The organism is Actinocorallia populi (assembly GCF_002995495.1).
GTDB classification, from domain to species: domain Bacteria; phylum Actinomycetota; class Actinomycetes; order Streptosporangiales; family Streptosporangiaceae; genus Actinocorallia; species Actinocorallia populi.
In genome coordinates, this window is the sequence record NZ_PVZV01000011.1 from 168,931 (window position 1) to 226,601 (window position 57,671).

Sequence of the window (57,671 nt, forward strand, 5' to 3'; positions counted from 1 at the left end):
GACCGGACCGATCTCCCCGTCGGCGAAGAAGCCGCCGACGGAGCCGAACCGGTCCAGGGCCCGCACGTCGTGGTCCGAGGCGCCGAACATCGCGCGTCCCCGGCCGTTGCAGGAGAACAGCAGGGCGCCTTCGACGGGGCCGATGTCGAAGCCCCGTACCAGCCTGGCGAGGTTGCTGTCGGCGGCCCCGGCGTCGCGCACCTGGAACCTGACGGTCTGGCCGGTGGTGACCACGTCGCCGACGGCCAGCGCCCCGGTGTCGGCGTCGACGCCGACGACCCCGCGCACCAGGAAGTCGCCCTGCTCGTGCTCCTCGGCGTACTCGTCCATGGCGATCCCGATGAGCAGGCCCTGGGTGGCCAGCTCGCGCTCGGGTTCGGTCAGGTCCGAGATGATCTCCTCCAGCTTGTCCAGGGCGGGCGCCCCGGCCAGCTCGAACAGCACGTTCTGCTCGGCGCTGGTCACCGTCATCGGGGGGCCGATGGGCCGGGCGCCCTGGCTGAGCAGGGTCACCGCGTGCACCGGGCCGCCGATGACCACGCCGACCGCGCCCGCCTCGACGATCTGGTCGTCCACGAAGAGCCGGGTCTCGCCCTGGCCGCCGCCCGCGAGGCCGCCGACCAGCGGGAGACCGGGCAGGACCTCCTCGGAGCGCTCGACGAAGGCGTCCACGGGGAAGGAGTACGGGTCGGCGAGCAGGATCCCCGCCACGTCCTCCGGTGAGTTCTCCGGCATGCCGACCACCACCAGGCGCTCGTCGGCCTGGAGGGTCTCCAGCCGGAAGGGCTCCAGGCGCGCCCCCGGCAGGATCGCCGCCCAGGCGCTGACCGCCGAGGCCTCCTCGATGCCCCTGCCCGCCGCGATCACCCCGTCGGCGCTGCAGCCCAGCACCGTGCGGGCGTCGCTGAAGGCCATGGCGTGCCGCGCGGCCCGTTCGACCTCCTGCGGGTCCGTCCCGTTGACGAACACGCACAGGAGGTCGGCTCTTGTGTCCAGAGTCCGTGTCGCCTGCCGTACGGCCTCCTCGGCCGCGCGGACGAGATCGGGCCCCATTGCCAGTCCGTCCCCGAAACGAGTCATGTTTTGATTCAACCGGTCTTGACCCAGATCCGAAACCACTCCCGTGTAAACAGTGCGGTCGGGACATGAGGGACGTAATCTCTCTCAGGTGCCTTCCCAACCGCGTGAGACCACGCTTGCCGAGTTGCTCGACTCCGGTCATGTTCACCGGCCGGTGAAGACCGAGCTGCGAGAAAATCTCCTGTCACGTTTGAAAACAGGGGAAAAGAGATTTCCCGGGATCGTCGGTTTCGATGAGACAGTGCTCCCCCATGTGGAACGGGCACTGCTCGCGGGCCACGATCTGGTCCTGCTGGGGGAGCGGGGCCAGGGAAAGACCCGTCTGATCCGCACCCTGGTCGGCCTGCTCGACGAGTGGACGCCGGTGATCGAGGGCTGCGAGATCAACGACCATCCTTTCCGGCCTGTCTGTATCCGGTGTAAGAAGCTGGCCGAAAAGGCCGGCGGAGAGCTGCCGGTCACCTGGCGGCACCGGGAGGAGCGGTACGGCGAGAAGCTCGCCACACCCGACACCTCCGTCGGCGACCTCATCGGCGACGTCGACCCGATCAAGGTCGCCGAGGGCCGCACCCTGGGCGACCCGGAGACGGTGCACTACGGGCTGGTGCCCCGCACCAACCGGGGGATCTTCGCCGTCAACGAGCTGCCCGACCTGGCCGAGCGCATCCAGGTGGCGCTGCTGAACGTGCTGGAGGAGCGGGACGTGCAGATCCGCGGCTACTCGCTGCGGCTGCCGCTGGACCTGCTGCTCATCGCCTCGGCCAACCCCGAGGACTACACCAACCGCGGCCGGATCATCACCCCGCTCAAGGATCGCTTCGGCGCGGAGATCCGCACCCACTACCCGCTGGAGCTCACCACCGAGCTGGACCTGATCGTCCAGGAGGCCGACCTCGTCGCCGAGGTGCCCCGGCACCTGCTGGAGGTGGTCGCCCGGTTCACCCGGCTGGTCCGCGAGTCCAAGGCCGTGGACGCCCGCTCCGGCGTGTCGGCGCGGTTCTCCGTGGCGGGGGCCGAGACGGTCGCGGCGGGGGCGCTGCGCCGCGCCGCGCTGGCCGGCGAGGAACGGGCGGTGGCCCGGGTCTGCGACCTTCCCTCCGTGGTGCCGAGCCTGATGGGCAAGGTCGAGTTCGAGGTCAGTGAGGAGGGCCGCGAGCAGGAGGTGCTGGAGCACCTGCTGCGCCGCGCCGTCGCCGAGACCTTCCGGCGCAGCCTGGGCGGCGCGGACCTGTCGGGGCTGCTGGAGCGGTTCGATGCGGGCGAGAGCGTGGACACCGGCGAGCTGGTGCCCTCGGCGGAGCTGCTGCGCAGGCTCGGCCCGGTGCGCGGCCTCGCCAAGCTGATGGAGCTGCTGGAGCTGGACGGGGACTCGCCCGGCCAGGCCGCGGCGGCACTGGAGTTCGCGCTGGAGGGCCTGTACCTCACCCGGCGCCTGTCCAAGGACGTCTCGGGCGAGGGCTCGACCTACCGCACCTGAGGCAGCAGAAGGGGAACCATGAAATACCGGTACGGACCGTACCGGGAGGGGCCCGACCCGCTGGCCCCTCCGTACGACGTCCGCGAAGCGCTCGACGCCGTCGGCGAAGAGGTGCTGAACGGCGGCCGCGTCGCCGACGCGCTGCGCGACCTGCTGCGGCGGGGCCTGACGGGCGAGAACGGCCGCCGCGGCCTGGACGACCTGCTGCGGCAGGTCCGCGAGCGCCGCCGCGAGCTGCGCGAGCGCGGCCGCATGGACGGGATCCTCCAGGAGGCCAGGGCGCTCCTGGACACCGCGATCGGCCAGGAGCGGGCCGAGCTGTTCCCCGACCCGTCGGACGAGGCGCGGCTGCGCGAGGCCGAGCTGGACCAGCTGCCGTCCGACACCGCCCGTGCCGTCCGGGCGCTGCGGGACTACCAGTGGCGTTCCGAGGCGGCCCGGCAGACGTTCGAGCGGCTGAAGGGCATGCTGCGCGACGACGTGCTGGACGCCCAGTTCGAGGGGCTCAAGCAGGCGCTCCAGGGCGGCGACCCGGCTCAGGCGGAGCGGGTCAAGCACATGATGGCCGCGCTCAACGCGATGCTGGAGGCCGACGCCAGGGGGGAGCACCGCCAGGAGGACTTCGACGCCTTCATGGCGGAGTACGGGGAGTTCTTCCCCGACGCCCCGCAGACCCTCGAGGAGCTGGTGGACTCCCTGGCCCGCCGCTCGGCCGCGCTGAACCGGCTGATGAACTCCCTCAGCCCCGAGCAGCGCGCCGAGCTGGCCGGGCTGATGTCCGAGGCGCTGCAGGACGCCGGGCTGGACCTGGAGATGTCGCGGCTCGGCGAGTCGCTGCGCCGCCGCCGCCCCGACCTGGACTGGACGGGCGGCGAGAGCATGGACGGCCAGGACCCCCTGAGCCTGGCCGACGCCACCAGCGCGCTGTCCGACCTGGCCGACCTGGAGGAACTGGAGTCGGCGCTGCGCCAGGACTACCCGGGCGCGAGCCTCACCGACGTGGACGAGGAGGCCGTCCGGCGCGCGCTGGGGCGGAGCGCCGCGGACGACCTGGCCGAGCTGCGCCGGATCGAGGCGGAGCTGGAGCGCCAGGGCTACCTCGACAGGGAGGGCGGCCGGCTCGAACTGACGCCCAAGGCCGTCCGGCGGCTGGGGCAGACCGCGCTGCGCAAGGTCTTCTCCCGGCTCAGGGGCGGCCGGAACGGGCAGCACGACCAGCGCGACGCCGGCCAGGCGGGGGAGTTCACCGGCACGTCGCGGCAGTGGCGGTTCGGGGACGAGCAGCCGCTGGACGTGGTCCGGACGGTCTCCAACGCCCTCCTGCGCGACCCGTCGGACGTGCGGCTGCTGCCGGAGGACTTCGAGGTCAAGGAGACCGAGCGGCGCAGCTCGGCCGCGGTCTGCCTGCTGGTGGACCTGTCGTACTCGATGGTCACGCGCGGCTCCTGGGCCGACGCCAAGCAGACCGCCCTGGCGCTGCACTCCCTGGTCAGCACCCAGTACCCGCAGGACGCCATCCAGATCATCGGGTTCTCCCGCCACGCGCGGGTGCTGCACCCCGAGCAGATGGCCGTCCTGGAGTCCGACTGGGTCCAGGGCACCAACCTGCACCACGCGCTGCTGCTGGCCGGCCGGCACCTGGACGCCCATCCGGGCTTCGACCCGATCGTGCTGGTGGTGACCGACGGCGAGCCGACCGCGCACCTGCGGTCCGACGGGATACCGGTGTTCGACTACCCTCCGGCGCCCGAGACCCTGGCGCTCACCTTCGCCGAGATCGACAAGATGACCCGGCGGGGCGCCACCCTCAACGTGTTCATGCTGGCCGAGGACCGCAGGCTGGTGGCGTTCGTGGAGGAGCTGGCCAGGCGCAACGGCGGGCGGGTGTTCTCCCCCGACTCCGGACGTCTCGGAGAGTACGTGGTCAGCGACTATCTGCGAGCGAGAGGCTGACCGGAGGGTTAAGGTCGTGGTATGTCGACAGCTGATCGCATCCTGCTCATCCTGCACGTCGCGTTCGCCATCTTCACGCTGGGACCGCTGACCGCCGCCACCATGTCCACGCCCCGCTACATCCGGGCGCGCGACGTCCAGGTCCTGCGCCACCTGCGGCTGACGACCCGGATCTACGGGCTGGGCACCCTGGGCATCTTCCTGTTCGGCCTGTTCCTGGCCAAGGGCAGGTTCGACCAGATGTGGCTGTCGGCGTCGATGACGCTGTTCATCGTCGCCTTCGTGCTGCTGCTGCTCATCGAGCGCGACCAGGGCAAGGTGATCTCCAAGCTCTCCGGCGCGGCGCCGTCGGGCGGGACGGGGCAGGAGCCGGGGCACGGCGGCGCGGCGGCCCCGGACACCGGGGCCGAGCAGAGCCGCATCGCCGCCCTGGCGGGCATCACCGCGCTGCTGTGGATCGTGATCCTGGTGCTGATGATCTGGCACTGACGCCAGGGCGCCGCGTGCTCACCTGGCCCATTTGGCGATCCACTTGAGCACCTGGTTGTAGTTCTTCTTGTTCTTGAGGATCTCGGCGCCGTGCCGGTCGCCGGGCAGCTCCCGCAGGGTCACCGGGACGTCCGCCGCGCGCATCTCGGCGCGCAGCGCCTGGCTCTGCTCGGCGGTCACGAACTCCTTGGCCGAATGCACGATCAGGGCGGGCGCGTCGCCCTCGGTGACGTGCTCGTCGGGGGTGGCGTCGGTGAGCAGGGGCCAGCAGTCGGGGTCCTGGAAGACCGGCGTGCAGCCCAGCAGCTGGATCACCGCCTGGCGCAGCCTGCGGGTGTGGTAGTCCGCGCCGTCCCGCCCGCCGGCCTCGTAGCCGTCCATCGGGGAGTTCACGGGCGACAGCGCCACCACGGCCCGCACCCGGCTGCCGCCCGTCCCGTGGACGGCGAGCATGGAGGCGAGCTGCCCGCCCGCCGAGGTGCCCATCGCGATGATGCGCTTGGGGTTGACGCCCAGCTTCCCGGCCTTCTTGCGGATGTACTTCACCGCGGCCTCGGAGTCCTCGCGCTGCGCGGGCCAGACGGCCTGCTGGCTCAGCCGGTAGTTGGCGGAGAACACCACGTAGCCGCGCCCGGCGAGGTCCTTGGCGAAGGACTTCCAGTGCGACTTGTCGCCGCCCCACCAGTAGCCGCCGTGGATGAGCAGGATGGCGGGCCGCTTCTTCTTGTTCTTGGCGGGCGCTGCGTAGACGTCCATGCGCTGCGATTTCAGGGCACCGAACGAGACGGTCTTCATCTTGACCGTCGGGGCGGCCTGGGCCGGTCCGGCCCAGCCCACGGACGCCACCAGAATCGCGGAAGTGACCAGAAGCACGCGCATGGAGCAGCAGCCTAGTGGGTGTGAACCTCTCATAGGGGAAAGACCGGGACAGTCGTCCGAAGCCCCTTCGACCCCCTCCGTCTCGCAAGATCCGGTACGTGCAGGGTAACGTCCCCTCTGACCAGCAGTGCGACTGAGCCGAAGACACGGGAGATCCCGCAGTGAGCCGAACCGCGTACTGGACCGCGGCCGCCGTCCTGTCGGCGGTCCTGGTCGCGGTTCTCCCCTTCGCCGTGGGGGTGATCAGGGAGGAGACCGCCGCGAAGGACCCGGGCACCTCGCAGCGCGAGCCCGCCGCGAAGCGGGAGTACGAGCTGATCGGCTACTTCCCGCGCTGGGCGGCCTACCAGCGCGACTTCCGGGTGAAGAACCTGGTGACCAGCGGGGCGGCCGACAACCTCACCACGATCCAGTACGCCTTCGCCGAGCCGGACCCCAAGGGCCGCTGCTCGGTGACGGCCAAGGGCGGGTCGGGCGCCAGTGCCCACGACGACTACGTGCGCTCCTACAAGGCCGAGGACAGCGTCGACGGGGTCGGCGACGAGGCGGGCGACCGCCTGCGCGGGCACTTCGGGCAGCTGCAGCGGCTCAAGCGGAAGTACCCGGACCTGAAGATCAACCTCGCGATCGGCGGCTGGACCGGCTCGAAGTACTTCTCCAACGGGGCGCTCACCGCGGCCTCGCGCAAGGCGATGGTCGAGTCCTGCCTCGACCTGTTCATCCGGGGCGACCTGCCCGAGGTCGAGGGCGCGGGCGGCGACGGCGCGGCCAAGGGCCTGTTCGACGGCATCGACATCGACTGGGAGTGGCCCGGCTCGCCCGGCTACAACGACAACGTGCACCGGCCCGAGGACAAGCGCAACCTCACCCTCCTGCTGGCCGAGTTCCGCCGCCAGCTCGACGCGCAGGGCAGGGCCGACGGCAGGCGGTACGGGCTGACGATGTTCATGCCGGCCGCGCCGGGCGACGTCAAGCACCTCGAGGTCGAGAAGATCCACCGCTACCTCGACTACGGCAGCCTCCAGGGTTACGACCTGCACGGCCAGTGGGAGGAGCGCACCAACCACCAGAGCAACCTCTACGACGTCGCCGACGACCCCGGCACGCCCGGGAGGTTCAGCGTGGACGCCTCGCTCGGCGCCTACCTCGAGGCCGGGTGGCCCGCCTCCAAGATGACCCTCGGCATCCCGATGTACGGCCGCGGCTGGAAGGGCGTCCCCGGTAAGAACAAGGGGCTCTGGCAGGCCGGGACGGGCCCGGCCGAGGGCGCGCACGAAGAGGGCCTGGAGGACTACAAGGTCCTCGTCGGGCGCGAGGGCACCGTCCACCGGGACGACGAGGCGGGCGCCGTCTGGAAGTACGACGGCGAGACCTGGTGGTCCTACGACGATCCGGAGCTGGTGACCATGAAGGCCGCCTACATCAAGAAGAAGAAGCTCCGCGGCGGCATGTTCTGGTCCCTGGACGGCGACGACGACCGGGCGTCCCTGAGCAAGGCCCTGTTCAAGGCGCTCTCCTGACGGACGCCGCCCTCTCCTGAGCTGCCAGGATGAGGACATGAGCCACACCGTCACCCTGGACGCGATCCGCCGGGCGCAGGAGGCGCTGGGCGGCGTGCTCGTCCGCACCCCGCTGCTGCGCTCCCGGCACCTTTCGGAACTGGTGGGCGGGCCCGTCTACCTCAAGTGCGAGAACGTGCAGCGCACCGGCTCCTACAAGATCCGCGGCGCCTACACCCGGATCTCGCGGCTGAGCGAGGAGGAGCGGGCCAGGGGAGTGGTGGCGGCCAGCGCGGGCAACCACGCGCAGGGGGTGGCGCTGGCCGCCTCGCTGCTGGGCTGCAAGGCGACCATCTTCATGCCGGCGGGCGCGCCGCTGCCCAAGGTGGAGGCCACCCGCGCCTACGGGGCCGAGATCATCTACCCGGGCGACACCGTGGACGCGTGCCTGCCCGCCGCGCAGGAGTACGCCAAGGAGCGGGGCGCGGTGTTCATCCACCCGTTCGACCACCCCGACATCGTCGCCGGACAGGGGACGCTCGGGCTGGAGATCCTCCAGGAGTGCCCGGACGTGCGGACGGTCGTCACCGCGGTGGGCGGCGGCGGCCTGGCGTCCGGGCTGGGCGTCGCGCTCAAGGGCGACGGGTTCACCGGGAGCCTGCTGGGCGTCCAGGCCAAGCGCGCCGCGGCCTTCCCGCCGTCCCTGGCGGCGGGCCGCCCGGTGGGCGTCACGCCGAGCCCGACGATGGCCGACGGCATCGCGGTGGGGCGGCCCGGCGAGCTCACCTTCGAGCTGGTCTCGCGGTACGTCGACTCGGTGGTGACGGTCTCCGAGGAGTCGATCTCCCGGGCGATGCTGCTCACTCTGGAGCGGGCCAAGCAGGTGGTGGAGCCGGCCGGCGCCGCCTCCGTCGCCGCGCTGCTGGAGCACACCTACGCGATGCGCCCGCCGGTCGTGGCGGTGCTGTCCGGCGGCAACATCGACCCGCTGCTGCTGTCCAAGGTGCTGCGGCACGGCCTGGCCACCGCCGGGCGCTACATGGTGGTGCGGGTGCGCATCACCGACCGGCCGGGCGCGCTGGTGCGGTTGTTGTCGCAGCTGGCCGAGCTCGGCGTCAACGTGCTGGACGTCATGCACGAGCGGGTCGCCGCCCGGCTCCACCTGGAGGACGCCGAGGTGGTGCTGCACCTGGAGACCCGCGGCCCCGAGCACAGCGAAGAGGTCATGGGGCGGCTGCGCAGGCAGGGTTACACGGTCAAGTTCAGCTGAGCGGGGGAGCCGTCACAGCTTGGGCTTGCCCGCCTTGTGCACCCACTTGTCGAACAGGGCGTCCAGCTGCCTGCCGCTGAACTTCTCGGCGAAGGCGTGGAACTGCGCGGTGCTCACGGTCCCGCCCTTGTTGGCGGCGAGCCAGCCGCGGACGAGCCGGAAGAAGACGTCGTCGCCGAGCTCCTTGCGCAGCGCGTGCACGGTCATCGCGCCCCGCTGGTAGACGAGGCTGTCGAAGATGTGGTCGCGGCCCGGGTCGCTCAGCACGCCCTTCCACACGTCGGCCTCGGGACCCGCGGCGTAGGCGTTGCGGAAGATCTGCTCGGCGGTGGCCCCGCCGCTGCGCTCCCGCCACATCCACTCGGCGTAGGTGGCGAAGCCCTCGTTGAGCCAGATGTCCTTCCAGCGGGCGGGGGTGACGCTGTCACCGAACCACTGGTGGGCCAGCTCGTGCACGATGAGGTCGTCCGGCGGGTTCTTGCCCGGGGTGTTCCAGTCGTGCACCGGCCGGGCCTGGGTCTCCAGGGAGTAGCCGACGTCCAGCTCGTCGACGATGCCGCCGGTCGAGGTGAACGGGTAGGGGCCGAAGAGCTTGGACTGCCACTTCAGCACGGTCCGGGTCTTCTTGTCGTAGGACCTGAGCTGCTTGCGGGAGGAGGCCAGCCCGGAGTCGAACGCCACGACGCTCTGCAGCCCGCCCGCCTTCGTGCGCAGCGTCTCGTAGTCGCCGATCGCGACCATCGACAGCTCGCTGGACATGGGCTGGCGCATCCGCCAGCGGTGGACCGACTTGTCGCCCTTGACCTTGCGGCTGACGAAGTCGCCGTTGGCCAGCGCCGTCAGCTTGCGCGGCACGGTGATGGCGAAGGTGTAGGTCGCCTTGTCTTTGGGGGTGTCGTTGACGGGGAACCAGCTGGCGGCGCCGAACGGCTGGTTGAGCGCGACCGCGCCGTCGGCGGTGGCGATCCAGCCGGACGAGCCGAGCGGCTTGTCGGAGATCTTCTGCGGCCGCCCGCTGTAGCGCACCGTGACGGTGAACCTCTTGCCCAGCCGCAGGCCCTTGGCCGGGGTCACGGTCAGCTCCTGGGCGCCGGACCGCCGCCACTGGGCGGCCTTGCCGTTCACCCTGACGCTCTGGACGGTCAGGCCGTGCAGGTCGAGGTTGAAGCGCGAGAGGTGCTGCACCGCCGTGGCGGTGATGGTCGCCGTGCCGGTCAGGTGCCCGGTCGCCGGCTCGTAGGCGAGGCGGAGCCCGTAGTGGCGGACGTCGTAGCCGCCGTTGCCCATCTTGGGGAAGTACGGGTCGCCGGCGCCCGCGGAGCCGGGGCGGAAGTCCACCGCGGCACCCGCGGACACCGGGACCAGGACCAGTGAGGCCGTGACCGCGGCGGCGGCCAGGAGGCGGGGGACGGTCATCTGCGGTGTCTCCTGTCACGGGGGTGGTTCCATCTTGACCCGAGTGACACCGTATCGGCGGTAACGACACGTTCCCCGCCGACCCGCCGAAGATCACCGACCGCTTCGGCGACCGCCCGCCGCCTCCTCGATCACCAGCTGCCCTTGGCCGGCTTGCCCTTCTGGTAGAGCCAGACCTTGAAGAGCCGGTCCAGCTGCTTGCCGGAGGTCTTCTCGGCGAGGGCGATGAACTCCTCGGTGTCGCCGTGGCCGTCCTTGTTCTCCGTCGCCCACAGGCGCAGGGTGCGGAAGAAGGCGCGGTCGCCGACCTTGCGGCGCAGCGCCTCCAGGGTCATCGCGCCCCGGATGTAGACCGAGAAGCCGAACATCTCCGTGCGGCCCGGCCGCCCCGGCACGGGGTTGAGGGCGGGCGAGCTCCCGGACTGCCGGTAGTACCGGTTGAAGATCTTGCGGGTGCTCTCGTGCCGGTTGTGGCGCTCCTTCCAGAGCCACTCGGCGTAGGTGGCGAAGCCCTCGTTGAGCCAGATGTCCTCCCAGCGGCGCAGGCTCACGCTGTTGCCGAACCACTGGTGGGCGATCTCGTGCACGATGAACGCCTCGTCCGGTACGAAGCCGCCGTAGACCGGGCGGGTCTGGGTCTCCAGCGCGTAGCCGAGCTGCGGGTCGTCCACGATGGCGCCGGAGCTGCTGAAGGGGTAGGGGCCGAAGAGCCTCTGCTGCCAGCGCAGCGCCTTGACCGTGGTGTCGTGCACCCGCTTGAGGGACTTGCGGTACTTGGGGTCCACCGCGGTGATGACCTGGATGCGCCCCGCCCTGCTGCGCCGCTCGACGAACCGGCCGATGGCGACGGTCGCCAGGTAGGTGGCCATGGGCGAGCGCTCGTGCCAGCGGTAGGTGGTCAGCCCGTCCTCGGTGACGGGCTTGTCCGGCTCCCCGTTGGCGTAGGCCCGCAGCCGGGACGGCACGGTGATGGCGAAGTCGAAGGTCGCCTTGTCGCTGGGGTGGTCGTTGGACGGCAGCCAGGCCGCGGCGCCGTCGGGCTGCGCGGTGACCAGCGCGCCGTCCTTGGTCTTGTTCCAGCCGTATGAGCCGAGCCCGGGGTTGGTGAGCGTGGGCGGGGTGCCCGTGTAGCTCACGACGGTCTCGAAGACGGCGTCCTTCCCGATCGCCGCGGCCGGGGTGACGACCAGCTCCCTGCCCTTGCGCTCGTGCTCGGCGGGCCGCCCGTCCACGGTGACCCCGGTGATCTTCGGCCCCCGGTAGTCGAGGTTGAAGGAGGTCAGCTCCCGCTCCGCCTTCGCCTTGATCTCCACGGTGGCGTCCACCCGGTGGCCCTCGGGGGTGAACTTCAGGTCGACCTCGTAGTTGCTGACGTCGTAGCCTCCGTTGCCGCTCGTGGGGAAGTAGCCGTCACCGAGCCCGGAATCACCGGGTTCGGCCGCTCCGCCCGTCGCTCCGGCGCCCGCTCCCTGGGAAAGACCCATCAGAAGCGCCGCCGCGGTCCCTGCCGCCACTGTTCGAAACCCATGCACGGGACCACCTTGCGGTGGGCGGTGGGCGGTGTCGCGACCGCACACGGCACTTGACGGAGTGCTGACCGCCGATCTACTCAGCGCGGGGGGCGGGAGGGCTGGTACAGCCAGGCGTCGAAGAAGGCGGACAGCTCCTGGCCCGAGACGCCCTCGGCGAGGGCGACGAACTGGGCGGTGGTGGCGTTGCCGTATTCATGGTCCTTCGCCCACCTGCGCAGCAGGGAGAAGAAGACGTCGTCGCCGATCTTCGTGCGCAGCGCGTGCAGGGTCATCGCGCCCCGGTCGTAGACGGCGAAGCCGTTGAACAGCTCGTCGCGCCCGGGGTCGCCGGTGCGGACCTGCCAGGCGGTGGGGGGCGTGCCCTGGTAGAGGTCGTCGAAGCGGGACTGCACGCCCTGGCCGCCCATGCGCTCGCCCCAGATCCACTCGGCGTAGCTGGCGAAGCCCTCGTTGAGCCAGATGTCCTTCCACTGGGTGACGCTCACGCTGTCGCCGAACCACTGGTGGGCCAGCTCGTGCGCGATGATCGTCTGGGTGGGGTCGAAGTCGCCGTAGATGGAGCGGGACTGGGTCTCCAGCGCGAAGCTCACGTCGGCGTTGTCGACGACGCCGCCGGTGGATCCGAACGGGTAGGGGCCGAACAGCTTCACCCACTCGTCGGTGATCTGCGCCTTGACCCGGTAGAAGTCCTCGACCGAGGGGGAGCGGACGGAGGAGTCCACGGCCACCAGGATGGGGATGCCGCCGGGCGTCACGCCCTCCTTCACCTCGAAGTCCCCGACGGCGAGCATGGCCAGGTAGGGGGCCATCGGCTGCTCGACCTTCCACCGGGTGGTGGTCAGCCCGTTCCGGGTGGTCTTGCGGCCGCTCTCCCCGTTGGTGACGGCGGTGAGGTGCTGCGGGACGGTCAGGGCGAGGTCGAAGGTGGCCTTGTCGCTCGGGTGGTCGTTGCCGGGGAACCAGGTGTGCGCCCCGCTGGGCTGGCAGGCCACGGCGACGCCGTCGGCGGTCCTGATCCAGCCGTACCGGCCGAGGATCGGGTCGTTGACCGGCTGCGGGGTGCCGGAGTAGGCGACGGTGACGGTGAAGTCGCCGCCTCCGGCGATGGTGGCGGACGGCTGGACGACGAGTTCCTCGCCCTCGTGCGAGAAGTCGGCCTTGCGGCCGTCGACCTCGACCCGGGAGACCTCCAGGCCGGCGAGGTCGAGGTTGAACGCGGTCATCTCCCGCTGGGCGTGCGCCGTGATCGTGGCGACGGCGTCCAGGGCCTTCCGGGCGTCCGAAGGGACGATCTTCAGCTGGAGGGAGTAGTGCCGGACGTCGTAGCCGCCGTTGCCGTCGCCGGGCACGTACGGGTCGCCGGCCGAGTCCTGGCCGGGCACCAGGGGCGCGGAGGAGGAGGGCGCGGGAGTACCGGCCGTGGGGAGCGGGCCTGCGGGGGCAGGGGCGGGCTCCCCGCCCTGGCAGCCGATGCTCAGCGCGGCCACCAGGGAGAGGGAGAGGGCCGCCGCGGCGGGACGTCGGATATGCACGCTGCCCAGATTGCCGCTTAAGCAAGGAGATGGGCAACCGGCACGGGAGATCAGTAGGGCTTTGCGGGGGTGCCCGCCTGGTAGGGGTTGACGCCGGTGGCATCGACGACGACCGTCTTGGCGGCCTTGTCGTGCAGGGTCTGGTTCTTGGGATTGGTGAAGATCCAGATCGCGTCGAGCAGGAAACCCACGCAGCAGACGTAGGCCAGCACCACGAAGACCGCGGAGCGGATCGCCGCGGTGCCCGCGTCGACGGGCCCGCCGTCCTGCTCGCGCACGACCCGGGTGCCCACGGCCTTCTTGCCCAGGGTCTGCCCGTTCCAGCGGTGGGTCAGCAGCCAGAAGTAGAGGAAGGCCAGGACCGCCACCAGCAGGCTGGCCAGGATCTGGCCGCCGGAGTAGAGGCGGTCGAACTCGTAGGACACGCCGCCGTCCGGGCGGTTGACCACGAAGTCGCCGCGGTCGCTGCCGAAGGGCAGCGCGACGCAGCAGGAGACCAGGCCGTAGATGATCCAGTCGATGAGGATGCCGAGGAACCGTTTGCCCTTGCTCGCGATCATCGGCGGGGCGGCTCCGTAGCCCCCGTAACCGCCGGGGCCGCCGCCGAAGCCCCCGCCCTCGCCCCCGTAGCCGCCTCCGCCGCCGTATCCCCCTCCGTAGGGGGGTTGCCCGCCGCCGTACGGCGGGTTCTGGCCGTACGGGTCGGAGGAGCCGTGGCCCTGGTAGGGGCCGGGCCGGTCGGCGGAGAAGGGCGGCCCTCCCGGTGGCTGCCCGCCGCCCGGCCGGTCCCAGGGGTCCTGCTGCGGGTTCTGCGGCGGTTGTGTCATAGTCGCAAGATCACCGGGAATCGCGCGCTCAAACCAGTCGATTGTCCGATTTGATGCTCTATTGGAGGTGTCTTGGTGGGTCTGGCGGGTAGGGAGAAGGCGGAAAGCGAGCAAAGAGCTGGAAAAGAAGACGAAACAGCGCCCACGGGGGCCGTGGGCGCTGCGGGAACGAACGGGAGGAGCGGAGGTCAGGCGCCCGCGTAGGGCACCGCGTCGATGATCTCGACGGTCATCGCGCGCCCGTTGGGCAGCGTGTAGGAGGCCTTGTCGCCGACCTTCTTGCCGTTGATGGCCGCGCCCAGCGGAGACTTGGGGGAGTAGACGTCGATGGGGGAGCCCTGCTCCTCGCGGGAGGCGAGCAGGAAAGTGACCTCCTCGTCGTCGCCCTCGAAGGAGATGGTCACGGTCATGCCCGGGGTGACCTTGCCGTCGGCGCTGACCGGTGCCTCGCCCACACGGGCGTTGTCGACGATCTGACGGAGCTGGAGGATGCGGCCCTCCATCTTGCCCTGCTCCTCCTTGGCCGCGTGGTAGCCGCCGTTCTCCTTCAGGTCGCCCTCCTCGCGAGCGGCCTCGATCTTCGCGGCGATCTCTTTGCGGCCAGGACCCGAAAGGTACTCGAGCTCACCCTTGAGGCGGTCGTACGCCTCCTGGGTGAGCCAGGTGACGTTGTCAGTGCGGGTCTCGGTCACGGAGTACTCCTAGTTTCCACGAGATGTGGCCGGTGTCTCGACGCGGTTCCCGGTGCGGGACCGTACGCGAAACCTCAAGCCTATCCGGTCGATCAGAGTAAAGGTTCCCACCGACGGCGATCTGGAACCTGCCATCCGACGGTCAGGAACGTTCGCAGTCCCGCAGTTCGGCGGTGTTGGCCTTCGAGCTGGTGGCAAGGTAGATCAACTGGGTGGAGGTGCCCTTGCCGGGCTCGGCGACGACCTTCTGCTCGCCCACCACGAGCCCGTCCACGGCCTGGGCGCGGGCGGTGCACGACACCCGGGCGTCCTCGGGCTTGAGGATCTGGAAGGTCATCCGCACCGAGGTGTCGCTCTGCACCTCATAGGTGATCGTCCGTCCGGAGATGCCGTTGATCCCGCTGCGGCTGGGCCCCGAGTTGCCCATGACGACGGACCAGCCCACCATGCACAGGGTGACGAAGACACCGATGACGCCGTAGCCGATCCACGTGCCGGCCGACTTCTTGCGCGGCTGCTCCGAAGGGGATTCCCCGTGTCGTTCGGACTCGGTGCGGACGGACATGGAATCCTCGCGGTTCTGTCGGCGTTGACTGCAACAATCTCGGAAACAAACCCCACTTAAGCATAGGGAGCGCCCCCGGTGGCTGAGACCCTGCGGCTGATGGCCGTACACGCTCATCCCGACGACGAGTCGAGCAAGGGAGCGGCCACGATGGCCCGCTACGTCGCCGAAGGCGTCGAGGTCCTGGTGGTCACCTGCACCGGGGGCGAGCGCGGCGACATCCTCAACCCGGCGATGGACCGGCCGGAGATCAAGGAGAACCTGGCCGCGGTGCGGCAGGCCGAGATGGACGCCGCCCGCGAGATCCTCGGCGTGCGCCAGGAGTGGCTGGGCTTCGTCGACTCGGGGCTGCCCGAGGGCGACCCGCTGCCCCCGCTGCCCGAGGGCTGCTTCGCGACGGTCCCGCTGGAGGAGGCCGCCGCCCCGCTGGTGCGCCAGGTGCGCGACTTCCGGCCGCACGTGATCCTCACCTACGACGAGAACGGCGGCTACCCGCACCCCGACCACATCAGGACCCACGAGATCTCCGCGGTGGCCTTCGACGCCGCGGGCGACCCCGAGCGCTACCCGGGCCTGGGCGAGCCCTGGCAGCCGCTGAAGATGTACTACTTCCTCACCTTCCACAAGGAGCGCCTGCTGGCCCTGCACGGGGCGCTGGTGGAGGCGGGCAAGGAGTCCCCCTACCTGGACTGGATCGCCAACTGGGAGGACCGGCCGACGCCCTGGCCGACCACCACCAAGGTGCCCTGCGGCGACTTCTTCGAGGTCAGGGACGCCGCGCTGATCGCGCACGCCACCCAGATCGACCCCGACGGCTGGTGGTTCGCCTGCCCGCCCGACCTCCAACGCAAGGCATGGCCGACCGAGGACTACCATTTGGCCAGGTCCCTGGTCGACACCGAGCTGCCGGAAGATGACCTTTTCGCCGGCATCAGGGAGAAAGTGGGCGCATGATGTGGATCCTGGCGCAGGAGCTGAACGACGAGACGGTCTCCCCGGGCGCGCTGGGCACGCTGGTCGTGGTGTGCATGGGCATCGCCCTGGTGTTCCTGATCAAGTCGATGAACAAGCGCATCTCCAACGTGAACGCGCCGCGCCAGGCCGACCTGGACCAGGAGGCCTGGGAGGCGGCCGAGGCGACGCGCGCCCAGGAGGACAGCACCCCGTAGCGGGCGGCGCCACGACCGGACGGCCCGGGTCGGCTTCCGGTCAGGAAAAGGCCATGTTCGGGTGAACGGCGGCGGGCGCGGGTCGCCCCCGCGGCATTCCTTGCTTGCATGAACCGCATGAAGCGGCTCGGGTACGGCTTGGCGGCGGCACTCCTGCTCATTCCCGTGGGCTCCCATCTGGCCACCGGGGGCACCGTCTCGGCGCCCTCCGCGCGGGCCCCGGAGCAGCGCCCCGCGCCCCGCGCCGCGGCGGTGCGGGTCCACCCGACCGAGGTGCCGCGGCCACCGGTGGGCTGGGGTCCGCCCGCCCTGGACGAGGACTTCGAGGGCGACCGGGTCGACCTCTCCCGGTGGGCGGTCTACCACGACCCCGGCGGCACCCACCCCCGCTCCCGCCGGGCCGTCTCGGTGAAGGACGGCGTCCTGCGGCTGACCGGGGCCCGGTACGGCGGCAGGCTCCTGTCCGGCGGCATCGCCGCGCACTACCCCCAGACCTTCGGCCGCTTCGAGGCCAGGATGCGGGCCGACCCCGGCGCCGGCTACTCGGCGGTCATGCTGCTGTGGCCCACCCGCCAGGGCGATCCCGAATGGGCCGAGATCAACTTCGCCGAGATCCCCGATCCCGACCGCAGGACCGTCGGCCTGTTCGTCCACCAGGGCGAGGACGACAAGACCTCCTCCAAGTCCGTGGACGGCGACTTCACCCGCTGGCACGTCTTCGCCCTGGAGTGGCTGCCCGACCGGATGACCTTCTTCATCGACGGGAAGATCGTCTGGGAGCACACCGGCGCGAACATCCCGCAGAAGGCGGACATGCACCTGGCCCTGCAGAACGACATCGTCTGCTACTCCCAGGAGCAGTGCCACGGCGCCCAGACCCCGGAACGGGTGACGATGCACGTCGACTGGGTACGAATCCACCCACTGTCTCCGTAACATCCCGCGTCTAGGGTGAATGCTATGAACCGTCTGAAGGATGCCACCAGCCCCTACCTGCTCCAGCACGCGGAGAACCCGGTCGACTGGTATCCGTGGGGCGAGGAGGCGTTCGCGGAGGCGCGCCGGCGGGACGTGCCGGTTCTGCTGAGCGTCGGTTACGCGGCGTGCCACTGGTGCCACGTCATGGCCCACGAGAGCTTCGAGGACGTCCGGACGGCGGAGCTCATGAACGAGCGGTTCGTCAACGTGAAGGTCGACCGCGAGGAGCGGCCGGACGTCGACGCCGTCTACATGGAGGCCACGCAGGCGCTGACCGGGCAGGGCGGCTGGCCGATGACGGTCTTCATGACGCCTGACGGGCATCCGTTCTACTGCGGCACCTACTTCCCGCGCACGCGGTTCCAGGGGCTGCTGAACGCGATCTCGGGGGCGTGGGGCAACCAGCGGGAGAAGCTGGTCGAGCAGGGTCAGCAGATCGTGGCGGCGCTCGGGGAGCAGACAGGGCCCCAGGGGGCCGCGCTGTCCGAGGCGGTGCTCGTGCAGGCGGTCCAGGTGCTGGGGCGCTCGTTCGACGAGCGGTACGGCGGGTTCGGCGGGGCGCCGAAGTTCCCGCCGTCCATGGTGATGGAGTTCCTGCTGCGGCAGGGCGACGCGGAGCGGATGGCCGCGCGGACCCTGGAGGCCATGGCCAGGGGCGGGATCTACGACCAGCTCGGCGGCGGGTTCGCCCGCTACAGCGTGGACGAGCGCTGGATCGTCCCGCACTTCGAGAAGATGTTGTACGACAACGCGCAGCTCGCGCGGGTCTACGCGCACTGGTGGCGCAAGGACGGGGCGCCGCTGGCCCGGCGGATCGCGCTGGAGACCTGCGACTGGATGCTGCGGGAGCTGGGAACGGCCGAAGGCGGCCTGGCGTCGGCGCTCGACGCCGACAGCGAGGGCGTGGAGGGCAAGTTCTACGTCTGGACGCCCGAGCAGCTCGCCGAGGTGCTGGGCGAGGAGGACGCCGCCCGCGCCGCGCAGGCCTTCAAGGTCACCCCGGAGGGGACGTTCGAGCACGGATCGTCCACGCTCCAGCTGGAAGGGGACATGCCGGAGGACCTGCGGACGCGGCTGCTGGAGGCACGCGCCTCGCGCGTGCGGCCCGCCCGTGACGACAAGGTCGTCGCGGCCTGGAACGGGCTGGCCATGGCGGCGCTGGCCGAGTGCGGCGCCCTGTTCGACCGCCCCGACCTCATCGAGGCGGCCGAGCGGATCGCGGCGCTCCTCGAAGACGTGCACATGGTGGACGGCAGGCTGCTGCGCACGTCCAGAGACGGCGTCGCGGGCACCAACGCGGGCGTCCTGGAGGACTACGCGGACGTCGCCGAGGGCCTGATCGCACTGCACGGGGTCACCGGAGAGCCGGAGTACGTGCGGCGCGCCGGAGTTCTCCTCGACGCCGTGCTCGCGCACTTCGGCGACGGCGAGGGCGGCTTCTACGACACGGCCGACGACGCCGAGGCGCTCTTCCGGCGGCCCAAGGACCCCACGGACAACGTGACGCCGTCCGGCCAGTCCGGCGCGGCAGGGGCCCTGCTCGCCTACGCGGCGCTGACGGGCTCCCACGAGCACCGGGAGGCGGCGCTGGCGGCCCTGGGCACCGTCGCCCCTCTGGCGGCGGGTCACGCCCGTTTCGTCGGCTGGGGGCTGGCCGTCGCGTCGGCCGCCCTGCACGGGCCGCTGGAGATCGCCATCGTGGGCGCCCCGGACGACCCGGCGACGCGGGCGCTGCACCGCACGGCCCTGATGTGCACCTCCCCGGGCGCGGTCATCACGGTCGGCGAGGGCGACGGGGTGCCGCTGCTGGCCGGGCGGGAACAGGTCGACGGGCGGCCTGCCGCCTATGTCTGCCGGGACTTCGCCTGCCGTATGCCGGTGACCACTCCGGCCGCGCTCAGCGAGGAACTGACCCGGAACTAGCGGTGTCCCGGCCTTTATTGGATGGACTGTCAGCCTTTACAGTGAGGGAACTCACGTTCCGGGCGCTGTCGCGCCCGCTGTGAAGAACGTCTTTCCGAAGGACCGGGGGATCGAGGGAGTGCGGGTGCGCAAGCCGGGCCGCCGTGCCGTGCCGGCGGTCATCGGGGCGGCCGTCGCGACCGTGCTCGCGGTGGACCTCGCCGTCCTGGCCGAGCGCACGCCCGGGGAGGCCGCGGCGGAGCCCGTCACCGAGCAGCTGGTCGCCGTCGCCGACAAGGACCGGCTCGGCCGGGAGGTGGCCCCCGCGGGCCGGCGGGTGGAGCCCCAGCTCATGTTCGTCGCCGCGGGCCATGAGGCGATCCCGGACTCCCTGCTGGCGAAGGTCCGCCGGATCAGGGGCGTCACCGGCGCCGAACGGGTCGACGGGGCCCGCGTGGAGCTCGCCGGGAAGGAGGTCGGGATCTTCGGTGTCGATCCGTCCTCCTTCCGCAACTTCACGCCGGAGCCCACCGCGAAGCACGACGGCCTGTGGCGCAACGTCGCGGCCGGGGACGTGGCGGTGTCGTTCGTGCTCGGCAGCGACGGCGGCGTGCGGCTGGACAGCCGGGTGCCGGTCAGCGGGGGCGCCCGGCGGAGCGAGATCAGGGTCGGGGCCCACGCGACGATGGGCATCGGCGACATCGACGCGGTGGTCTCCGAGGCGACCGCCCGGCGGCTGGGCATGGCCGAGGACAACGTCCTGCTGATCGCCTCGGGCGACCGCGACGTGGAGCGGGTCAGGAAGGCCGTCGCGGGGCTGGTGCCCGAGAAGGCCGGGACGCTGCGCACGCTCGACCCGGGTTTCGACTTCCGCTCCTCCGGGGGCGGCGGCGCCCACCTGAGCGCCCTGGAGGTGCGGACGGCGGTCAACGCGGGTATGACCAAGCTCGGCATGCCGTACGTGTGGGGCGGGGAGTCCGACGCCGAGGGCGGCTACGACTGCTCCGGCCTGATGCAGTGGGCCTTCGCCCAGGCGGGCGTGCGGCTGCCGCGGGTGGCCGAGGACCAGGCCCGCACCGGCCGGATCGTGCCGTTCGAGCAGGCCAGGGCGGGGGACATGCTCATCTGGGCCAACGATCCCACCGCTCCGGGCCGGATCTCCCACATCGCCCTCTACCTGGGCGGGGACAGGATGCTGGTGGCGCCGCGCACCGGCGACGTCATCAAGATCCAGAAGGTGTACTTCCGGGGCTTCCGGGGCGCGGTGCGGATCGACCGGCGGGCGGCGGCGCGGCTGGCCGGCTGAGGACGCGGCCCTGACCGGCCCCGACACAGATCCGTGATCCGGCGAGACAAACGGACTTCGGCGGCGATAATTGGAAGGGCCGAACCGAGGAGGACTGTCGTAGTGGAGGTCAAACGCACCATCAAGGATCGGATCAAGCGAAGCAGCCCCTACGGGGCGATCCGCGACCTGGCCTACCGGCTGTACGAGGGCCGCGTCGAGAAGTACCTGCCCAAGGACCAGGTGCCCCGGCACGTGGGCGTGATCCTGGACGGCAACCGCCGCTGGGCCAGGGAGATGGGCCTGTCAGACGTCAACTCCGGCCACCAGGCGGGCGCGGACAAGATCTCGGACCTGCTGCGCTGGTCCACCGAGGCGGGCGTCGAGGTGGTCACCCTCTGGCTGCTGTCCACCGACAACCTCTCCCGGCCCGCGGGGGAGCTGGAGCCCCTGCTGCGGATCATCGAGACCACCGTGCAGCAGCTCGTCGCCGCCGGCTGGCGGGTCCAGGCGGTCGGCGCCCTCGATCTCCTGCCCGACAAGACCGCCCGTGTCCTTAAAAATGCCGGGGAATCCACATCTCATGCCGACGGGCTGATTGTGAACGTCGCCGTTGGGTATGGAGGTAGACGTGAGATCGCTGATGCGGTTCGCTCCCTGCTCCTGGAGCAGGCGGCCAAAGGCACCGGCATCGAGGAGCTTGCCGAGGCCCTCGATGTGGAGCACATCGCCGAGCATCTCTACACCCGCGGTCAGCCCGACCCGGATCTGGTCATCCGGACCTCGGGAGAGCAGCGCCTCTCCGGCTTCATGCTCTGGCAGAGCGCCCACTCGGAGTTCCACTTCTGCGAGGTCCACTGGCCGGACTTCCGCAGGGTGGACTTCCTCCGGGCGCTCCGCTCCTACGCCGCGCGGAACCGTCGCTTCGGCACCTGACCGGCGATACGGACCCCGAGTTCACGGCCCCGTCATGCAGCTGTCATGGCGGGGCTGTTCGCTTTCAGTGGCCGAGGCAGCAATTTCCCAGGTAAGGGCGCTCGTCCGCGCCCGAAGGAGAGCGAGTGGGCACACCCTCCACGCGTCAGGCACCCGCCGGACGCACCTACGTCCTCGACACCAGCGTTCTCATCGCGGACCCCGCGGCCATCACCAGGTTCGCCGAGCATGAGATCGTCATCCCGATCGTCGTGATCACCGAGCTGGAGGCCAAGCGCGATCACCCCGAACTGGGCTACTTCGCCCGGCAGGCGCTGCGCGCGCTGGACGACCTGCGGTTGGAGCACGGCAGGCTCGACGATCCGCTGCCGGTCGGCGACCTCGGCGGCACGCTGCGGGTGGAGCTCAACCACTCCGATCCCAGCGTCCTGCCGGACGGGTTCCGGCTCGGGGACAACGACACCCGCATCCTGTCGGTGGCCCGCTGGCTGGCCGTGGAGGGCAAGGACGTCGTCCTGGTCTCCAAGGACCTGCCGCTGCGGGTCAAGGCCTCCGCGGTGGGGCTGCCCGCCGAGGAGTACCGCGCCGAGATGGTCGTGGAGTCCGGCTGGACCGGCATCCGCGAACTCGAGGTGACCGCCGCGGACGTGGAGGAGCTCTACGAGAGCCAGCGGCTGGAGATCGAGGCGGCGCGCGACCTGCCCTGCCACACCGGCCTGCGGCTGCTGTCCGAGCGCGGCTCCGCGCTCGGCAGGGTGCTGCCCGACAAGTCGGTGCGGCTGGTGCGCGGCGAGAGGGAGGCCTTCGGGCTGCGCGGCCGCTCGGCCGAGCAGCGCATCGCGCTCGACCTGCTCCTGGACGACGAGATCGGCATCGTCTCCCTGGGCGGCCGGGCCGGCACCGGCAAGTCCGCCCTGGCCCTGTGCGCGGGCCTGGAGGCCGTCCTGGAGCGCCGCCAGCACCGCAAGGTGGTGGTCTTCCGCCCGCTGTACGCGGTCGGCGGGCAGGAGCTGGGCTACCTGCCCGGCTCGGAGAACGAGAAGATGTCGCCGTGGGCGCAGGCCGTCTACGACACCCTCTCGGCGGTGACCACGCCCGAGGTCATCGAGGAGGTCCAGGACCGCGGCATGCTCGAGGTCCTGCCCCTCACCCACATCCGCGGCCGCTCCCTGCACGACTCGTTCGTGATCGTGGACGAGGCGCAGTCGCTGGAACGCGGCGTACTTCTCACCGTCCTGTCCCGGATCGGCCAGAACTCGCGGGTGGTGCTCACCCACGACGTGGCGCAGCGGGACAACCTGCGGGTCGGCCGGCACGACGGCGTCGCGGCGGTCGTGGAACGTCTCAAGGGCCACCCGCTCTTCGCGCACGTGACCCTCAACCGGTCCGAGCGGTCCCCGATCGCGGCTCTGGTGACCGACCTCCTGAACGACATCGGCGCCTGAGATACCCCTGACTCACCGTCCGCACTCCGGTGCGGGCGGTGAGTTTCGCTATGACTCCCGGTGACGTGATCTGTTCGTTACCGTTATATGTGACGAGAGTCACAGAACTTATCGGCAACACCTGAAACCCCAGCTCCGGCGGGCCTTTCTTAAAGTTTCGGGTAAGCCGATCACGCGTCGGGGTCAAGCAAACACCCGGTTCGGGTTGCGGGACACCCCCGGCTCTGCGGCATGGTTTCCCACGGAAGTGACAGAACCCGTCGAGCCGCTGGAAGGAGCCGGAGCGTGCCGATCGAAGCACCGCCCAGGGCTTGGGAACCAGCGGGGCCGGACGGCCCGCACCCCGACGTCAAGGTCGCCGGGGACGGCCGGGCCGAACGCCTGGAGACGGGAAGGGGCGCCGCGCCGAAGCCGACCCGGCTCTACGTGGCAGGGGCCGTCACCGCGCTGGTCGCGGTGGTGGGGGTCTCGGTGCTCGTCCTGGTCTCCGGCGGGAAGGACGCCGGGGAGCAGCCGCTCACCGCCAGCGTCGTCGAGCCGACCGTGGAGGCACCGGCGGACACCCCGCCGACCGAGACGGCCGACCCGAAGATCGACGCCGCGCAGGAGCGCAAGGAGGTGCGCGAGCGCGCCGACGACGCCGCCCGCAAGGACAAGGTCCCCTCGCACACCGTGAAGAAGGGGCCCACCCCCGAGCCCGCCGAGCCGTCCCTGCCCCCGGTGCCCGCCGGGCCGCCGGTGGCGCCCGGCACGGCGCAGTCGATCGCCAAGGCCATGCTCCCCAAGTACGGCTGGAAGGCGGACGGGCAGTACGACTGCCTCTACCAGCTGTGGAACCGCGAGAGCGGCTGGCGCACCACCGCGGGGCGCGTCGACGGGCCCTACGGCATCCCCCAGGCCAACCCCGGCACGAAGATGTCCAGCGCCGGGCCGAAGTGGCAGACGGACGCGGCCACCCAGATCCGCTGGGGGCTGGGCTACGTCAAGGGCCGCTACGGCAGCCCGTGCGGGGCCTGGGCGCACTTCCAGGCCAACCACTGGTACTAGGCGAGGACGCCGGTACCCCTTTGAAGCCTCCGGACCGCGTGTCCGGGTGAGGTGACGCAGAAGTCGCCTCCGCCGTCCTCTGGCGGCACGTTTCGCCCGCATCGGAGCGGGCTCACAACCCCATAAGCGGCGAGCATCCCCGAGGCGCCCGCCTCTCTCGCCGCGCCCACCCCGGATGAGCGGGCACCCGCCCGCGCCCGCGCGTCTTCGCGCGCCCCTCCCGGAGCCCGATCGTCGTTCTCCCAGCGACGTCTCTGCCCGGGGTGGCCCCTGCCCAGGACGTGATCGGCGTCGGGCCGAGCAAAGGAACCCCCTGTGTCCGGATACACCAACCCCCAGGCCCCCCATAACCGCTACAACCGACTTACTGCCTCTATCGGAGTAAAGGCGGCGGTCGTTACAGCGGTGACGGGTCTGGCCATCGGTCTCGGAACGGCGTCGACGGGCACGACCGCCCATGCCGCGACCGGAACGACGAACGCCTCGTCGGCCACCGCGGCGCTGCGGGTCTCGCAGCCGGCGAGCAGGAAGGCGACGAAGCGCAAGCTCACCGTCAAGCAGCGCAACAAGGCGCACGGCCGGGCGATGGTGAAGAAGCGGGGCTGGTCCGACCGGCAGTACCGGTGCCTGTCGAGGTTGTGGACCAAGGAGAGCAACTGGAACCACCGCGCCTACAACCCCTCGTCGGGCGCGGGGGGCATCCCGCAGGCGCTGCCCGCGTCGAAGATGGGCTCCGCGGGCAGCGACTGGCGGACTAATCCGAAGACGCAGATCAAATGGGGCTTGCGCTACATCAAGGGACGTTACGGGACGCCTTGCGGGGCCTGGGCGCACTTCCAGTCGCGCAACTGGTACTGATCTTGCGCTGATCCCGGGGTCAAGCCGGGCGCGCTCCGTCCAGGACGTGCCCGGGAACCCTGCAAATCCCGGTCAAGATGCACGGTTTCCATGATCGATTCGTTTGTTTCCCGGTGACGGTACCTGCCGTGTCACCTCGCACGGTGAGCGGAGCCCGGGACGTCCCGCGCTCCACCAGCGCCCCGGAGACCCGCGTCCGCGCGGGCCTCTCGCAGACCGGACGTCCGGCCACCCGCGCGGCCTCGCGCCGCGCGGGTGACGTCGACGGGGCGGGGACCGCACGCGGCACGGCCGGTGCCGCGATCGACGAAGGAAACATCTTGATCGGAACACGCCCGCTTTGGATCAGCCGCCGCCTGCCGGTCGCCGCCACCGCCGTCGTGGCCGCGACCGGCCTGTGGTCCGCCCCCGCGGCGGCGGAGACGAACGTGAGCCTGCCGTCCGAAGGCGCCGCCGCCCGCCAGGCGCTCCGGATCAACCCCCAGGTGCACCGGGTGCACCGGGTCCCCGGGGCTCAGGTGATCCAGAAGGTGCAGAAGGCGCAGGCGCTGAAGAAGGCGGCGCGCGCCTCACTCGAGCAGAAGGCCGTCCAGGCCTCGCGCCGGCAGAAGAAGGCCGCCCGCAAGCAGCAGCAGCAGAAGCGCTCCCTCTCCCGCGCCGATCGCAACAAGCTCGTCGGCCTGGAACTCGCCGCCCGCTTCGGCTGGGAGGAGAAGCGGCAGTGGCGCTGCCTGGAGCGGTTGTGGACCAGGGAGAGCGGCTGGAACCACCTGGCCCGCAACCCCTCCTCCGGCGCGCACGGCATCCCGCAGGCGCTGCCCGGATCCAAGATGGGCGGGGTCGGCGCGGACTGGCGCACCAACCCCGAGACCCAGATCAAGTGGGGCCTGCGCTACATCAAGGGGCGCTACGGCACGCCGTGTGCCGCCTGGGCCCACTTCGGAGCCTCCGGCTGGTACTGACGGCGGTCAGCGGCCGGTCGCGTCCGGCTCCCCGGCCGCGTCCGCACTCCGGTGTCCGGTCATCCGCAACACGTCGAGGGCGGCGTCCAGCTCCGCCAGAGAAAGGGCGCCGCTCTCGACGTGTCCCCGCTCCAGCACGACGTCGCGGATCGTCCTGCGCTGCGCCAGCGCCTGCTTGGCGATGACGGCGGCCTCCTCGTAGCCCACGTGCCGGTTGAGCGGCGTCACGATCGAGGGGGAGCCCTCGGCGTACTCCAGGCAGCGCTCCACGTCCGCCTCCAGCCCGTCGATGCAGCGGTCGGCCAGCAGCCGGGTGACGTTGGCCAGCAGCGAGATGGACTCCAGCAGGTTGCGCGCGAGCACCGGCAGCTGGACGTTCAGCTCGAACGAGCCGGACGCCCCGCCGAAAGCGATCGCCGCGTCGTTGCCCACCACCTGGGAGGCGACCATCGCGACCGCCTCGGGCAGCACCGGGTTCACCTTGCCCGGCATGATGGACGACCCCGGCTGCAGGTCCGGCAACCGCAGTTCGGCCAGGCCCGCCCGCGGCCCCGACCCCATCCAGCGCAGGTCGTTGGCGATCTTGTTCAGGCCGACGGCGAGGGTGCGCAGCGCCCCGCTCGCCTCCACCAGGGAGTCCTGCGCGCTCTGCGCCTCGAAGTGGTTCCTGGCCTCGCGCACCGGCAGCGCCGTCCGCTCGGCCAGCAGCGCGGCCACCCGGCCCCCGAAGCCGGGCGGGGTGTTGATCCCGGTGCCGACGGCCGTGCCGCCCAGCGCCAGCTCGCCCAGCCGGGGCAGCACCGACTCCAGCCGCTCGATCCCGTACCGGACCTGCGCGGCGTAACCGCCGAACTCCTGCCCGAGCGTCACGGGGGTGGCGTCCATGAGATGGGTGCGGCCCGCCTTGACCACCGTGGCGAACTCCGCGGACTTGCGCTCCAGCGCGACCGCCAGATGGGCCAGCGAGGGGATGAGCGAGGTCACCACGGCCTCGGTGGCGGCCAGGTGGATGGAGGAGGGGAAGACGTCGTTGGAGGACTGTGAGGCGTTCACGTGGTCGTTCGGGTGGACCGGCCGGCCCAGCCTCTCCTCGGCCAGGCCGGCTATCACCTCGTTGGCGTTCATGTTCGAGGAGGTGCCCGAGCCCGTCTGGAAGACGTCGACGGGGAAGTGCTCGTCCCACGCGCCGTCGGCGACCTGGCCGGCCGCCCAGGAGATCGCCCCGGCCAGCTCGCGGTCGAGCACGCCCAGCTCCGCGTTGACCTCGGCGGCCGCCGCCTTGATCAGCGCCAGCGCGCGGATGTGCGCGCGGGAGAGCCGCAGCCCGGAGATGGGGAAGTTCTCCACGGCCCGCTGGGTCTGGGCGCGCCATCTGGCCTCGGCCGGGACGCGCACCTCGCCCATGGAGTCGTGTTCGACACGGAAACCGCCTGCCCGAGAGTCATCCATATTCAGGGTGATGTCCCGGGCAGGGCGGTTTATTCCCGATCCGCGGTGACCGGGCCGCCGTTCACTCGCGGTCGATGTCGCGGTAGGTCTGCTCGCCGGGCTTGGCCGGCTGGACCTCGCCGTTGATGACCACCTGGCAGATCTGCCCGTCGCTGACCGTCAGGTCCATCGGGACGGAGTTGTACCGGGCGATCTGGCCGTCGCCGACCCGCACGTGGTTGACGGTGCCGGCCGCGCCGCCCTTCTGGCCGATCACCGTGGTGAGCTCGCACTCGCCGCCCTCGGCCTTGACCACCACCACGTCCGTGGCCGCGCTGAGCGGGGTGGAGCCCTCGGACGAGGGGGAGGCGGCGGGCTGCTCGCCTTCGCCTCCGCCCAGCAGCACGAACAGCACCGCGAGCACAGCCAGGACCCCGACGACCGGAAGCCCGATCACCAGGTACGGGCGCAGCCGGTGCGTCGAGCTCTGCCGGGCGCGGTGCGCTCCGCTGCGCCGGCTGGGCAGGCCCGAGGAGGACAGCACGCTGGCGCCCTCCGGAGGGGTGGAGGAGGCCGCGCTGCGCTTGGGCATCGCGGCGCGCTCCAGGCGCTCGGCCAGCCTGGAGTGGCTGAGCCGCCGCTTGGGGTTGCGCTGCAGCAGCCCGTTGATGATGGGGCCGAGGTCCCCGGCCCGCTGCGAGGTCGCCGGGTCCTCGGTGAGGACCGCCGACAACGTCGCCATCACGTTCTCGTGGTCGAACGGGGGGCGGCCCTCGACCGCGCAGTAGAGCGTCGCGCCGAGCGACCACAGGTCGGATTCGGGCGTCGCCTTCTCCCCGCGCGCCACCTCGGGCGCGACGTAGGCGGGCGAGCCCACGAACGTGCCGACCTTGGTGATGGTGGACGAGCCGTTGGTGACGGCGAGCCCGAAGTCGGTCAGCACCACCCGCCCGGGGGCCAGCAGCACGTTGCTCGGCTTGATGTCGCGGTGCAGGACCCCGGCCGTGTGCGCCTCCTCGAGGGCGTCCACCAGCTGGCGGCCGAGAGCCGCCGCGTCCTCCGGACGCAGCGGCCCCTGCTCCTTGATGTGCTGCTCGAGGGTCGGCGCCTCGATGAGCTCCATCACGATCCAGGGCCGTGCGTGCTCCTGGACGACGTCGTAGACCTCGATGATCGACTTGTGCCGGACGCGGGCGGGTGCGCGGGCCTCACGCAACGTGCGGCGGTAGAACACGACGCGGTCGTTCTCGTCCAGTTCGGCGGGGAACCGGATCTCCTTGATCGCGACATCGCGTTCCAGCAGCTCGTCGTGGGCGCGCCACACCGTGCCCATCGCCCCGTGTCCGAGTGCATGGAGCAGGCGGTAACGCTTCGCCAGAACGAAGTGCTCCGTCTGAGTCATGCGGGCAAAGATACAGGAGCAAGAGGCTTGTCAGACACTAGATGCAATCTCTAGATATAAGGCTTTTCTGCTTGTGTGTTGCGCAAAGCCGACGTCGAGTACGGCGGGCGTAGCGGCGGAGAAGTCGGTCTTCTCCGCCGGTGGAAGCCGCGCCGCCGCGAAGGCCTTCCGCTCACTTCCGGGCCGGGACACCGGGCATGAAGGTCACGGCCTTGCCCTCGTTGAAGAAGTCGTTGCCCTTGTCGTCGACGACGATGAAGGCGGGGAAGTCCTCGACCTCGATCTTCCAGACGGCCTCCATGCCGAGCTCGGCGTACTCCAGGACGTCGACCTTCTTGATGCAGTCCTGGGCGAGGCGGGCGGCGGGGCCGCCGATGGAGCCGAGGTAGAAGCCGCCGTGCGCCTTGCAGGCGTCGGTGACCTGCTGGGAGCGGTTGCCCTTGGCGAGCATGACCATCGAGCCGCCCGCGGCCTGGAACTCCTCGACGTAGGAGTCCATGCGCCCGGCGGTCGTGGGGCCGAAGGAGCCGGAGGCGTAGCCCTCGGGGGTCTTGGCCGGGCCGGCGTAGTAGACGGCGTGGTCCTTGAGGTACTGCGGCATGCCCTCGCCCGCGTCCAGGCGCTCCTTGATCTTGGCGTGGGCGATGTCGCGGGCCACCACCAGCGGGCCGGTCAGGGACAGGCGGGTCTTGACCGGGTAGCGCGAGAGCTCGGCGCGGATCTCGGCCATCGGGCGGTTGAGGTCGATCTTGACGACCTGGTCGTCGAGCTGCTCGGCGGTGGTGTCGGGCAGGAAGCGGGCCGGGTCGGTCTCCAGCCTCTCCAGGAAGACGCCCTCCGCGGTGATCTTGGCCACGGCCTGGCGGTCGGCCGAGCAGGAGACGGAGACGGCCACCGGGCAGGACGCGCCGTGCCGGGGCAGGCGGATGACGCGCACGTCGTGGCAGAAGTACTTGCCGCCGAACTGGGCGCCGATGCCGAGCTTCTGGGTGAGCTCGAAGACCTGCTGCTCCAGCTCCAGGTCGCGGAAGCCGTGCCCGCCGATGGAGCCCTCGGTGGGCATGAAGTCGAGATAGTGCGCGGAGGCGTACTTGGCGGTCTTCAGCGCGTACTCGGCGGACGTGCCGCCGACGACGATCGCCAGGTGGTAGGGCGGGCAGGCCGCGGTGCCCAGGCTGCGGATCTTCTCCTCCAGGAAGGAGAGCATGCGCTTGGGGTTCAGGACGGCCTTGGTCTCCTGGTAGAGGAAGGACTTGTTGGCGCTGCCGCCGCCCTTGGCCATGAACAGGAACTTGTACTCGTCGCCGCCGGTGGCGTACAGCTCGATCTGGGCGGGGAGGTTGGTGCCGGTGTTCTTCTCCTCCCACATGGTCAGCGGCGCCATCTGGGAGTAGCGCAGGTTCAGCCTCGTGTAGGCGTCGTAGACGCCCCGGGAGAGGTGGGCCTCGTCGTTCCCGTCGGTCAGGACGTGCTGGCCGCGCTTGCCCATGACGATGGCGGTGCCGGTGTCCTGGCACATCGGCAGGATGCCGCTGGAGGCGATGCCCGCGTTCTTCAGCAGGTCCAGGGCGACGAACCGGTCGTTGGGGGAGGCCTCGGGGTCGTCGAGGATCTTGCGGAGCTGGGCGAGGTGCGCCGGGCGCAGCAGGTGCGAGATGTCGCGGATGGCGGTCTCGGTGAGCAGGCGCAGCGCCTCGGGCTCCACCTGGAGGAAGGTGCGTCCCGCCGCCTTCACCGTGGAGACCCCTTCGGTGGTGAGCAGCCGGTACTCGGTCTCGGTGTCCTTGCCGAGCGGCAGCAGGTCGGTGTAGGCGAACTCAGGCATTCCATCCCTCGCACTGTGAAAATTTCAGAGGTCCCGGCTTGTGGCCGCCCCCAGGGTAAACCTTCGGCCTGCGGGCAATGCGCCGCAGGTCACGCCGAGGCCGACCAGCAGGCAGCCGAGCAGCTGGCCGGGGGAGGGGGCGCCGAGCCCGAGCGCGGCGCCGGTCGCGGCGGCCGAGACGGGGATCAGACCGCCGAACAGCGCGGCGCGGTCGGGCCCGAGGCTGTCCAGGGCGCCGAACCACATCAGGAACGCGCCCGCGGTGATCACCACGCCGATGTAGCCGAACGCCAGGCCCTCGGCCGGGGTGGGGAGCCGGAGGGACTCGCCCGCGACCAGCCCGGTGAGCAGCAGCAGCGGCACGGCCAGGGCGCTGCTGTAGGCCGACACGCGCAGCGCCCCGAGCCGGGGGAGCAGCGGCACGGCCAGCAGGGAGAAGAGCACCTCGCCGGTGAGGGCGCCCAGCGAGAACAGCAGGCCCCGCAGGTCGCCGTCGCCCATCCCGTTGACCAGCGCGGCCCCGGCCGCCACCACGAGGGCGGCCAGGACGACCCGGCGGGTCGGCCGCCTCCCGGTCACCAGGGGCGCGACGACCGCCATCACCACGGGCACCGACCCGATGACGGCCCCGATGGTGGCGGGGTCGGTGGACCGGGTGGCCTCCACGAGGCAGTAGTTGAAGCCCGCGAGCCCCGTGAGGGACAGCAGGACGAGCAGCCCCCACTCGGCGGGGCCCCGCGGCAGGAGCGGGACGCGCAGGGCGAACGGCAGCAGGACGAGGGCGGCCAGGGCGTAGCGGACGGCCTGCCCGGTGAAGACCGGGTAGTCCGCGATCACGGCGGAGACCGCCATCAGCGTGCCGAGCAGCGTGGTGGCGCAGGCGGCGTAGAAGACTCCTCGGGACGCCGGGACCGGGGTGCCGGCGGTGCTCGTCGTGCTCGTGGTCGTCGCGGGGTGCGCGGGTCGTGTCGCCAGGTCCATGGATGAAAAGGTAGAAAGCCATTGGTCCTGGAAACAGGTCCATTCCCGTGCTGAGATCAAGGACCATTCGCGTGTTCGACCTGCACCTCGACCTCGACCGCGCGGCGGGGCGGCTGGGCGTCCAGCTCGCCGTCCGGCTCCGGGACGCGATCCGCTCCGGACGGCTCGCGCCCGCCGCCCGCCTGCCGTCCACCCGCACGCTCGCCCAGGACCTGGGCGTCTCCCGGGGCGTGGTGGTCACCGCCTACGAGCAGCTGACCGCCGAGGGCTTCCTGGTCTCCCGGCCCGGCGACGGCACCCGGGTCGCCCGGCTGCCCGCGGCCCCGGCGGCGGAGGGCCCCGCGGCGCCCGGGGCCGCCCCCACCGCCGAGTACGACCTGCGCCCCGGCACTCCCGACCTGGCCTCCTTCCCCCGGGTGAGGTGGGCGGCGGCCCTCAAGCAGGCGCTGGACACGATGGCCCGCACCGACTTCGCCTACCCGGATCCGGCGGGGGTCCCGGCCCTGCGCCGGGAGCTGGCCGGATACCTGGGACGGGTGCGGGCCGCGGCCGCGACGCCCGAACAGGTGGTGGTCACCGCCGGCGTCGCGCACGGGCTGTCCGCCGTGGTCCGGCTGACCGGGGCGCCGCTCGCCGTCGAGGACCCCACCTCCGACCGGCAGATCCCGATGCTGCGCGCCACCGGGGTGCCCCTCATCCCGGTCCCGGTGGACGGGGAGGGCATGGACGTCGCGGCGCTGGCCCGCTCGGCGGCGAGGGCGGTCCTGCTCACGCCCGCCCACCAGTTCCCGACCGGCGTCGTGCTGTCCTCACGCCGCCGCGCCGCCCTGGTCGCCTGGGCCGAGGCGACCGGCGCGCTCATCATCGAGGACGACTACGACGCCGAGTTCCGCTACGACCGCGACCCCGTCGGCTGCGTCCAGGCGCTGGCGCCCGGCCGCACGGTCCTGCTGGGCTCGGTGAGCAAGACCCTGGCGCCCGGGATGCGCCTGGGCTGGATGGTGGCTCCCGCGCCGCTGGCCGCCCGGGTCGCGGGCCACCGGATGGACACCGACCTGGGATCCCCGGTGGTCGGCCAGCACGCCCTGGCCCACTTCCTGGCCTCCGGCGCCTACGACCGGCACCTGCGCCAGATGCGCCGCCGCTACCGCGCCCGCCGCGACGCGCTGGTGGACGCGCTGGCCGTCCATCTGCCCGAGGCCGAGATCAGCGGCATCTCGGCCGGGCTGCACCTGTACCTGCGCCTGACCCGGCCGGTCCCGGACCTGGCCGAGGCCGCCGCTTCCAGGGGCGTGCTCGTGCACGCCTCGGGGCCGTCCGCGGTCATCGTCGGCTACGCGGGACTGACCGAGGCCCGGTTGCGCGCGGCGGTCCGCCTGCTCGCGGAGGCGGTCAGGCGGGGGCCGTCGCGGCCTTGACGGGCCTGGGGGCGAAGGAGGGGGCCAGCAGGAGGATCACCAGGATGAGGGCCGTGGGGATCATGAAGGCGACGCGCAGGTCGCTCTCGCCCTCCGCGGGGGCGAAGGCGCCGATGATGCCGGCGCCCAGGACGAAGCCGACGTAGTTGAAGAGGTTGAGGCGGGAGACGGCGATGCCCAGGCCGGTGGCGTCGACGCGGTCGGCGGCGGAGAAGGCGATCGGGGCGACCACGCACACGCCCAGGCCCATGACCGTGACGGCGGCGATGGCCAGGAGCGCGTTGGGCGCGGCGACGACGCCCGCCATGCCGAGGAAGCCGACGACGGCGCCCAGCCTGATGACGTTCACCGGCCCGTACCGGCGGACGCCGAGGTCGGCGACGCCGCGGCTGAGGACCATGGCGACCTGGTAGGCGCCGTAGGCCAGGGGCGCGACGGCGTCGCTCGCGTCCAGCTCGTCCTGGAGGTACTTGGCGCTGTAGTTGGAGATGGCCGCGTCGGCGATGTAGAAGCAGCCCATCGCGATGCCGACCAGGACGACCGGCTTCCAGGGGACGAGCCTGCCCGCGGACTTCAGTTCGGCGGCCGAGGGGCCCGAGCCCTCCTCGTCCTTGCGGTAGAGCCGGGGGCCGAGGAGCAGGGAGCCGGCGACGCCGACGAGCGCGGGGATGCCGAACCCGACGAAGAGCGAGAGGCCGAGCTCGTTGGCCAGGGAGGTCCACAGGGCGCCGAGGATGCCCGCGACGCTCCACACCGCGTAGAAGCCGGAGGTGACGCTCTTGCCCTCGTGGCGTTCGACGGCGACGGCCTGGGCGTTCATCGAGGCGTCCACCGCGCCGACGGACAGGCCGAACAGGGCGACGGTGGCGTACAGCGGGAGCAGCTCGCCGCCGGTCAGGCCGACGAGGGTGATGGCCGCGGCGACCGCGGGCTGGCTGATCCGCAGGACGGGGGAGCTGCCGAACCGCTGGAAGACCAGGCCGGACAGCACGCTGCCGACGCCCGCGATGACCGGGACGAGCAGCAGCACGATCGCCAGGTCGGCGTCGCCGAGGCGGTGCGCCTCCTGGATCTGGGGGACCCTGGTGACCAGGGAGGCGAAGCACAGTCCCTGGATGCCGAAGGCCGCGTAGGTGGCGAGCCTGGCCTGCCGATCCCGCATGCTCACTCCAAAAGGTGAGAAAGGTTCACGGAAGGCTATGGACCTGGATGATCCAGGTCAAGGGTTCATTTCTCGACCGTCACGGCGCGCCTGCCGTCGGGCAGCCTGACCAGCAGCCCGTCCCCCGGCTCCAGCTCCGCGGCGCTGCGCACGACCGCGCCGTCCGGCCGCTGGACGATCGCGTACCCGCGCTCCAGCGTCGCCGCGGGGGACAGCGCGGTCAGCCGGGCCCTGGTGTGGTCGAGCCGGTCCCCGGCCCGGTCCAGCGCCGCGCCCAGCGCCCGCCGCGCCCGGTCCCGCACCGCGAGCACCCGCTCGTGCTGGCGCTCCACCTCGCGCACCGGGTCGGCCAGCGCCGGACGGGACCGCACGGCCGCCAGCCACGCGGCCTCCCGCTCCACCCGCCCGGTGATCGCGCGGCGCCCCCGGTCCCGCAGCTGGTGGACGTGCGCGAGCTGCTCGCGCACGTCCGGGACGACGCGCTTGGCGGCGTCCGTCGGGGTCGAGGCGCGGTGGTCGGCCACCAGGTCGAGCAGCGGGCTGTCCTGCTCGTGCCCGATCGCCGAGACCACCGGGGTGCGCGCGGCGGCCACCGCCCTGACCATGGTCTCGTCGGAGAACGGCAGCAGGTCCTCCAGCGAACCGCCGCCCCGGGTGATGACGATGACCTCGACCTCCGGGTCGGCGTCCAGCTTCCGCAGCGCCCCGACCACCTCGCCGACCGCGTACGAGCCCTGGACGGCCACCGTCTCCACCTTGAACGACACCGCCGGCCAGCGCCGCCGCGCGTTCTCCAGCACGTCGCGTTCGGCCGCGGAGTCCCGCCCGCAGATCAGCCCCACCGTCCCCGGCAGGAACGGCAGCGGCCGCTTGCGCTCCGGCCGGAACAGGCCCTCCGCCGCCAGCGTGCGCTTGAGCTGCTCCAGCCGGGCCAGCAGCTCGCCGATCCCGACGGCCCGCACCTCGACGGCGGTCAGCGAGAACGACCCGCGGTTGATGTAGAAGTCGGGCTTGGCGTGCACCACCACCCGCGCCCCGTCGACGACGGCGGGGTTGTCGAACACCCCCCGCGGCCCCACGACCCGCACCGACATGTTGGCCGCCGGGTCCCGCAGCGTCAGGTAGACGGTGGAGCCGCGCCGGTTCAGCTCGGTGATCTGGCCCTCGACCCAGATCCGCCCGAGCCGCCCGATCCACCCGCCCACCAGCTGGAGCACGGTCCTGACCGGCACGGGCGCTTCCGCCGAGGTCTGCAAAGCCATACCGCGAGGCTATCGCCCGGCCACTACCCTGGCCTCATGGCCGAGGAGACGCTCTCGTACGAGAAGGCCCGCGACGAGCTCGCGGAGGTGGTGAAGCGGCTGGAGACCGGCGGGCTCACGCTGGAGGAGTCCCTGGCGCTGTGGGAGAGGGGCGAGCGGCTCGCGGGGGTCTGCGAGGAGTGGCTGGAGGGCGCGCGCGCCCGGCTGGCCGCCGCGATGGAGCCCCGGCCGGGCGACGAGGCCGCGCCGTTCTAAGGAGCCCTTCGGCTCGGGGGTCAGGGCCGCCGCCAGGACGGCCAGCTCGTCGTAGTCGGCGGTGCCGGTGAGCACGATCGTGTTGCCGGGGAGCCGCCGGACCAGGGAGTACTGCCTCTTGTCGCGCTGGTAGTACTGGTCCCAGACCACGCCGTCGACGGTCCGCCGCCCGGCCGCCTGGTCGGGTGTCGACTTGGGCACGTTGGTCATCCGGGCGACGAAGTTCCCGGGGCCGTCGGGTGTCTCGTTGCTCTGCTCCAGGGCGGCGTAGCGCTGGGACGGGGCGACCAGGACGAGATGCCAGGCGACGTGCTTCTTGGCCTTCTTCGCGGTGGTGCCGGTGAGGCGGCTGGCGGTGGCGGCCCACGTCGGGGGGAGCCCGGTGGGCGAGTAGACCTGGTAGGGGGCCTTGCGGGCGAACTCCTTGGCGTCCCAGGTGTAGTCGATGGTGCGCGGGAGCGGGGGGTCGTCCTCGCTCGGGGTGACGAGGAAGATCGCCAGGACCAGCGCGAGGCAGGCGCCGATGGCCAGCACGAACTGGCCGGGGCCGGAGGTGTAGCGCTTGACGAAGCCCTCGCTGACCACGCGGGTCTCGCGCTTGGGCCCCTTGGCGGCGGGGGTCTGGGTGTCGGGAGCGGTTGCCATGGAATCGGTCATTCGACGGGCTGGATGGTGGCGAGCACCTTGATGATGTTGGCGGCGAGCCTGCGGGAGCGCTCGATGTCCTCGCCGGCGGAGACCACGTCGACCGCGCTGATCATCGCCCCGGTGAGCACGATGACCAGCGGCTCGTTGAAGCCGCCCGCACTGGAGTGGAACAGCGCGGCGTTGCGGCGTGCCCATTTGTTCAGCCGCTCGCGCATGATGCGGTCGAAACCGGGCGGACCGTCGCCGGAGATGAACAGGCGGGACAGCTCCCGTTCGGAGACCGAGCCCTCCAGATAGGCGGCGGCCCCGGCCAGGAACTGGCTCTTGGGGTCGTCGTCGCCGTTTTCCCGGATCCGGTGGATCGCCTCACGGGTGCGTTCCTGCTGGCGCACCTGGAATTCCTCGAACAGCGTCAGATACAGGTCGGCCTTGCCGTTGAAATGGTGGTAAAGACTGCCGACGCTGGCCCCGGCACGGGCCACGATGTCGGTCACGGCGGCCTGGGCGAAGCCCTGTTCGCAGAACACTTCCCTGGCCGCCCGCAACAGGGCGCCCCGGGTGGCCTGGCCACGCTCGGAGACCCTGGTGGAGGTCTCCTCCATCTCGCTGCTCATGGATGTCGAGATTACGCCACCACAGGGGAGCCCGGCTCCCGGCCCGCCTCTCTGGTCTGGTCCAATTTGTGAGATGACCTTCCAGGAGCAGAGAATCCGGGAGAACCCGCCTCGACTGAAGGGTGCGTTATGTCTGAGAACTCGCCGTTGACCACTGCGCCGGAGGCGCCTGACCGCAACCTCGCGATGGAACTCGTCCGGGTGACCGAGGCGGCCGCGCTCGCCGCGGCCCGCTGGGTCGGCCGCGGGGACAAGATAGGCGCCGACGGTGCCGCCGTCAACGCGATGCGCCAACTGATCAACACCGTCTCCATGCAGGGCGTGGTGGTGATCGGCGAGGGCGAGAAGGACAACGCCCCGATGCTCTACAACGGCGAGCAGGTCGGCGACGGCACCGGCGCCGAGTGCGACGTGGCGGTCGACCCGATCGACGGCACCACCCTCAACGCCATGGGCATGCCCAACGCCATCGCCGTGCTCGCGGTCGCGCCCCGGCACTCGATGTACGACCCGTCCGCGGTGTTCTACATGGAGAAGCTGGTCACCGGGGCCGAGGCCGCCGACGCCGTGGACATCGAGCGCCCGATCGGCGACAACATCCGCGCCGTGGCCAAGGCCAAGGGCTCCTCCGTCCAGGACGTCACCGTGATGATCCTCGACCGCCCCCGGCACGAGGGCATCGTCAAGGAGATCCGCGAGTCGGGTGCCCGCATCAAGTTCATCCGCGACGGCGACGTGGCGGGCGCGATCATGGCGGCCCGCGAGGGCACCGGCGTGGACCTGCTGCTGGGCATCGGCGGCACGCCCGAGGGCATCATCGCCGCCTGCGCCATGCGGTGCCTGGGCGGCGTGATCCAGGCCAAGCTGTGGCCGCAGGACGCCGCCGAGCGGCAGAAGGCCATCGACGCCGGCCACGACCTCGACCGGGTGCTGACCACCGACGACCTCGTCAGCTCCGACGACGTGTTCTTCGCCGCGACCGGCATCACCGACGGCGAGCTGGTCAAGGGCGTGCGCTACGTCAAGGGCCTGGCCACCACCCACTCGCTGGTCATGCGCGGCCGCAGCGGCACCATCCGCCAGGTCGACGGCGAGCACCGGCTGGCCAAGCTGCGCGCCTACTCGGCGATCAACTTCGACGGCCCCGTCTGAGCGAGGTCAACCAGGGCCGCTTGGGCCTGACCACCTTCACCGAGCCCAGCAGGAGGGTGCCGGTCACCTCCACGAGCGGCCCCTCCTCCGGGAGGTCGTAGCGCCTGCCGTCGCGGGCGGTGCTGAGCACCGCCCGCCCGGTCACCCGGACCTCCACCCCGTCCGGGACGATCAGCCGCAGCCGCCCGCACAGCGCGCTCACGTCCACGGTGATGTGCCTGCGCTGCAGGATCGCCTGGCGCAGGTCGAGTTCGACGGTGCCGAACAGGGCGGCCACCGGCAGCTTGGCCGGCACCACCCACCGGCCCTCCCGCCGCTGGGAGCCGAACAGCGCCACGAGGCTCTGGGCGTCGACCTTGAACGGCTGCTGCTCGGCGGGCAGCAGGTCACGGGTGAAGGCGGTCAGCTCGCCGAGCGTCCGCGCCCGGTAGACCGCCTCGATCCGTTCGGAGTGCTCCTCGAGGGTGAGCCTGCCGTCGGTGACGGCCTCATGGAGGAGTTCGGCGACGCGTTCGCGGTCGGCGTCGGACGCCCGCATGTCGCGTACGGGCACGGGCCGGTCGGAATCCACGTCTCGACGATAATGCGCCCGTGCCGTCATCGCACGCGAAAGGCCCCGTGCCGTCTCGGATCACCCGGGACGGCACGGGGCCTTCGGCCGGTCAGCCCTGCTGGGCGAGCTTGGCCAGCCGGTTGTCGTACATCGTGATGAGCGCGGCACGTGCGGCGTGCGCCGCCTCGTACTCGCGCAGCATCTCCACCTGCCCGGCGGTGAGCTTGCGCAGCCGGGCGCGGATCGAGGCGTGGGTGAGCTCGCCGTAGTTCGGGACGGGCAGGTCGGCCTCGGTGAGCGCGGTGGCGGCCGGGACGGGCTCCGGCTCGATGATCTCCTCGACGACCGCGTCGATGAGCTCCAGCGTCTCGGCCGGGATCTCCTCGGGCTCGGCCGGCGCCGGCTCGGGCGCCGCGACGGGCTCCAGCCGGTCGGCCTCCGGCTGCGGGGCGGGCGGCGGCACGGTGGCGGGCCTGGCGGGCTTGCCCACGGAGATCTCGCCCGTGCCGTTGCTCTCGGCGGCACGCGGCGGCCGGGCCACCGGTGTCTCCTTCGGGGCGGGCGCGGGCTTGGGCGCGACCAGCTCGATCACCCGGCCGACCGGGGTGCCCTCCAGCCGGGCGCCCACCCTGTGGGTGATCCGCTCGGCGTCGCCCAGCAGCCTGTCCAGAACCGGCCGCAGCTCGCCGCCGCGGAGGTCCTTGTAGTCCTTGGTGACTCGGTCGGTGAGCAGCAGCGTCCGGCCCACGCCGAACATGGCCAGGCGCGCCGCGTGAAGGGGCAGATCCCTGACCTGCTCGTTCACCGCTTCCTGGACCTGCTTGCCCACTTCTCGCGGGGTACGCGGCATCGTTCAGCTCCTGTTTCGTGCGACAACGCACCGTGTCTGGCTCGTACGGCAAGTAGGAATAAGCGTAAGTAACACTGTGCCGCACGGGTTCGGGGATGGTCACCCCCAGTGAACGGAAATATGGGATGCCCAATGGTGGATTGGGTCACATTCCGGTGGCCGTATCGAGACCGGCGTGACGGAACGTAAAATGTGACCATGGCCTCTTCAAGCACTCGCCGGGTACTGCTCGCCAAGCCACGTGGTTACTGCGCGGGCGTGGACCGCGCGGTGCAGACGGTGGAGAAGGCGCTGGAGCAGTACGGCGCGCCCGTCTACGTCCGCAAGCAGATCGTCCACAACGTCCACGTGGTCAAGACCCTGGAGGGACTCGGCGCGATCTTCGTGAACGAGAACGACGAGGTCCCGGAGGGTGCCATCGTCGTCTTCTCCGCGCACGGCGTCGCCCCGATCGTGCACGAGGAGGCCGCGCGGCTGAACCTCCGCACGATCGACGCGACCTGCCCCCTGGTGACCAAGGTGCACCGGGAGGCGGTGCGCTTCGCCAACGACGACTACGACATTCTGCTCATCGGGCACCAGGGCCACCCCGAAGTGATCGGCACCACCGGTGAGGCCCCCGCGCACATTCAGCTGGTCGACGGCCCCAAGGACGTCGCCAACGTTACCGTGCGTGACCCCGAAAAGATCGTATGGCTCTCCCAGACGACCCTTTCGGTGGACGAGACCAACGAAACGGTCGACGCGCTGAAGGAGCGCTTCCCCTCCCTGCAGAGCCCGCCGTCCGACGACATCTGCTACGCCACCCAGAACCGGCAGACCGCGATCAAGGAGATCGCGGCCGAGTCCGACCTGGTGCTGGTCGTCGGCTCGCGCAACTCCTCCAACTCGGTGCGGCTGGTCGAGGTCGCCAAGGACTACGGGGCCAAGGACGCCCACCTGGTCGACTACGCCGAGGAGATCGACGACGCCTGGCTGGAGGGCGTGCGGACCGTCGGGATCAGCAGCGGCGCCTCCGTCCCGGACATCCTGGTGCGCGGCGTCCTGGACCACCTGGCCGCCCGCGGCTTCGCGGACGTCGAGGAGGTCGAGTCGGTCAAGGAGCACATGATCTTCGGGCTGCCGCGCGAACTGCGCCAGGACCTGCGGGCGCCCCGCCCCGCCTGACCCCCGCGGCACCGGGCCGCCGGAGCCCCCGAGGGGCCCGGCGGCTCAGTCGTCCCAGCGGACCGGGTCCTCCTCGGTCTGCCGCTCCTGGGTGAGGCGGAAGCCCGAGGCCTTCAGGCTGATCTCCCGCCACACCTCCGGCAGCCCGCGCCGCCACGCGATGGCGAAGGCCAGCGCGGTGCCGGCCAGCAGCCACGGCGCGCGGGCGCCCAGTTCCAGGGGCACCGCGATGAACAGGCTCCGCAGCACCGAACCGCCGCTCAGCGTCGCCGCCAGCTCGGCGGTCAGCGTGGCCAGGAAGTACACCACCGGCGGGGCCACCACCAGCGTCGGCAGGTCGGCGGGCTTGGTGAACATCGCGGCCAGCACGCAGGCCGCGACGAAGACCAGGCCGGGCAGGAAGGAGAAGTCCAGCAGCGCGCCGGCCAGGCTCAGCACGAAGACCGCGGCGATCCCGCCGCGTGCGGTCAGGGACAGGGCCGCCGCGGGCCGCTTCTGCCGTCTCCGCTGCCGCCGCCGCTGCACGTCTTCCTCCGTCCGCGCGGCCTTCGGTTCACCGGTTCGAGTGGTCATCTAGTCGTCCTCCGGGCTCGGCCGGCCGGAGACGGGCCGCGCAGCGAAACCTACCTTGTCGATGTCCGTGGGGTGGGATATATCGGATCCGAGAAGTTCTGCCGCGGACAACGCGCGCGGCGCCTCCTCGACGGGCCGGGGCGCCTCCAGCACGGCGTCCGTGACGCCCAGCTCGTTGAGCCTGCGGGCACTGACCAGGACCCGGCTCTCCAGGGAGCCGACCGTGCGGTTGTAGCCGCGCACCGCGCCCGACAGGGCGCGGCCCAGATCGTCCAGGTGCCCGCCCAGCACGCCCAGCCGCTCGTACAGCTCCCGGCCCGAGTCGAAGACCTGCCGGGCGTTGCGCGACAGCGACGCCTGCTGCCAGGTGTAGGCGGCGGTGCGCAGCATGCTGATCAGCGTGGTGGGGGTGGCGATGTGCACCTTGCGGCCCATCGCGTACTCCAGCAGCCCCGGGTCGTGGTCCAGGGCGGGGGCGAGGAAGGCCTCGCCGGGCACGAACAGGACGACGAACTCCGGGGCGGGGCTGAAGGCCTGCCAGTACGACTTGGCCGCCAGCCTGTCCACGTGCTCGCGCAGGTGCCTGGCGTGCGCCTCCATCCGCTTCTCCTTGCCCTCGGCGGCCTCCAGGTAGGCGGCGAGGGAGACCTTGGAGTCCACCACGATCGTGCGTCCCTCGGTGAGGCGGACCACCAGGTCGGGCCGGACGGTGCCGTCGGCGGTGCGTGCGCCGGCCTGCTCGGAGAAGTCGCAGTGGGGCGCCATCCCGGCCAGCTCCACCACCCGGCGCAGCTGCAGCTCGCCCCAGCGGCCGCGCGCCTCCGGCCGTTGCAGCGCCCGCACCAGGCCGTGGGTCTGCTCGCGCAGCTGCTCGGAGCTCTGCCGGACGAACTCGACCTGCTTGGCCAGCATCGCGTGCGACTCCCTGCGGGAGGTCTCCAGCTCGCGCAGCTGCTCCGAGACGCGGCCCAGGGTCTCCTTCAGCGGCTCGACGAGGTGCTCGACGGCCTGCTTGCGCTGCTCCAGCTCGCCCGCGGCCTCGGCTCCGGCCGCCCGCAGCCGGGCGTCGGCCAGCTCCAGGAAGCGCTGGTTGGAGGCGTCGAGCGCCTGCGCCGACAGGGCCGCGAACTGCTCGCTCATCCGCTGCTCGGCGTAGTCGAGCTTGTCCTCGGCGGCCTTGGCACGGGCGATGAGCGAGGACTGGCGGGCCATGGCCAGGGCGAACCCCAGGACCACCCCGATCACCAGTCCGGTCAGCAGCGCCGCGCTCATGCCCCTGATCGTCGCACGGAAAGGGCCCGCAGCCCTTTCACGACGCGGCCGGGCGGTTGTGTGATCCGTCCCTTGGGGCGAGACTTCCGGTCATGAGCGAAGCCTTCGAACGTGCCTTCCGCGAGGCGCTGGCGCTGCGCCCCGACACCCCGCCGTCCCGCAGGGCCCGGCTGACCGGCCTGGCCGTGCGGCTGGGCGGCAGGCGGGCCTGGGCCGCGACCCCCGACACGCCGGACGGGCTGCGGAGGCTGCGCCGGCGGGTGGAGCTGGCGGGCCGCGCCATGCGGACGCCGCCCGGCGTGCGGGTCGACCGGGAGGACTTCGGGCTCTTCTCCGGCGAATGGGTCAGGGCCGGCCGCCCCGACGAGAAGAAGGTGATCCTCTACCTGCACGGGGGCGCCTACTTCTTCGGCGGGCCCGCGCTCTACCGGGGCTTCTCCTGGCGGTTGTCTGCGGCCACCCGCCGTCCCGTCCTCATGGCCGACTACCGGCTCGCGCCCGAGCACACCCCCGCCGACGCGCTCACCGACGCGCTGCTCGCCTACGACGCCCTGCTGGCCCGCGGGCACCGGCCGCAGGACATCACCGTCGCCGGGGACTCGGCGGGCGGCCACCTGGCGCTCGGCCTGGTCCACGCCCTCAAACGGCGCGGCACGCCGCTCCCGGCCGCGGTCGTGGCCCTCTCGCCCTGGGCGGACCTGCGCTGCACGGCCGACTCCCACCGCTCCAACGAGCTGAGCGACGACCTGCTCCCGGCGGCGAAACTCGCCTGGCTGGGCGGGCACTTCTGCGCCGGAGCCCCCGACGACGACCCGCTCTTCGACCCGGTCCGCGGCGACTACACCGGGTTCCCGCCGCTGCTGCTGATCTCCAGCAGTACCGAGATCCTCCGCGACGACGCCCGCCTGGTCGCGAAGCTGGCGGCCGCCGCCGGCGCGGAAGTGGAGCACCACGAGTGGATCGGCCAGGTCCACGTCTTCCCCGTCTTCGCCGACTTCGTCCCCGAGGCCAAAGCCGCGCTGCGGCGGATCGGCGAGTTCCTCACTCCCCGGTGAGCACTAAACTCCTGGAACGTGAGCCTTTCGATCGGGATCGTCGGCCTGCCGAACGTCGGCAAGTCCACGATGTTCAACGCCCTGACCAAGAACGACGCGCTGGCCGCGAACTACCCGTTCGCCACCATCGAGCCGAATGTCGGGGTGGTCGGCGTGCCCGATCCCCGGCTGGGGAAGCTGGCGGAGGTGTTCGGCTCGGCCCGGATCCTGCCCGCGACCATCGAGTTCGTGGACATCGCCGGCATCGTCAAGGGCGCGTCCGAGGGGCAGGGGCTCGGCAACAAGTTCCTGGCCAACATCCGCGACACCGACGCGATCTGCCAGGTGATCCGGGCGTTCAACGACCCCGACGTCACCCACGTCGACGGTGAGACCGACCCGCTGCGCGACATCGAGACGATCAACACCGAGCTGATCCTCGCCGACCTCCAGACCGTCGAGCGGGCCCTGCCCCGGCTGGAGAAGGAGGTCAAGCTCAAGAAGGACAAGGATGCCCCGCTCGTGCTCGAGGCGGTCAGGGCCGTCCAGGCGAAGCTGAACGAGGGCGTGACGGCGTACGCGTCCGGCGCGGACCTCGCCCTGCTGCGCGAGCTGCACCTGCTGACCGCCAAGCCGTTCATCTACGTCTTCAACCTGGACGAGGACGAACTGCTCGACGAGGCGCTGCGCGGCAGGCTCGCCGACCTGGTCGCCCCCGCCAAGGCGGTGTTCCTCTCCGCCAAGATCGAGTCCGAGCTGATCGAGCTCCCCGACGACGAGGCGCTGGAGCTGCTGCAGTCCATGGGCCAGGAGGAGTCCGGCCTCGCCCAGCTCGTGCGCGTCGGCTTCGACACCCTCGGCCTGCAGACCTACCTGACGGCGGGCCCCAAGGAGGCCCGCGCCTGGACCATCAAGAAGGGCGCCACCGCCCCCGAGGCCGCCGGCGTCATCCACACCGACTTCCAGCGCGGCTTCATCAAGGCCGAGATCGTCTCCTTCGACGACCTCGTCGCCGAGGGCTCCATCCCCGCCGCCCGCGCCGCCGGCAAGGCCCGCATGGAGGGCAAGGACTACGTCATGCAGGACGGCGACGTCGTGGAGTTCCGCTTCAACGTCTAGCGCCGTCGACGCGAGACGTCATGGGGCGGGGGCTTGCACCTCAAGCCGCTCGAGATCCCATAGTGGGGCCATGAGCCGCACGGAACCCACCCTCTGCCTCATCGGCGAGGTCGCGCAGCGCACGGGCCTCAGCGTGAGCGCCATCCGCTACTACTCCGACGAAGGCCTCGTCCGCCCCACCGACGTGACAGCGGGCGGTCATCGCCTCTACGACGTGGACGCGATCGCGCGTCTCGAGTTCATCCGTACCCTGCGCGACCTCGAAGCCGGTCTGGAGCAGGTGCGCCGCCTGCTCACCGGCGCGACCTCCCTGCGCGAGCTCCTGGCCGAGCATCTCGAGGTCGTCGAGAAGCGGGCGACGGACCTCCAGACCAAGCGGGCCGTACTCCGCGCGCTCGTGCGGGAGGAGAGCACGACGGAACGCGCGGACCTTCTGCGCAGGCTGGTGACGATGTCCGACGCCGACCGCCGGCGATTGATCGACGACTTCTGGAACGACGTGGCCGCAGGACTCCCCGTTGAGGTGCGTGAGCGCATCCGTGGGACGCGGCCGAAGCTGCCGGCGGATCCCACGCCGGAACAGCTCGACGCCTGGGTCACCTTGGCGGAGCTCCTCGGTGAGGAGCGGTTCCGCAGCGCCACGCGCGCCTACCTGCACGACACCTACGCGACCGGGCCTGGCGCGGAGATCTCGGCCCCGCGGGTGCAGGAGTTCATCGACTCGGCCGGCGCGGATTTGTCACCGATACTGATCGCCGCGCACAGGTCGGGGCTGGCACCCGAGGACCCGCACGTCGTCGGGCTCGCCGCACGGCTGGTCGAGGAGAGCGCCGATGCCGTCGGCGTGGCGGCCGATGACGGCCTCCGGCGGCGGATGGCGGCCGGCTACCGCACGCTCGACTCCCTCCTCCTCGAAGCGCTGCAGGACGCGGACTACACCGCGACCCAGGGCCGCTACCTCGAACTGGTCGCGATCATCAACGATGAACCGCATCACGATTCCGCCCTCTCCGACGCCGCGCGCCGGGACCCGGCCGACGGCAGCGGGCTCGATCTCCGCGCCTTCGGGCAGTGGCTGGCCGCAGCCCTCCTCGCCACGAGCTCGACCGGCAGGGGCACGGCAGGGGAGCCCGGCGGTGAACACGGAGGCGCGAGCGCGTTCTCGTCACCGGCATAAGCCGACATAGGCGACCGAAACACCCGATCATTGGCGCGGTGAACTGTACGCTCTGAGCGGCGAACGGGACGAATGGCGCACTGACCTCGCGTCAGAGGTTCGCCGGTCGTGGAACGCGGTCGAGTTCCGCTTCGGCGTTGGGACGATGACCCCGGTGACGGGGCGGGAAACGGCGGCTCGAACACCTGATGTTGACGGAATTCGTACGGGACCAGACCTTCACCGTCGCCTGGTTCGGCCTGATGGCCTTCGTGTGGCTGGGGTGGTCGCAGGAGGACCCGCCCCCCTCGTGGCGCAAGTGGCTCGGCCTGGGCTCCGCGCTCGGCGTGGCCCTGGCGCTGGGTTTCGGTTTCCTGACCGCGCGGCACTGGTCCGACGGAACGGCCCTGGACGGCCGCTACCACTGGTTCGGCGTGCTGGTGGCCGTCGAGGTGGCGGCCGCCGGAGCGGGCAGTGCGGTCCTGGCCCGCCGGAACGCCGGGCGCTGGACGGCCTGGTGGGTCGCGCTCGTCGTGGCGCTGCACTTCCTCCCCCTGGCGGCCCTGCTCGACGATGCGAGCATCGCCGTCTTCGGCGTGCTGCAGTGCGCGGGGCTCCTCCTGCTCGTCGGTTCCCTGCGCCGCGGCGACGTGACGACGAGCCGCCACGCGGGTCCGCTGATGGGCACGTCGCTCCTGGCCTACGCGGCCGTCTCCGCCGCCCTCGTGGCCTTGGACGGCACGGCTTTCTGACCGCCGGCGGAACGGCTTTCTGACCGCCGGCGGAACGGCACCGCTCCGCACGTCGTGGAGCGGTGCCGTTCCGCTTCGTCCGTACGGGGCGTCCACGACGGCCGCGGGGACCCATGACGGATCCGTCATGGGTCGCTGTCGCGGGGTCTCTCCGGAGGCGTGTGGAAAACGCTGGATTCGGGGGGTGTGTCCGAGGAATCGGCGGGCATGGGGGAAGGCGTTGGTGTTCTGGTGTGTCTGGTGAGGAATGGGGGAGTGCGTGTGGGTAGTGCGACATGCACACCCGCGCGCCGAGACTGGGCATCTTGGTGAGTCACTGGAACAATTGCCTCTCGTGGCTACGCTTGATGCCACATGACGGAACGGGCGCGCCGGCGAGGGTGAGGCGCATAGGCGGAGGCGTTGATGGCTCGCAGGACGGCTGTGGACGAAGGTCCTGATGCGCTCGACGAGCCGTGGGACGAGGAGCCGAAGGCTCCCAAGAAGCGGTGGAGCGGAGGCGGCGGCCGCTGGTGGATCTGGGTCGGCCGGGTGCTGCTGTGGGCGTTCGTGCTGGTCGTCGTGGTGAACGGGATCCGCGCGCCGTTCGAGCGCTTCACCGAGCAGCCGCCCGCGACCAGCGGCCAGAGCGACGACAGAGAGCCGCGGTTCCCGCAGACGCAGGCGTCGGCGTACGCGCTGCAGTTCGCGCACGTGTACCTCAACTACGACGAGAACTCCGCCGGCGGGCGCCAGGAGGAGCTGGCCCGCTTCCTGCCCGAAGGCGCCAACGCGCAGCTCGGCTGGAACGGTCTGGGGCAGCTGTCGGCGCAGCACATCGAGGTGCTGTCGGTCGACGTGAAGGATGCCAACAACGCGCTCGTCAACATCGCGGCCAAGGCCGGTTCGCGCTGGGTCACGCTGGCGGTGCCCGTCTACACCAGGGACGGCGCGCTCGTCATCGCGGGCCGGCCCGCACTGCTCGAGGCGCCGAAGAAGGCGCAGCTGCCGCAGGAGGCCGGCGGGGAGCGCGACCAGGAGCTGGAGGCCCGGCTGCAGACCGACCTGGCCGGCTTCTTCCAGGCGTACGGCAACAGCGACGCGGTGAATCTGCAACGCTTCACCGAAGGTGGCGGGATCACCGGCCTCGGGGCCGCGGTGAACTTCGGCGAGATCCGCGAGGTGAACGCCCCTCCAGGTGACTCCGACGAACGCACGGTCACCGCGACCGTGATGTGGAAGGTCCCCCCGACCCAGCCTCGCGGGACGGAAGGTCAGCTCGAGCAGACCTACGAACTCGTCGTGGTGAAGAAGAGCGACCAGTGGAATGTTCGCTCGATCCGCGGCGCTGTGCGGGCCGGGTCCTAGAAATGAGGTTGTAGTGCTGTTCCACCATCTGGCGGCGGTTCTTCCGATGGAGACGCTGGCGGCGCCCGGCGACCTGAACACCGAGGACCTGGCGGCCTGGCTGCGGAACCTCTTCGGTCCGCTGTTCCTGGTCATCGTCTCGATCGTCGCGCTGTTCTTCCTCTTCACCCGGGAGATCACCCGGTTCGCACAGTTCGTCCTGCTCGCCATCGGCATCGGGATCATCTTCTACGTACCCGACATCATCGAGGTGACGGCCACGTCCATTGCCAGAGCGCTGGGCATTGACCTGGACTGAGGTCGACGGCGAGGGGAGCGGCGCATGGATCTGCCTACGTACACCAATGTCTGGCGCATCGAGAAACGGCTGTACAAGCTGTACGACCTGCGGCTGCCGATGCCGCTTCCGCTGGTCACCATCGGTGTGTACGCGGGTTCCTTCCTGCCTTGGATCGTTCTCCTGCAGTTCTTCGGCGTGCCGTTCGGCGCGCCGTGGCACGTGCTCTACCTCGTGCCGCCCGGGGTCGTCGCCTGGCTGGCGACCCGTCCCGTCATCGAGGGCAAGCGGCTCAACGAGCTGCTGCAGTCGCAGGCGCGCTACCTCAGCGAGCCGCGCACCTGGTGCCGCCTGACGCCGATCCGCGAACCCCGCGACGTCGTGGTCGTCGCCCGCGTGTGGCGCTCGCCCCGCCAGCTGACCCCCTCGCTCGACGCGCTCACCGAGGTGCCGCTGCCCGCACGCGCGCAGCAGGCGACGGCCGCGCCGACCCCCGCCACCGCTGCCGCCCCGCAGCCGCTGTCGGAGTACGCCGCCGAGTACGCGGCCGCCCACCAGGGCGCCGTCGCCCGCATGCAGGCCCAGATGAACGCCCAGCACGTGCCCGCCCCCGAACCGGCCGAACGCATGCCCGCCCCGGACTCCACCGCCCTCGACACGCCGTCCGAGCCGCTGCGCACCGAGTCCGTGGCCCCCGACGCCGTCCCGCTGGACGAGCCGATTCCCGTGGCGGAGGCCGAGCCCGTCGGCACCGGGGCCGCCGAGACCGGGACGGACCAGACGCCCGCCCCGCCGCCTCCGCCCGAGGCTCCCGCGCGCCGCGCCCTCATCTCCGGCATCCGCCGTCCCGGCGAGGAGGTCGAGTACTGGCGTCCCGCCGACGTCGACGAGACGGCCGGCGGCCCCCCCACCCACGCGGTCCGCACCACCTTCGACGCCGCCGCCATCCGCCAGGCCGCCGCGGCGGCCCGCGCCGAGGAGGCCGCCCGCACGCAGGCGGCGGCCCGCGCACGGGAAGCGGCCCGCCGCCGTCCCCGCCCGCAGGCCCCGACTCCCGCGGAGAGCCTCCCTCCGGCCGAGCAGTCCGCCCGCCTCCGCGACTCCCTCCCCGCGCGCGAGGCCACCCGAGCCGAGGACACCGCGCGCATCCAGGACGCGCTCCACGAACACCAGGCCGAACACGCCTGGGACGCCGCCCGGAACACGCCCCGCCGCGACGAGCCGGCCCCCGCGGCGGAACCCGCCGTGGTGGAACCCGCGATGGCGGAATCCGCTGAGGCGGGGACCGTCGTGGAGAGCACCGGAACGGAAGGCGTCCAGGGCGAGGACATGTCCGTCAAGGACACTGTTTCCGCCGATGAGCCGGCCCTCGCCGTGGAGGACGCGGGAACAGAAGATGCAGTTCGGGGCGAGGATGGCGCTCCGGTGGGCGAGGATGCGTCCGTGATGGATGCTGGTCGTGCCCGGGAAGCGGCGCGTGCCGTGGAGAGCGGTGGAGCGGAGGAGGCCACGCGGTCGCGGGAGGCCGTCTTCGCGGAGGACGACGTTCGCGCTCAGGAGGCGCCGCGCGCCGCGGAGGCCGCTGAAGAGCCGGACACCGCGCGGACGCAGGACGTCGTGCGCGTGGAGGAGGCCGAGCACGCCGGGCACGAGGCCCGGGACGAGGAGGCCCGGGTCGGCGACGTGGCGTCCGGACGCCGTTCGGCGGACGAGGACGCCTGGGAGGTCATGCCGGTCGCCGGAGCGGACGAGCCGACCCGGCTGCAGGAGGCCGCCCGCGTCGAGGATGCCGTGCGCGCCGAGGAGGCCGCACAGGCGGAGGAAGACATTCGCGTCGGGCTGCGGGAGAGCGCCCGCGTGGAGGATGCCGTGCGCGCTGAAGAGGCCGCACGGACGGAGGAGGACGCCCGCGCTGGTTTGCGGGAGGCCGCCCGTGTCGAGGAGGTCGTGCGCGCTGAAGAGGCCGCACGGGCCGAGGAGGACGTCCGCGCCGGGCTGCGGGAGGCCGCACGGGCCGAAGAGGCGGCGCGCGCCGAGGCAGAGGTACGGGCCGAGGAGGCCGGGCGGCTGAGGGACGCCGCCCGGATCGAGGACGTCGTGCGCGCCGAGGAGGCCGCGCGCGTCGGGGACGCCGACCGGTCCGGTGAAGCCGTGCCCGCGCGGGACGCGCACGACCGCGCGGCCGGCCGGCCGGAGGGCACCGCCGTACGGTCCGAGGACGTGCGGTCGCCTTCGGAGGAAGGGGACATGACGCACGCGGACGAGCAGGCACCGGGCGTTCCTCCCAGGTCGTCCGCGCCCGTTCCGGAGGGGGACGAGGCCGTTGTGCACGAGGAGCGCGCGCCTGCCATGGCCGAAGAGGAGAACGCGGAACGGCCTGCGACGGGACGACCGCCCGCGACCGTCCCCGACATCCCGCAGATCCCGGGATCGTTCGGAGCGGCCGCCGCGCCGCGCCGCGAACACGAGGCCGAGCCCCGGCAGGAGCCGGAGAGGCCCGCCGCGCAGGTGAGCCCGCCCGACTCGGTGGCCAACCGCACGGACCAGCAGATCTGGCCCCCCGTCCCGGCCCCCGGCGAACTCCCCCCCGCCCGCGTGTCGCCGCCCCCGGCGACCGCCCCGGACATCCCCGCCGTCGCACCCCGGGCCGCCGCCCAGCAGCCCCCGCGCACCCCGTCCGGACCCCAGCCCCCCGCAGCGCCCGAGACCCCGCAGACCCCCGCCCAGGACGATGCGCGGCCGGTCCCGCAGAGCCCTGCGGCCTCCGAGGACCCGCGGACGCCCGGCCGGGAAACTCCGCGTGCCGTGCCGCAGAGCCCTGCGGCCTCTGGGGGTTCGCGGACGGGTCCGCAGGTGCCTGTTCAGGCTCCGCGAGCCGTACCGCAAAGGCCCCCGGCGCCCGATGACCCGCGAGCGGTCCCGCAGAGCCCTGCGGCACCCGAGAGCCCGCGGACGGCCCCGCAGGTGCCCGGCCGGGAAGGGCCGCGTGCCGTGCCGCAGAGCCCTGCGGCTTCTGAGGGTTCGCGGACGGTTCCGCAGGTGCCTGTTCAGGCTCCGCGTGCGGTGCCGCAGCGGCCCGCGGCGACCGGTGACCCGCGAGCGGTCCCGCAGAGCCCTGCGGCTTCCGAGGGTTCGCAGGGTGGGCCGCGGGTGCCGGTTCGGGATTCGCGGGAGGTGCCGCAGCGGCCTGCGGCGGCTGCGGGGCCGCGGGCGGGTTCGCAGGTGCCCGACCGGGAGGTCGCGCGTGCCGTGCCGCAGAGCCCTGCGGAGTCCGAGGAGACGAGGACGGGGCCGCAGGTGCCGGTTCGGGATGATGCGCGTTCGGTCTCGCAGAGGTCCGCGGAGTCCGAGGGCTCGCAGGGTGGGCCGCGGGTGCCGGTTCGGGATTCGCGGGAGGTGCCGCAGCGGCCTGCGGCGGCCGGGGGGCCGCGGGCGGGGGCGCAGCGGCCTGCTGCTTTCGGGCGGGAGTCCGTGGAAGGCGGGGCGCAGGCTCCGCGGGGAGGTCGGCAGGGGTCGGCAGGGCAGGTCAGGCCGTTCGCGCCTCGGGGCGGGCGGGAGGAGGAGCCGTTCGCCGCGCAGGGGCCGGGGTCTGAGAGCACGCGGAGCGGGCCGCAGCCGGTCGTGGGGGCCGAGGGAGGGCCGGGAGCGCCTCCCGGGAGCTTCGGGCAGCGGGAGCAGCGGCCGCGGATCAGCGCGGTGGAAGGTGAGCAGGGGTTCGGGCGGGCGCCGGAACGGTCGGTGTGGCCGGGGGCGCCGAGCCGGGACCGGCTGCCGGAGCCGGTGCGGGGGCAGCCGGTGAAGCCGGAGCCGCCGCGGATCGTGCCTCCGCCGCCGCAGCGGCGGGACGAGCTGCCCCCGCCGCCGCGCGAGGTGCGTTCGGGGCCCGCCTCTCCGGTGCGGCCGCGGCCGATGCCGGTGCCGACGCCGCCGGTGGAGCGGGTGCAGGCGATCACGCCGCCGGACCAGCCGGTGGAGGAGCCGGGCGGGCTGCGCAGGCTGCTCAGCCGCGGCAACCCCGTCGACCAGGACTACATCGAGCGGCTGCAGCGGCCCTTCCAGGGCACCCGCCACATCGTGGTGCTCGGCTGCACCGGCGGCGCCGGGCAGACCGTCACCGCGCTGATGATGGGCCACACCTTCGCGCAGTTCTGCGGGGAGCCGACCGTCGCGCTCGACGTCAACCCCGGGCACGGCGCGCTGGCCCGCCGCACCAAGATCGACACGCACGAGACGCTCACGTCGCTCATCGCCAACGCCGAGCACATCGGCAGCCTGTCGGGCATCCGCCGCTACACCAGCCGGTCCAAGTCGGGCCTGGACGTGGTCGCGGCCGGCAAGACCCCGCTGCACGCGCTGGACGACCGGGACTACGCGCAGGCGGTCCGCACGCTCGACCGCTTCTACAGCGTCACCCTGCTGGACGCCGCCGCGAGCGTCGTCAGCCGGGTGCTGCCGCACGCCGACCAGATCGTCCTGGTCGCCCCGGCCAGCGCGGACGCCCCGCGCGCGGTGGCGATGACGTTCGAGTGGCTCGACAGCCACGGCTACCACGACCTGAGGCAGCGGGCCGTCACCGTCATCAACGGGGTGAGCCGCCGCAGCCACGGCGACGTGGAGCAGGCCGAGCAGGTGGCGCGCGGCCAGTGCCGCGCGCTGGTCCGCATCCCCTGGGACGACCACCTCAGCCTCGACCGATCGCCCCGCAACGAGCTCAAGGCCCTGCGGCCGCCGACGCGACGGGCCTACCTGGCCCTGAGCGCGGTCGTCGCGGGCGGCTTCTCGGTCCTGCCCGAGAGGTACCAGGACCCGTCCCCCTACCACCAGGAGCGCACGCAGTGAGTCGGACGAAGACGAGTCGGCTGGCCGTCCGGTACTTCGACGACCGCATCCTGCTCGGCGAGCACGCGGCCTGGGCGTACTTCCGGCTGCCGACGTTCAGCTACGAGTTCACCACCGCCGAGGAGCGCGAGGCGCTCGCGACCAACCTCACCATCGCGCTGGCCGCGATCCGCATGCAGGACGCCGAGGTCCACCTGCGGATCGCGCACCGGACGTACCCGGCGGCGGACTGGGCGCTGGCGCTGGACAGGACGAGCGACAACGGCCCCGGCTGGCGCGCGTACCTGGAGGAGATGTACTCGCACGTCTGGGTGAAGGACTTCTGGTCCAAGGAGGTCTACCTCGGCGTCCGGCTCGGCAGGCGCGGCGTGCAGCTGCAGGGTTCGCTCGGCACGCTGCTGGGCTTCTACCGCAGGTCCGAGCGCGGCCTGGGCCTGCAGGACGACGCGATCGACGAGCGCGAGATCAAGCGCTGGACGGAGCAGGCCGAGCGTCTCGGCAGAGCCCTGTCCGGCGGCGCCCTGCGCGCCCGCCACGCCACGTCCGTGGAGGTCGCGTGGCTGTTCCAGCACGCCGTGACGGGCGCGCTCGCCGACCCGCCGCCGTCGGCGGTCGCCAAGCGCCGCTGGGGCGCGGGCGAGATCGAGGCGCTGATCGAGGGGGCGATCCACAACGGCCGCTCCAACCTGCGCATGGAGCAGCCCGGCGGCGAGTCCTACACCGCGTACCTGTCGTTCGCGCGCTTCCCCGACCTGATGCCGTTCCCGGACGGCGAGCCGTGGCTGCACTATGCCGACTCGTTGTCCTTCCCCGTCGAGATCAGCTCGCGCATGCGCCTCATCCCGCCCGCGCTGGCCTCCAAGGACGTCTCCCGCAAGCTCGCGCACGCCCGCGACATGGACGCCCACATCCGCGAGGCGGGCGCGGAGGCGCCGATCGCGCTGGCCGAGCAGATCGACGCGGCCCGGATGCTGGAGCACGGCATCACCAAGGAGCGCCTCCCGTTCGTCTACGGCTGGCACCGCCTCATCGTGACGGCGCACACCGAGGAGCTGCTCGTCCAGCGCGTCGACGCCGTCGTCGAGCACTACCGCGACATCGGCATCGACGTCGTCAACTCCACCGGCGACCAGTTCTCGTTGTTCAGCGAGTCCCTGCCGGGCGACCGCCTCCGCCTGAACGCCTACGCCCAGCGCCAGCCGCTGCGCACGATCGCGGGCGGCATGCCGGTGGCGACCGTCGACCTCGGCGACCGCAGGGACGACACGGGCGGCGGCTGGACCGGCCCCTACATCGGCGAGACGCTGGGCCGGGCGCGCAGCATCGTGCACTTCGACCCGCTGGTCGCGGCCGCGCGCAACCGCCCGACGGCCGTCGCGATCACCGGAGAGCCCGGCGGCGGTAAGACGACTCTGGCCCTCCTGCTCATCTACCAGATGGCACTGCGCGGGGTTACGATCGCGGCGATCGATCCCAAAGGTGACGCAGAGGCGCTCGTGGAGTTGCTGAAGGCACGCGGGCGCCGTGCCCGCATCCTGCCGCTCGGTTCGGCGGCGCCGGGCCTGCTCGACCCGTTCGGCTTCGACGACGACCTCGCGGTCAAGAAGACGATGGCGACCGAGACGCTGCGGCTGCTGCTGCCGCGCATGTCCGAGGAGCGCGAGTCGGCGATGATCCAGGCGGTGGGCGCCGTCGCCAACGCCGACCGCCCGTCGCTGGGCAAGGTCGTGGACCACCTGGAGGCGGCCGAGGACGCTGCCTCCAGGAACCTCGGCGCGGTGCTGCGCTCGATGTCGGAGATGCGTCTGGCGTCGCTGTGCTTCGACCCCTACGGCGGCGAGCGCATCGACACCGAGGGCTGGACGACCGTCTTCACCCTCGGCGGCCTGACCCTGCCGGACGTGACGGTCAACCGCGAGGACTACTCCTACGAGCAGCGCCTGTCGGTCGCCCTGATGTACCTGGTCTCGCAGTTCGCGCGCCGGCTCATGCACGGGCTGGACCGCAGGCTGCCCAAGGCCATCTTCCTGGACGAGGCGTGGGCCATCACTTCGACACCCGAGGGCGCCAAACTGGTGCCGGAAGTATCGCGGATGGGCCGCTCCCGCAACACTGCGTTGATCTTGGTTTCGCAAAATGCGGGAGACCTGTTGAATGAGCAGGTGACGAACTGTCTCTCGTCGGTGTTCTCCTTCCGCTCCAGCGAGCGCGGGGAGGTCGGCAACGTCATGGCGTTGCTCGGTGTCGAGTCCTCGGAGGAGCACAAGGGCGTGCTGCGCAACCTCGGCAACGGCGAGTGCATCTTCCGGGATCTGGACGGCCGGGCTGGCCGGATCGGCGTGGACCTCGTCTCCGAGGAGCTCCTGCGCTGGCTGGACACCAACCCGACGCGCCAGAAGCCGGTTCTGTCCAAGACGGGGGCTGACCCAGAGGAGAGCGCCGGATGAGACTCCGACGTGCCGTCGGCCGTGTCCGCAGTGGAGGGGGACGCCGGCGATCTGTCGTGCTGCTCCTGTGCATGGCGGTGTTCCTGCTCATGACGCCGGCCGCCGCGGCCGCGCCGGACCCGCCGTGGAGCACCAACCCCAACGACGCCTGCGCGCCCGCCGCCGCCCCCGCCCCCGAGGCGTACGGCTCGGGCACCGACGGCCTGATCAAGCCGCCGGACTACCCGAGCGAGCAGCTGAAGACCACCGCCGCGGACCAGCTCACCTACTACGACCGCTACGGCACCGCGGGCCAGACCTGGTACGCCGTCGACATGGGCTGCGGCGACGCCATGGCCATGATCGGCAACTCCGTCTCCAACACCCTGTTCACCCTCGTCCGCGCCATCGACCGCACCACGATCAGCGTCTACCAGGCGGCGGCGTCGGAGTCGCTGCTGGGCTGGCTGAAGGAGACGGTCGACGAGGTCATCACCGGCATCGGCGAGACGTTCAACGCCCGCTACTGGACGCCGGTCGTCATCCTGGGCGCGATCACCCTGGCCTGGTGGGGCCTGGTCCGCAAGCGCACGTCCAAGGTCGCCGAGGGCACCATCTGGATGGTCGCGGCGATGGTCGGCCTGATCTGGCTGATCGCCCGCCCCGGCGACTTCACCACGCTGGGCACCACGGTCTCCAACGCCACCAGTGCGGCGTTCAACGCGGCGCTGCCGCAGAGCGGCGGGGGCACCACGTGCGTCCCCACGCCCGAGGGCAGGCCGACGCTGGACGACTCCGAGCTGGACGCCACCACCCGCAACGCCAACGGCCTGTGGGTGGCGCTGGTGTGCAAGCCGTGGCTGATGGGCGAGTTCGGCACCACCGACCCCGAGGCCGAGATCGTCAAGGAGCACGCCGACCGGCTGCTGTACGCCCAGGGCGTCGACCTCACCGAGACGTACGGCGCGGAGAAGCCCGACATGGGCGCCAAGGCCGACGCCTACCAGCAGGTCGCCAAGAGCATCAAGGAGGACTACCCGGGCGTCTACCCGCTCTTCCAGGGCAAGCAGTGGACGTCGCGGCTGGCCGTCGCGTTCGGCGCGCTGTTCGCCGCGCTGGTCGCGGGTCTGCTCATCCTGGTCATCTCGGTGACCCTGATCATCGTGAAGATCGCGTTCCTGCTGCTGCTGGTGGCCGGACCGATCTTCCTGGGCATCGGCATCCACCCGGGGATAGGCCGGGTGATCGCGGTCAGATGGCTGGAGCTCCTGCTGTCGATGCTGCTCAAACAGGCGGCGCTGATAGGCGTGCTCGCCCTGTTGTTGTGGGCCTACGGGGTGATCCTCGGGGAGGGGCTGCCCTGGGGCCTGCAGATCATGCTCATCGCGCTGGTGACGGGCGCGGCGTTCATCTACCGCAAACCGTTCCAGCACCTGTTCGCCTCCGTGGGCTACTCGGCGGTCTCCCGCTCCCGCTCGGAGAGCGAGCTGGAGAAGTCCATCGCGACGATGCGCAAGAGCACCCTCGGCGTCGCGCAGGCCGCCGCCCCGGGCGCCGCGCTGTCCCGGCTGGTCCGCCGCGAGGACGGCGTGCCCGCCCTGTCGGCCGTCGGCTCCGACGACCCCTCCGCCAAGTCCGCCTCGGGCGTGCTGGGCACCAAGGCACGCGCGGGCGACTCGGCCGGCTCCACCCGCGTCGCCGACACCGTGCCCCCGCTGAACCTGCCCAGCCGCCGGAACGGCGGCGGAAGCCCCGGTGCCTCCGCCGGCGGGGGCACCGCCTCCACGGGCCGCGGCCGCACCTCCGCGGGCGCCGGCGGCCGTCCGGCGTCCGGCCCCCGGCCGCTGGCCCGCAAGGGCACGGGCGGCACGAAGCCCGCCCCGGCGGGCGAGCGCCCCGTGTCCAGGCCCGCGGTCTCCCGGCCGAAGGCCGAGGGCAGCGGGGGCGGCGGCAGGAGCGGCGGAGGCGTCACGGGCGCGTCGGTGCCCCGCCAGCGGGAGACCCCGGCGCCCGCCGCGCGCGACCAGGCGCCGCCGCTGTGGGCCAAGCGGGTCGCCGACGCCGAGCCCCCCACCCCGTTCTGGCTGAGGCCGGCCGACTCAGACGACTGAGGCCATGAACCTGAACGACGACCGCCAGCGCCGCGTGCTCTTCGCGGGGATGGCCGCGGTGCTGGTCCTGCTGGGCCTGTGGTTGTGGTGGCCCAGGCCCGACACCGAGCCGGTGGAGCGGGACGGCGCCCCGGTGGCGAGCGCCCCGCCCGCCGCTCCCGCCACCCCGCCGCCGGGCATCGACGAGCTCGTCGACCCGGAGAGCTTCGACGTCTACCGGCTGCTGCCCTTCGGCAGGGAGGACTTCGCGACGGC

48 protein-coding genes and 1 pseudogene (2 of these 49 only partly in view) are annotated in these 57,671 nt (G+C 71.8%); 29 read left to right on the forward strand and 20 right to left on the reverse strand.

The window, feature by feature from the left end; genetic code table 11:
* Positions 1-1,080, reverse strand: partial view of an FIST signal transduction protein gene (locus C2865_RS35095; RefSeq protein ID WP_106402958.1) — the 5' portion only. It extends 84 nt beyond the left edge of the window; 1,080 of the gene's 1,164 nt are visible here — the first part of the coding sequence; the start codon lies at positions 1,078-1,080; its stop codon lies beyond the left edge, outside the window.
* Positions 1,081-1,168: 88 nt separating this feature from the next.
* Here C2865_RS35095 and C2865_RS35100 point away from each other — a divergent pair, with 88 nt between their 5' ends.
* Genes C2865_RS35100 through C2865_RS35110 form a run of 3 tightly spaced genes read left to right on the forward strand, consistent with a single transcriptional unit; the run spans position 1,169 to position 4,999 of the window.
* Entirely contained in the window at positions 1,169-2,557 is a 1,389-nt protein-coding gene (locus C2865_RS35100) for a sigma 54-interacting transcriptional regulator (protein ID WP_198653820.1), read from the forward strand.
* Between the two features lie 18 nt (positions 2,558-2,575).
* The gene (locus tag C2865_RS35105; RefSeq protein ID WP_106402960.1) at positions 2,576-4,510 is read left to right on the forward strand and encodes a vWA domain-containing protein; all 1,935 of its coding nucleotides are present in this window, start codon (positions 2,576-2,578) and stop codon (positions 4,508-4,510) included.
* Between the two features lie 21 nt (positions 4,511-4,531).
* Positions 4,532-4,999 carry a hypothetical protein gene (locus C2865_RS35110; RefSeq protein WP_106402961.1) on the forward strand — a complete coding sequence of 156 codons (468 nt, stop codon included), beginning with the start codon at positions 4,532-4,534 and terminating at the stop codon, positions 4,997-4,999.
* An 18-nt stretch (positions 5,000-5,017) separates the two neighbouring features.
* Here the strand turns inward: C2865_RS35110 and C2865_RS35115 are convergent, their stop codons facing one another.
* Positions 5,018-5,878, reverse strand: coding sequence for an alpha/beta hydrolase (locus C2865_RS35115; RefSeq protein WP_157964024.1), 861 nt, complete (start codon positions 5,876-5,878; stop codon positions 5,018-5,020).
* A gap of 161 nt (positions 5,879-6,039) precedes the next feature.
* Here C2865_RS35115 and C2865_RS35120 point away from each other — a divergent pair, with 161 nt between their 5' ends.
* On the forward strand, positions 6,040-7,398 hold the full coding sequence (locus tag C2865_RS35120; RefSeq protein ID WP_106402963.1) for a glycoside hydrolase family 18 protein: 1,359 nt from the start codon (positions 6,040-6,042) through the stop codon (positions 7,396-7,398).
* A 37-nt stretch (positions 7,399-7,435) separates the two neighbouring features.
* Complete coding sequence (gene ilvA, locus C2865_RS35125; RefSeq protein WP_106402964.1) at positions 7,436-8,647, forward strand: threonine ammonia-lyase; 1,212 nt, start codon at positions 7,436-7,438, stop codon at positions 8,645-8,647.
* Between the two features lie 12 nt (positions 8,648-8,659).
* Here ilvA and C2865_RS35130 read toward each other — a convergent pair whose 3' ends face one another.
* From C2865_RS35130 to C2865_RS35155, 6 genes are all read right to left on the reverse strand, one after another.
* The gene (locus C2865_RS35130; protein ID WP_106402965.1) at positions 8,660-10,063 is read right to left on the reverse strand and encodes a M1 family metallopeptidase; all 1,404 of its coding nucleotides are present in this window, start codon (positions 10,061-10,063) and stop codon (positions 8,660-8,662) included.
* A 131-nt stretch (positions 10,064-10,194) separates the two neighbouring features.
* Complete coding sequence (locus C2865_RS35135; RefSeq protein WP_106402966.1) at positions 10,195-11,547, reverse strand: M1 family metallopeptidase; 1,353 nt, start codon at positions 11,545-11,547, stop codon at positions 10,195-10,197.
* A gap of 125 nt (positions 11,548-11,672) precedes the next feature.
* Positions 11,673-13,127, reverse strand: coding sequence for a M1 family metallopeptidase (locus tag C2865_RS35140; RefSeq protein ID WP_232835974.1), 1,455 nt, complete (start codon positions 13,125-13,127; stop codon positions 11,673-11,675).
* A 50-nt stretch (positions 13,128-13,177) separates the two neighbouring features.
* Complete coding sequence (locus tag C2865_RS35145; RefSeq protein WP_106402968.1) at positions 13,178-13,954, reverse strand: RDD family protein; 777 nt, start codon at positions 13,952-13,954, stop codon at positions 13,178-13,180.
* A 188-nt stretch (positions 13,955-14,142) separates the two neighbouring features.
* Entirely contained in the window at positions 14,143-14,646 is a 504-nt protein-coding gene (gene greA, locus C2865_RS35150) for a transcription elongation factor GreA (RefSeq protein WP_106402969.1), read from the reverse strand.
* Positions 14,647-14,788: 142 nt separating this feature from the next.
* Complete coding sequence (locus tag C2865_RS35155) at positions 14,789-15,211, reverse strand: DUF4307 domain-containing protein (protein ID WP_157964025.1); 423 nt, start codon at positions 15,209-15,211, stop codon at positions 14,789-14,791.
* A 78-nt stretch (positions 15,212-15,289) separates the two neighbouring features.
* Between C2865_RS35155 and mca the strand changes: the two genes are divergently transcribed.
* The 10 genes from mca (at position 15,290) to C2865_RS41165 (ending at position 25,793) form a co-directional block, all read left to right on the forward strand.
* Positions 15,290-16,165, forward strand: coding sequence for a mycothiol conjugate amidase Mca (gene mca, locus C2865_RS35160; protein WP_106402971.1), 876 nt, complete (start codon positions 15,290-15,292; stop codon positions 16,163-16,165).
* Entirely contained in the window at positions 16,162-16,380 is a 219-nt protein-coding gene (locus C2865_RS35165) for a hypothetical protein (protein ID WP_106402972.1), read from the forward strand. Before mca ends, C2865_RS35165 begins: the two co-directional genes overlap by 4 nt.
* 108 nt (positions 16,381-16,488) lie before the next feature.
* On the forward strand, positions 16,489-17,316 hold the full coding sequence (locus C2865_RS35170) for a glycoside hydrolase family 16 protein (protein WP_106402973.1): 828 nt from the start codon (positions 16,489-16,491) through the stop codon (positions 17,314-17,316).
* A gap of 24 nt (positions 17,317-17,340) precedes the next feature.
* On the forward strand, positions 17,341-19,281 hold the full coding sequence (locus C2865_RS35175; RefSeq protein WP_106402974.1) for a thioredoxin domain-containing protein: 1,941 nt from the start codon (positions 17,341-17,343) through the stop codon (positions 19,279-19,281).
* Positions 19,282-19,405: 124 nt separating this feature from the next.
* Positions 19,406-20,566 (forward strand): C40 family peptidase, encoded by a 1,161-nt coding sequence (locus C2865_RS35180; protein ID WP_106403068.1) that lies wholly within the window; start codon positions 19,406-19,408, stop codon positions 20,564-20,566.
* A 102-nt stretch (positions 20,567-20,668) separates the two neighbouring features.
* Positions 20,669-21,481, forward strand: coding sequence for an isoprenyl transferase (locus tag C2865_RS35185; protein WP_232835975.1), 813 nt, complete (start codon positions 20,669-20,671; stop codon positions 21,479-21,481).
* A 125-nt stretch (positions 21,482-21,606) separates the two neighbouring features.
* The gene (locus tag C2865_RS35190) at positions 21,607-22,926 is read left to right on the forward strand and encodes a PhoH family protein (RefSeq protein WP_106402975.1); all 1,320 of its coding nucleotides are present in this window, start codon (positions 21,607-21,609) and stop codon (positions 22,924-22,926) included.
* Positions 22,927-23,211: 285 nt separating this feature from the next.
* Positions 23,212-23,973, forward strand: a complete 762-nt coding sequence (locus C2865_RS35195; protein ID WP_106402976.1) for an aggregation-promoting factor C-terminal-like domain-containing protein — start codon at positions 23,212-23,214, stop codon at positions 23,971-23,973.
* 405 nt (positions 23,974-24,378) lie between these two features.
* A complete protein-coding gene (locus tag C2865_RS40365; RefSeq protein ID WP_198653821.1) occupies positions 24,379-24,831 on the forward strand; it encodes an aggregation-promoting factor C-terminal-like domain-containing protein in 453 nt (150 codons plus the stop codon).
* A 143-nt stretch (positions 24,832-24,974) separates the two neighbouring features.
* Complete coding sequence (locus C2865_RS41165) at positions 24,975-25,793, forward strand: aggregation-promoting factor C-terminal-like domain-containing protein (protein WP_232835976.1); 819 nt, start codon at positions 24,975-24,977, stop codon at positions 25,791-25,793.
* 6 nt (positions 25,794-25,799) lie between these two features.
* On the opposite strand, the gene C2865_RS35210 is transcribed toward C2865_RS41165, so the two are convergent.
* The 4 genes from C2865_RS35210 to C2865_RS35225 all read right to left on the reverse strand — a co-directional run bounded on the left by C2865_RS35210 (position 25,800) and on the right by C2865_RS35225 (position 31,429).
* A complete protein-coding gene (locus C2865_RS35210) occupies positions 25,800-27,242 on the reverse strand; it encodes a class II fumarate hydratase (RefSeq protein ID WP_106402977.1) in 1,443 nt (480 codons plus the stop codon).
* Positions 27,243-27,303: 61 nt separating this feature from the next.
* Positions 27,304-28,623, reverse strand: a complete 1,320-nt coding sequence (locus C2865_RS35215) for a serine/threonine-protein kinase (RefSeq protein ID WP_106402978.1) — start codon at positions 28,621-28,623, stop codon at positions 27,304-27,306.
* Positions 28,624-28,795: 172 nt separating this feature from the next.
* Entirely contained in the window at positions 28,796-30,448 is a 1,653-nt protein-coding gene (locus tag C2865_RS35220; protein ID WP_106402979.1) for a fumarate hydratase, read from the reverse strand.
* Between the two features lie 24 nt (positions 30,449-30,472).
* Complete coding sequence (locus C2865_RS35225; RefSeq protein ID WP_106402980.1) at positions 30,473-31,429, reverse strand: DMT family transporter; 957 nt, start codon at positions 31,427-31,429, stop codon at positions 30,473-30,475.
* 71 nt (positions 31,430-31,500) lie between these two features.
* On the opposite strand from C2865_RS35225, the gene pdxR reads away from it, so the two are divergent.
* Positions 31,501-32,847, forward strand: a complete 1,347-nt coding sequence (gene pdxR, locus C2865_RS35230; RefSeq protein WP_106402981.1) for a MocR-like pyridoxine biosynthesis transcription factor PdxR — start codon at positions 31,501-31,503, stop codon at positions 32,845-32,847.
* Here the strand turns inward: pdxR and C2865_RS35235 are convergent.
* Positions 32,822-34,009 carry an MFS transporter gene (locus C2865_RS35235; RefSeq protein ID WP_232835977.1) on the reverse strand — a complete coding sequence of 396 codons (1,188 nt, stop codon included), beginning with the start codon at positions 34,007-34,009 and terminating at the stop codon, positions 32,822-32,824. The two genes, pdxR and C2865_RS35235, sit on opposite strands and share 26 nt — an antisense overlap.
* A 65-nt stretch (positions 34,010-34,074) precedes the next feature.
* Positions 34,075-35,271 (reverse strand): exodeoxyribonuclease VII large subunit, encoded by a 1,197-nt coding sequence (gene xseA / locus C2865_RS35240; RefSeq protein WP_198653822.1) that lies wholly within the window; start codon positions 35,269-35,271, stop codon positions 34,075-34,077.
* Positions 35,272-35,307: 36 nt separating this feature from the next.
* Between xseA and C2865_RS40370 the strand changes: the two genes are divergently transcribed.
* Positions 35,308-35,526: an exodeoxyribonuclease VII small subunit gene (locus C2865_RS40370; RefSeq protein WP_198653833.1), complete on the forward strand. Its 219-nt coding sequence runs from the start codon at positions 35,308-35,310 to the stop codon at positions 35,524-35,526.
* A gap of 33 nt (positions 35,527-35,559) precedes the next feature.
* Here the strand turns inward: C2865_RS40370 and C2865_RS41170 are convergent.
* Positions 35,560-36,183, reverse strand: a pseudogene (locus C2865_RS41170) (DUF4245 domain-containing protein); the annotation flags it as partial.
* Positions 36,180-36,788 carry a TetR/AcrR family transcriptional regulator gene (locus C2865_RS35250; protein ID WP_232835978.1) on the reverse strand — a complete coding sequence of 203 codons (609 nt, stop codon included), beginning with the start codon at positions 36,786-36,788 and terminating at the stop codon, positions 36,180-36,182. The gene C2865_RS35250 and the pseudogene C2865_RS41170, both read right to left, overlap by 4 nt.
* 129 nt (positions 36,789-36,917) lie before the next feature.
* On the opposite strand from C2865_RS35250, the gene glpX reads away from it, so the two are divergent.
* Positions 36,918-37,940, forward strand: a complete 1,023-nt coding sequence (glpX, locus tag C2865_RS35255) for a class II fructose-bisphosphatase (protein WP_106402985.1) — start codon at positions 36,918-36,920, stop codon at positions 37,938-37,940.
* Here the strand turns inward: glpX and C2865_RS35260 are convergent.
* The gene (locus C2865_RS35260; protein ID WP_232835979.1) at positions 37,918-38,511 is read right to left on the reverse strand and encodes a DUF1707 SHOCT-like domain-containing protein; all 594 of its coding nucleotides are present in this window, start codon (positions 38,509-38,511) and stop codon (positions 37,918-37,920) included. The two genes, glpX and C2865_RS35260, sit on opposite strands and share 23 nt — an antisense overlap.
* Positions 38,512-38,602: 91 nt before the next feature.
* Positions 38,603-39,343, reverse strand: coding sequence for a DUF8129 domain-containing protein (locus C2865_RS35265; RefSeq protein ID WP_157964026.1), 741 nt, complete (start codon positions 39,341-39,343; stop codon positions 38,603-38,605).
* Positions 39,344-39,541: 198 nt separating this feature from the next.
* On the opposite strand from C2865_RS35265, the gene C2865_RS35270 reads away from it, so the two are divergent.
* Positions 39,542-40,510 carry a 4-hydroxy-3-methylbut-2-enyl diphosphate reductase gene (locus C2865_RS35270; protein ID WP_106403071.1) on the forward strand — a complete coding sequence of 323 codons (969 nt, stop codon included), beginning with the start codon at positions 39,542-39,544 and terminating at the stop codon, positions 40,508-40,510.
* 45 nt (positions 40,511-40,555) lie between these two features.
* On the opposite strand, the gene C2865_RS35275 is transcribed toward C2865_RS35270, so the two are convergent.
* On the reverse strand, positions 40,556-41,083 hold the full coding sequence (locus tag C2865_RS35275) for a DUF6542 domain-containing protein (RefSeq protein ID WP_106402988.1): 528 nt from the start codon (positions 41,081-41,083) through the stop codon (positions 40,556-40,558).
* The gene (locus C2865_RS35280; RefSeq protein WP_106402989.1) at positions 41,084-42,355 is read right to left on the reverse strand and encodes a DNA recombination protein RmuC; all 1,272 of its coding nucleotides are present in this window, start codon (positions 42,353-42,355) and stop codon (positions 41,084-41,086) included.
* Positions 42,356-42,447: 92 nt separating this feature from the next.
* On the opposite strand from C2865_RS35280, the gene C2865_RS35285 reads away from it, so the two are divergent.
* From C2865_RS35285 to C2865_RS35330, 10 genes are all read left to right on the forward strand, one after another.
* Entirely contained in the window at positions 42,448-43,410 is a 963-nt protein-coding gene (locus tag C2865_RS35285; protein ID WP_106402990.1) for an alpha/beta hydrolase fold domain-containing protein, read from the forward strand.
* Between the two features lie 18 nt (positions 43,411-43,428).
* Entirely contained in the window at positions 43,429-44,508 is a 1,080-nt protein-coding gene (ychF, locus tag C2865_RS35290; RefSeq protein ID WP_106402991.1) for a redox-regulated ATPase YchF, read from the forward strand.
* A 70-nt stretch (positions 44,509-44,578) separates the two neighbouring features.
* On the forward strand, positions 44,579-45,685 hold the full coding sequence (locus tag C2865_RS35295) for a helix-turn-helix domain-containing protein (RefSeq protein WP_106402992.1): 1,107 nt from the start codon (positions 44,579-44,581) through the stop codon (positions 45,683-45,685).
* 188 nt (positions 45,686-45,873) lie between these two features.
* The gene (locus C2865_RS35300) at positions 45,874-46,416 is read left to right on the forward strand and encodes a hypothetical protein (RefSeq protein ID WP_106402993.1); all 543 of its coding nucleotides are present in this window, start codon (positions 45,874-45,876) and stop codon (positions 46,414-46,416) included.
* A gap of 405 nt (positions 46,417-46,821) precedes the next feature.
* Complete coding sequence (locus C2865_RS35305; protein ID WP_106402994.1) at positions 46,822-47,763, forward strand: conjugal transfer protein; 942 nt, start codon at positions 46,822-46,824, stop codon at positions 47,761-47,763.
* 46 nt (positions 47,764-47,809) lie between these two features.
* Positions 47,810-48,061 carry a hypothetical protein gene (locus C2865_RS35310; protein ID WP_232835990.1) on the forward strand — a complete coding sequence of 84 codons (252 nt, stop codon included), beginning with the start codon at positions 47,810-47,812 and terminating at the stop codon, positions 48,059-48,061.
* A 24-nt stretch (positions 48,062-48,085) separates the two neighbouring features.
* Complete coding sequence (locus tag C2865_RS35315) at positions 48,086-52,879, forward strand: TcpE family conjugal transfer membrane protein (protein ID WP_106402995.1); 4,794 nt, start codon at positions 48,086-48,088, stop codon at positions 52,877-52,879.
* Positions 52,876-55,326 carry an ATP-binding protein gene (locus tag C2865_RS35320; RefSeq protein WP_106402996.1) on the forward strand — a complete coding sequence of 817 codons (2,451 nt, stop codon included), beginning with the start codon at positions 52,876-52,878 and terminating at the stop codon, positions 55,324-55,326. Before C2865_RS35315 ends, C2865_RS35320 begins: the two co-directional genes overlap by 4 nt.
* Positions 55,323-57,416 carry a type IV secretion system protein gene (locus C2865_RS35325; RefSeq protein WP_106402997.1) on the forward strand — a complete coding sequence of 698 codons (2,094 nt, stop codon included), beginning with the start codon at positions 55,323-55,325 and terminating at the stop codon, positions 57,414-57,416. The genes C2865_RS35320 and C2865_RS35325 overlap by 4 nt, the downstream gene beginning before the upstream one ends.
* Before the next feature lie 4 nt (positions 57,417-57,420).
* Positions 57,421-57,671: the 5' end (the start) of a hypothetical protein gene (locus C2865_RS35330; RefSeq protein WP_106402998.1), read on the forward strand. It continues 385 nt past the right edge of the window; only the first 251 of its 636 coding nucleotides appear in the window; it begins with the start codon at positions 57,421-57,423; the stop codon falls past the right edge of the window.

Excerpts from the sequence above, each read along its gene's own strand:
- C2865_RS35105 (WP_106402960.1), top strand. The coding sequence starts at position 2,576 with ATGAAATACCGGTACGGACCGTACCGGGAGGGGCCCGACCCGCTGGCC.
- C2865_RS35110 (WP_106402961.1), top strand. The coding sequence starts at position 4,532 with ATGTCGACAGCTGATCGCATCCTGCTCATCCTGCACGTCGCGTTCGCC.
- C2865_RS35115 (WP_157964024.1), bottom strand. The coding sequence starts at position 5,878 with ATGCGCGTGCTTCTGGTCACTTCCGCGATTCTGGTGGCGTCCGTGGGC.
- ilvA (WP_106402964.1), top strand. The coding sequence starts at position 7,436 with ATGAGCCACACCGTCACCCTGGACGCGATCCGCCGGGCGCAGGAGGCG.
- C2865_RS35130 (WP_106402965.1), bottom strand. The coding sequence starts at position 10,063 with ATGACCGTCCCCCGCCTCCTGGCCGCCGCCGCGGTCACGGCCTCACTG.
- C2865_RS35135 (WP_106402966.1), bottom strand. The coding sequence starts at position 11,547 with ATGGGTCTTTCCCAGGGAGCGGGCGCCGGAGCGACGGGCGGAGCGGCC.
- C2865_RS35145 (WP_106402968.1), bottom strand. The coding sequence starts at position 13,954 with ATGACACAACCGCCGCAGAACCCGCAGCAGGACCCCTGGGACCGGCCG.
- C2865_RS35155 (WP_157964025.1), bottom strand. The coding sequence starts at position 15,211 with ATGTCCGTCCGCACCGAGTCCGAACGACACGGGGAATCCCCTTCGGAG.
- C2865_RS35165 (WP_106402972.1), top strand. The coding sequence starts at position 16,162 with ATGATGTGGATCCTGGCGCAGGAGCTGAACGACGAGACGGTCTCCCCG.
- C2865_RS35170 (WP_106402973.1), top strand. The coding sequence starts at position 16,489 with ATGAACCGCATGAAGCGGCTCGGGTACGGCTTGGCGGCGGCACTCCTG.
- C2865_RS35175 (WP_106402974.1), top strand. The coding sequence starts at position 17,341 with ATGAACCGTCTGAAGGATGCCACCAGCCCCTACCTGCTCCAGCACGCG.
- C2865_RS35210 (WP_106402977.1), bottom strand. The coding sequence starts at position 27,242 with ATGGATGACTCTCGGGCAGGCGGTTTCCGTGTCGAACACGACTCCATG.
- C2865_RS35215 (WP_106402978.1), bottom strand. The coding sequence starts at position 28,623 with ATGACTCAGACGGAGCACTTCGTTCTGGCGAAGCGTTACCGCCTGCTC.
- C2865_RS35220 (WP_106402979.1), bottom strand. The coding sequence starts at position 30,448 with ATGCCTGAGTTCGCCTACACCGACCTGCTGCCGCTCGGCAAGGACACC.
- C2865_RS35225 (WP_106402980.1), bottom strand. The coding sequence starts at position 31,429 with ATGGACCTGGCGACACGACCCGCGCACCCCGCGACGACCACGAGCACG.
- C2865_RS35235 (WP_232835977.1), bottom strand. The coding sequence starts at position 34,009 with ATGCGGGATCGGCAGGCCAGGCTCGCCACCTACGCGGCCTTCGGCATC.
- xseA (WP_198653822.1), bottom strand. The coding sequence starts at position 35,271 with ATGGCTTTGCAGACCTCGGCGGAAGCGCCCGTGCCGGTCAGGACCGTG.
- C2865_RS40370 (WP_198653833.1), top strand. The coding sequence starts at position 35,308 with ATGGCCGAGGAGACGCTCTCGTACGAGAAGGCCCGCGACGAGCTCGCG.
- C2865_RS35250 (WP_232835978.1), bottom strand. The coding sequence starts at position 36,788 with ATGAGCAGCGAGATGGAGGAGACCTCCACCAGGGTCTCCGAGCGTGGC.
- glpX (WP_106402985.1), top strand. The coding sequence starts at position 36,918 with ATGTCTGAGAACTCGCCGTTGACCACTGCGCCGGAGGCGCCTGACCGC.
- C2865_RS35265 (WP_157964026.1), bottom strand. The coding sequence starts at position 39,343 with ATGCCGCGTACCCCGCGAGAAGTGGGCAAGCAGGTCCAGGAAGCGGTG.
- C2865_RS35270 (WP_106403071.1), top strand. The coding sequence starts at position 39,542 with ATGGCCTCTTCAAGCACTCGCCGGGTACTGCTCGCCAAGCCACGTGGT.
- C2865_RS35275 (WP_106402988.1), bottom strand. The coding sequence starts at position 41,083 with ATGACCACTCGAACCGGTGAACCGAAGGCCGCGCGGACGGAGGAAGAC.
- C2865_RS35280 (WP_106402989.1), bottom strand. The coding sequence starts at position 42,355 with ATGAGCGCGGCGCTGCTGACCGGACTGGTGATCGGGGTGGTCCTGGGG.
- C2865_RS35285 (WP_106402990.1), top strand. The coding sequence starts at position 42,448 with ATGAGCGAAGCCTTCGAACGTGCCTTCCGCGAGGCGCTGGCGCTGCGC.
- C2865_RS35295 (WP_106402992.1), top strand. The coding sequence starts at position 44,579 with ATGAGCCGCACGGAACCCACCCTCTGCCTCATCGGCGAGGTCGCGCAG.
- C2865_RS35300 (WP_106402993.1), top strand. The coding sequence starts at position 45,874 with ATGTTGACGGAATTCGTACGGGACCAGACCTTCACCGTCGCCTGGTTC.
- C2865_RS35305 (WP_106402994.1), top strand. The coding sequence starts at position 46,822 with ATGGCTCGCAGGACGGCTGTGGACGAAGGTCCTGATGCGCTCGACGAG.
- C2865_RS35310 (WP_232835990.1), top strand. The coding sequence starts at position 47,810 with ATGGAGACGCTGGCGGCGCCCGGCGACCTGAACACCGAGGACCTGGCG.
- C2865_RS35315 (WP_106402995.1), top strand. The coding sequence starts at position 48,086 with ATGGATCTGCCTACGTACACCAATGTCTGGCGCATCGAGAAACGGCTG.
- C2865_RS35325 (WP_106402997.1), top strand. The coding sequence starts at position 55,323 with ATGAGACTCCGACGTGCCGTCGGCCGTGTCCGCAGTGGAGGGGGACGC.